At 36.9% G+C, this 57671-nt stretch carries 56 protein-coding genes (1 of these 56 running past the window's edge); 38 read left to right on the top strand and 18 right to left on the bottom strand.

The genetic code is table 11. The features are described from left to right. Positions 1 to 115: 115 nt before the first annotated feature. From LQU94_RS07230 to rpmH, 9 genes are read right to left on the bottom strand one after another with little or no spacing between them, the layout of a single operon-like run. Positions 116 to 574: a hypothetical protein gene (locus LQU94_RS07230; protein WP_230697013.1), complete on the bottom strand. Its 459-nt coding sequence runs from the start codon at positions 572 to 574 to the stop codon at positions 116 to 118. A gap of 7 nt (positions 575 to 581) precedes the next feature. Continuing rightward, the gene (rsmG, locus tag LQU94_RS07235; RefSeq protein ID WP_230697014.1) at positions 582 to 1289 is read right to left on the bottom strand and encodes a 16S rRNA (guanine(527)-N(7))-methyltransferase RsmG; all 708 of its coding nucleotides are present in this window, start codon (positions 1287 to 1289) and stop codon (positions 582 to 584) included. Continuing rightward, positions 1286 to 3187: a tRNA uridine-5-carboxymethylaminomethyl(34) synthesis enzyme MnmG gene (gene mnmG, locus LQU94_RS07240; protein ID WP_230697015.1), complete on the bottom strand. Its 1902-nt coding sequence runs from the start codon at positions 3185 to 3187 to the stop codon at positions 1286 to 1288. The genes rsmG and mnmG overlap by 4 nt, the downstream gene beginning before the upstream one ends. A gap of 11 nt (positions 3188 to 3198) precedes the next feature. After that, positions 3199 to 4569, bottom strand: a complete 1371-nt coding sequence (mnmE, locus tag LQU94_RS07245; protein ID WP_230697016.1) for a tRNA uridine-5-carboxymethylaminomethyl(34) synthesis GTPase MnmE — start codon at positions 4567 to 4569, stop codon at positions 3199 to 3201. 58 nt (positions 4570 to 4627) lie between these two features. Then, entirely contained in the window at positions 4628 to 5542 is a 915-nt protein-coding gene (jag, locus tag LQU94_RS07250) for an RNA-binding cell elongation regulator Jag/EloR (protein WP_230697017.1), read from the bottom strand. After that, on the bottom strand, positions 5539 to 6264 hold the full coding sequence (locus LQU94_RS07255; RefSeq protein WP_255702432.1) for a YidC/Oxa1 family membrane protein insertase: 726 nt from the start codon (positions 6262 to 6264) through the stop codon (positions 5539 to 5541). The genes jag and LQU94_RS07255 overlap by 4 nt, the downstream gene beginning before the upstream one ends. Positions 6265 to 6281: 17 nt before the next feature. Beyond that, positions 6282 to 6506, bottom strand: a complete 225-nt coding sequence (gene yidD / locus LQU94_RS07260) for a membrane protein insertion efficiency factor YidD (protein WP_255702433.1) — start codon at positions 6504 to 6506, stop codon at positions 6282 to 6284. Further along, complete coding sequence (gene rnpA, locus LQU94_RS07265; RefSeq protein WP_230697018.1) at positions 6503 to 6844, bottom strand: ribonuclease P protein component; 342 nt, start codon at positions 6842 to 6844, stop codon at positions 6503 to 6505. The genes yidD and rnpA overlap by 4 nt, the downstream gene beginning before the upstream one ends. A 19-nt stretch (positions 6845 to 6863) precedes the next feature. After that, positions 6864 to 6998 carry a 50S ribosomal protein L34 gene (rpmH, locus tag LQU94_RS07270; RefSeq protein WP_230697019.1) on the bottom strand — a complete coding sequence of 45 codons (135 nt, stop codon included), beginning with the start codon at positions 6996 to 6998 and terminating at the stop codon, positions 6864 to 6866. A gap of 539 nt (positions 6999 to 7537) precedes the next feature. Between rpmH and dnaA the strand changes: the two genes are divergently transcribed. From dnaA to LQU94_RS07340, 14 genes are all read left to right on the top strand, one after another. Next, a complete protein-coding gene (gene dnaA / locus LQU94_RS07275) occupies positions 7538 to 8872 on the top strand; it encodes a chromosomal replication initiator protein DnaA (protein WP_230697020.1) in 1335 nt (444 codons plus the stop codon). Between the two features lie 153 nt (positions 8873 to 9025). Beyond that, positions 9026 to 10123: a DNA polymerase III subunit beta gene (gene dnaN, locus LQU94_RS07280; RefSeq protein WP_230697021.1), complete on the top strand. Its 1098-nt coding sequence runs from the start codon at positions 9026 to 9028 to the stop codon at positions 10121 to 10123. Further along, positions 10120 to 10323 (top strand): S4 domain-containing protein YaaA, encoded by a 204-nt coding sequence (gene yaaA, locus LQU94_RS07285; protein WP_230697022.1) that lies wholly within the window; start codon positions 10120 to 10122, stop codon positions 10321 to 10323. The genes dnaN and yaaA overlap by 4 nt, the downstream gene beginning before the upstream one ends. A gap of 72 nt (positions 10324 to 10395) precedes the next feature. After that, positions 10396 to 11502 carry a DNA replication/repair protein RecF gene (locus tag LQU94_RS07290; RefSeq protein WP_230697023.1) on the top strand — a complete coding sequence of 369 codons (1107 nt, stop codon included), beginning with the start codon at positions 10396 to 10398 and terminating at the stop codon, positions 11500 to 11502. 34 nt (positions 11503 to 11536) lie between these two features. Then, complete coding sequence (gene gyrB, locus LQU94_RS07295) at positions 11537 to 13459, top strand: DNA topoisomerase (ATP-hydrolyzing) subunit B (RefSeq protein WP_230697024.1); 1923 nt, start codon at positions 11537 to 11539, stop codon at positions 13457 to 13459. 11 nt (positions 13460 to 13470) lie between these two features. After that, entirely contained in the window at positions 13471 to 15897 is a 2427-nt protein-coding gene (gyrA, locus tag LQU94_RS07300) for a DNA gyrase subunit A (protein ID WP_230697025.1), read from the top strand. A 64-nt stretch (positions 15898 to 15961) separates the two neighbouring features. Continuing rightward, complete coding sequence (locus LQU94_RS07305; protein ID WP_230697026.1) at positions 15962 to 16291, top strand: STAS domain-containing protein; 330 nt, start codon at positions 15962 to 15964, stop codon at positions 16289 to 16291. Beyond that, entirely contained in the window at positions 16278 to 16652 is a 375-nt protein-coding gene (locus tag LQU94_RS07310) for a hypothetical protein (protein ID WP_230697027.1), read from the top strand. Before LQU94_RS07305 ends, LQU94_RS07310 begins: the two co-directional genes overlap by 14 nt. Next, entirely contained in the window at positions 16639 to 17427 is a 789-nt protein-coding gene (locus tag LQU94_RS07315) for a SigB/SigF/SigG family RNA polymerase sigma factor (protein WP_230697028.1), read from the top strand. The genes LQU94_RS07310 and LQU94_RS07315 overlap by 14 nt, the downstream gene beginning before the upstream one ends. A gap of 12 nt (positions 17428 to 17439) precedes the next feature. After that, the gene (locus tag LQU94_RS07320) at positions 17440 to 18063 is read left to right on the top strand and encodes a hypothetical protein (RefSeq protein WP_230697029.1); all 624 of its coding nucleotides are present in this window, start codon (positions 17440 to 17442) and stop codon (positions 18061 to 18063) included. 115 nt (positions 18064 to 18178) lie between these two features. Beyond that, positions 18179 to 19183: a methionine ABC transporter ATP-binding protein gene (locus tag LQU94_RS07325; RefSeq protein ID WP_230697030.1), complete on the top strand. Its 1005-nt coding sequence runs from the start codon at positions 18179 to 18181 to the stop codon at positions 19181 to 19183. Beyond that, positions 19183 to 19833 carry a methionine ABC transporter permease gene (locus tag LQU94_RS07330; protein WP_230697031.1) on the top strand — a complete coding sequence of 217 codons (651 nt, stop codon included), beginning with the start codon at positions 19183 to 19185 and terminating at the stop codon, positions 19831 to 19833. Before LQU94_RS07325 ends, LQU94_RS07330 begins: the two co-directional genes overlap by 1 nt. A 12-nt stretch (positions 19834 to 19845) precedes the next feature. Next, on the top strand, positions 19846 to 20688 hold the full coding sequence (locus LQU94_RS07335; protein WP_230697032.1) for a MetQ/NlpA family ABC transporter substrate-binding protein: 843 nt from the start codon (positions 19846 to 19848) through the stop codon (positions 20686 to 20688). A 50-nt stretch (positions 20689 to 20738) separates the two neighbouring features. Further along, positions 20739 to 21596, top strand: a complete 858-nt coding sequence (locus LQU94_RS07340) for a deoxyribonuclease IV (protein WP_230697033.1) — start codon at positions 20739 to 20741, stop codon at positions 21594 to 21596. On the opposite strand, the gene glpK is transcribed toward LQU94_RS07340, so the two are convergent. Continuing rightward, a complete protein-coding gene (gene glpK, locus LQU94_RS07345; protein WP_230697034.1) occupies positions 21553 to 23064 on the bottom strand; it encodes a glycerol kinase GlpK in 1512 nt (503 codons plus the stop codon). The genes LQU94_RS07340 and glpK overlap by 44 nt on opposite strands. Before the next feature lie 109 nt (positions 23065 to 23173). On the opposite strand from glpK, the gene LQU94_RS07350 reads away from it, so the two are divergent. Together LQU94_RS07350 and LQU94_RS07355 are read left to right on the top strand one after the other, a co-directional pair. Then, positions 23174 to 24025, top strand: a complete 852-nt coding sequence (locus LQU94_RS07350) for a neutral zinc metallopeptidase (protein ID WP_230697035.1) — start codon at positions 23174 to 23176, stop codon at positions 24023 to 24025. 13 nt (positions 24026 to 24038) lie between these two features. Beyond that, a complete protein-coding gene (locus LQU94_RS07355) occupies positions 24039 to 24185 on the top strand; it encodes a hypothetical protein (protein ID WP_230697036.1) in 147 nt (48 codons plus the stop codon). Positions 24186 to 24243: 58 nt separating this feature from the next. On the opposite strand, the gene LQU94_RS07360 is transcribed toward LQU94_RS07355, so the two are convergent. Genes LQU94_RS07360 through LQU94_RS07370 form a run of 3 tightly spaced genes read right to left on the bottom strand, consistent with a single transcriptional unit; the run spans position 24244 to position 26394 of the window. Beyond that, positions 24244 to 24801, bottom strand: coding sequence for a chromate transporter (locus LQU94_RS07360; RefSeq protein ID WP_230697037.1), 558 nt, complete (start codon positions 24799 to 24801; stop codon positions 24244 to 24246). 16 nt (positions 24802 to 24817) lie between these two features. Further along, the gene (locus LQU94_RS07365; RefSeq protein ID WP_230697038.1) at positions 24818 to 25837 is read right to left on the bottom strand and encodes a PTS transporter subunit IIC; all 1020 of its coding nucleotides are present in this window, start codon (positions 25835 to 25837) and stop codon (positions 24818 to 24820) included. Continuing rightward, a complete protein-coding gene (locus LQU94_RS07370) occupies positions 25834 to 26394 on the bottom strand; it encodes a chromate transporter (protein WP_230697039.1) in 561 nt (186 codons plus the stop codon). The genes LQU94_RS07365 and LQU94_RS07370 overlap by 4 nt, the downstream gene beginning before the upstream one ends. Before the next feature lie 98 nt (positions 26395 to 26492). Between LQU94_RS07370 and proC the strand changes: the two genes are divergently transcribed. The 4 genes from proC to LQU94_RS07390 all read left to right on the top strand — a co-directional run bounded on the left by proC (position 26493) and on the right by LQU94_RS07390 (position 30585). Beyond that, positions 26493 to 27266 carry a pyrroline-5-carboxylate reductase gene (proC, locus tag LQU94_RS07375; protein WP_230697040.1) on the top strand — a complete coding sequence of 258 codons (774 nt, stop codon included), beginning with the start codon at positions 26493 to 26495 and terminating at the stop codon, positions 27264 to 27266. Between the two features lie 37 nt (positions 27267 to 27303). Next, a complete protein-coding gene (locus LQU94_RS07380) occupies positions 27304 to 27876 on the top strand; it encodes a DJ-1 family glyoxalase III (protein ID WP_230697041.1) in 573 nt (190 codons plus the stop codon). A gap of 26 nt (positions 27877 to 27902) precedes the next feature. After that, entirely contained in the window at positions 27903 to 29270 is a 1368-nt protein-coding gene (locus LQU94_RS07385) for an MATE family efflux transporter (protein ID WP_230697042.1), read from the top strand. 127 nt (positions 29271 to 29397) lie between these two features. After that, a complete protein-coding gene (locus LQU94_RS07390; protein WP_230697043.1) occupies positions 29398 to 30585 on the top strand; it encodes a hypothetical protein in 1188 nt (395 codons plus the stop codon). 32 nt (positions 30586 to 30617) lie between these two features. Here the strand turns inward: LQU94_RS07390 and LQU94_RS07395 are convergent, their stop codons facing one another. Next, positions 30618 to 31286, bottom strand: coding sequence for a Crp/Fnr family transcriptional regulator (locus LQU94_RS07395; RefSeq protein WP_230697044.1), 669 nt, complete (start codon positions 31284 to 31286; stop codon positions 30618 to 30620). A gap of 104 nt (positions 31287 to 31390) precedes the next feature. Between LQU94_RS07395 and LQU94_RS07400 the strand changes: the two genes are divergently transcribed. From LQU94_RS07400 to LQU94_RS07465, 14 genes are all read left to right on the top strand, one after another. Beyond that, positions 31391 to 32926 carry a YjjI family glycine radical enzyme gene (locus tag LQU94_RS07400; protein ID WP_230697045.1) on the top strand — a complete coding sequence of 512 codons (1536 nt, stop codon included), beginning with the start codon at positions 31391 to 31393 and terminating at the stop codon, positions 32924 to 32926. A gap of 3 nt (positions 32927 to 32929) precedes the next feature. Further along, a complete protein-coding gene (locus LQU94_RS07405; RefSeq protein WP_230697046.1) occupies positions 32930 to 33772 on the top strand; it encodes a YjjW family glycine radical enzyme activase in 843 nt (280 codons plus the stop codon). Between the two features lie 158 nt (positions 33773 to 33930). Further along, complete coding sequence (locus tag LQU94_RS08135) at positions 33931 to 34626, top strand: GntR family transcriptional regulator (protein WP_230697047.1); 696 nt, start codon at positions 33931 to 33933, stop codon at positions 34624 to 34626. A 163-nt stretch (positions 34627 to 34789) separates the two neighbouring features. Next, positions 34790 to 36031, top strand: a complete 1242-nt coding sequence (locus LQU94_RS07415; protein WP_230697048.1) for a CaiB/BaiF CoA-transferase family protein — start codon at positions 34790 to 34792, stop codon at positions 36029 to 36031. Between the two features lie 38 nt (positions 36032 to 36069). Then, the gene (locus tag LQU94_RS07420; protein WP_255702434.1) at positions 36070 to 36858 is read left to right on the top strand and encodes an acyl-CoA dehydratase activase; all 789 of its coding nucleotides are present in this window, start codon (positions 36070 to 36072) and stop codon (positions 36856 to 36858) included. A 17-nt stretch (positions 36859 to 36875) separates the two neighbouring features. Then, on the top strand, positions 36876 to 38111 hold the full coding sequence (locus LQU94_RS07425; protein ID WP_230697049.1) for a 2-hydroxyacyl-CoA dehydratase subunit D: 1236 nt from the start codon (positions 36876 to 36878) through the stop codon (positions 38109 to 38111). After that, positions 38108 to 39223 (top strand): 2-hydroxyacyl-CoA dehydratase subunit D, encoded by a 1116-nt coding sequence (locus LQU94_RS07430; protein WP_230697050.1) that lies wholly within the window; start codon positions 38108 to 38110, stop codon positions 39221 to 39223. Before LQU94_RS07425 ends, LQU94_RS07430 begins: the two co-directional genes overlap by 4 nt. Positions 39224 to 39370: 147 nt before the next feature. Continuing rightward, positions 39371 to 40363 carry a 2-hydroxyacid dehydrogenase gene (locus LQU94_RS07435; protein ID WP_230697051.1) on the top strand — a complete coding sequence of 331 codons (993 nt, stop codon included), beginning with the start codon at positions 39371 to 39373 and terminating at the stop codon, positions 40361 to 40363. A gap of 37 nt (positions 40364 to 40400) precedes the next feature. Further along, the gene (gene brnQ / locus LQU94_RS07440) at positions 40401 to 41729 is read left to right on the top strand and encodes a branched-chain amino acid transport system II carrier protein (protein ID WP_230697052.1); all 1329 of its coding nucleotides are present in this window, start codon (positions 40401 to 40403) and stop codon (positions 41727 to 41729) included. Between the two features lie 42 nt (positions 41730 to 41771). Further along, a complete protein-coding gene (locus LQU94_RS07445) occupies positions 41772 to 42956 on the top strand; it encodes a pyridoxal phosphate-dependent aminotransferase (RefSeq protein WP_230697053.1) in 1185 nt (394 codons plus the stop codon). Positions 42957 to 43191: 235 nt separating this feature from the next. Beyond that, the gene (locus LQU94_RS07450) at positions 43192 to 44754 is read left to right on the top strand and encodes an acyl CoA:acetate/3-ketoacid CoA transferase (protein ID WP_230697054.1); all 1563 of its coding nucleotides are present in this window, start codon (positions 43192 to 43194) and stop codon (positions 44752 to 44754) included. 44 nt (positions 44755 to 44798) lie between these two features. Further along, positions 44799 to 45935 (top strand): acyl-CoA dehydrogenase family protein, encoded by a 1137-nt coding sequence (locus LQU94_RS07455; protein ID WP_230697055.1) that lies wholly within the window; start codon positions 44799 to 44801, stop codon positions 45933 to 45935. Between the two features lie 29 nt (positions 45936 to 45964). Continuing rightward, on the top strand, positions 45965 to 46759 hold the full coding sequence (locus LQU94_RS07460) for an electron transfer flavoprotein subunit beta/FixA family protein (protein WP_230697056.1): 795 nt from the start codon (positions 45965 to 45967) through the stop codon (positions 46757 to 46759). Positions 46760 to 46772: 13 nt separating this feature from the next. After that, a complete protein-coding gene (locus LQU94_RS07465) occupies positions 46773 to 47780 on the top strand; it encodes an electron transfer flavoprotein subunit alpha/FixB family protein (RefSeq protein WP_230697057.1) in 1008 nt (335 codons plus the stop codon). A 45-nt stretch (positions 47781 to 47825) separates the two neighbouring features. Here LQU94_RS07465 and LQU94_RS07470 read toward each other — a convergent pair whose 3' ends face one another. The 4 genes from LQU94_RS07470 to LQU94_RS07485 form a co-directional block, all read right to left on the bottom strand. Further along, positions 47826 to 49058, bottom strand: a complete 1233-nt coding sequence (locus tag LQU94_RS07470; protein ID WP_230697058.1) for an LTA synthase family protein — start codon at positions 49056 to 49058, stop codon at positions 47826 to 47828. Between the two features lie 711 nt (positions 49059 to 49769). Further along, complete coding sequence (locus LQU94_RS07475; RefSeq protein WP_230697059.1) at positions 49770 to 50870, bottom strand: Mbeg1-like protein; 1101 nt, start codon at positions 50868 to 50870, stop codon at positions 49770 to 49772. Beyond that, positions 50863 to 51660, bottom strand: coding sequence for a nitrilase-related carbon-nitrogen hydrolase (locus tag LQU94_RS07480; protein WP_230697060.1), 798 nt, complete (start codon positions 51658 to 51660; stop codon positions 50863 to 50865). Before LQU94_RS07480 ends, LQU94_RS07475 begins: the two co-directional genes overlap by 8 nt. Positions 51661 to 51731: 71 nt before the next feature. Next, positions 51732 to 52730, bottom strand: coding sequence for an aspartate-semialdehyde dehydrogenase (locus tag LQU94_RS07485; RefSeq protein ID WP_230697061.1), 999 nt, complete (start codon positions 52728 to 52730; stop codon positions 51732 to 51734). Between the two features lie 152 nt (positions 52731 to 52882). On the opposite strand from LQU94_RS07485, the gene LQU94_RS07490 reads away from it, so the two are divergent. The 4 genes from LQU94_RS07490 to LQU94_RS07505 form a co-directional block, all read left to right on the top strand. Next, positions 52883 to 54028, top strand: coding sequence for a homoserine dehydrogenase (locus LQU94_RS07490; protein ID WP_230697062.1), 1146 nt, complete (start codon positions 52883 to 52885; stop codon positions 54026 to 54028). Between the two features lie 30 nt (positions 54029 to 54058). Beyond that, the gene (locus LQU94_RS07495; RefSeq protein ID WP_230697063.1) at positions 54059 to 54949 is read left to right on the top strand and encodes a LysR family transcriptional regulator; all 891 of its coding nucleotides are present in this window, start codon (positions 54059 to 54061) and stop codon (positions 54947 to 54949) included. A 195-nt stretch (positions 54950 to 55144) separates the two neighbouring features. Further along, positions 55145 to 56350 (top strand): nitrate/nitrite transporter, encoded by a 1206-nt coding sequence (locus LQU94_RS07500; RefSeq protein ID WP_230697064.1) that lies wholly within the window; start codon positions 55145 to 55147, stop codon positions 56348 to 56350. Between the two features lie 58 nt (positions 56351 to 56408). Beyond that, positions 56409 to 57671: the 5' portion of an acetyl-CoA hydrolase/transferase family protein gene (locus tag LQU94_RS07505; protein WP_230697065.1), read on the top strand. Its footprint extends 72 nt past the window's final position; the window shows 1263 of its 1335 coding nt (coding positions 1–1263); its start codon is at positions 56409 to 56411; its stop codon lies off the right edge, out of view.

The following is a 57671-nucleotide window of genomic DNA, read 5'->3' on the forward strand; positions in this document are numbered from 1 at the left end:
CATTTTATTTGTTCTATGTGGAACATTTTATTTGTTCTATGTGGAACATTTTATTTGTTCTATGTGGAACATTTTATTTGTTCTATGTGGAACATTTTATACAAAAAGAGGAGTCTTACGACTCCTCTTTTTGCTCTTCCTTTGAGGGAAGAGAGGTTTCTTTATTGCCTTTAACGTCTTCTTCTTTGAATTTTCTTTCTTCTACTGTGGTTGAAGCCCAATATACTCGTTTTTCTTTGGTTTTTAAGTCTTCAATAATAATCTTTTGTTTTCGATTTGGTTCTCTTTCTTGAATTTCTCTTTGTTTTATACGGTCTAATTTTTTATTTTTTACAAAGTCTAATTTTTCTTTTTTTATGTCTTTACTTAAAAATATAAAATAAAAAACGAGCGTTATCCCAATTCCTATGGTTAAGCTAAATTGAATAAGAAAAGATAGTCTGGGGAATATTTCTTCTGCACCAATAAAACTAAATAGTAGGGTAGGGAGGAGCAATAGATAATAAGGCTTTTCTGATTTATAGGCTTTATATAAGACAAATAAAGCGGGTATTCCATATATTAAATAGCGCATATTTCACCTATAATGGGTTTTTCCTAGGTTTTCCACCGCCTCTAGGGTAGGTGGATTTTGTTTCTTTTATTTTTTGAACGACAATAATATTTCTTGTTTCTCCGTCAAACAATTCAAATTCCAATTCTTCTATAATTTCTCCCCCTAGGATTTCGATGCTTTTTTTCGCTTCTTTTACTTCTGCTTTTGCATCTTCTGCTTTCATGGCGATAAAATAGCCGCCTACTTTTACAAAGGGAAGACAGTATTCTGCTAAAACATTTAGCCGAGCCACTGCACGAGAAATACAAATATCATATTGTTCGCGATATTCCGGTTTTCTAGCCATTTCTTCTGCTCTGCCATGAATGGCTACTGTATTTTCCATCTCCAATGTATCAATAACTTCTTGAAGAAATTTTATCCTTTTTCCTAAACTGTCCATTAGAGTCATCTCTAAATTGGGTTCTACTAAGGCCATAGGAACGCCAGGGAATCCTGCGCCGGTTCCTAAATCGATTACTTTGCTGCCTTCTTCAATAAAAGGGAGTAGGAAGGGGGTGAGAGAGTCCAAAAAATGTTTGATTTGAATTTCCTCTGGCTCTGTTATTCGAGTTAAATTCATCTTCTCGTTCCATTCCAATAGCAATTTTGTATAGATATCAAAGGCAGAGTAGGGGATGTCTTTTTGAATGTTATGTTTTTTTAATCCTTCATCTAATCGTTCCCAATTCAATCTTTTTTCTCCCTTCTTTTTTGTTCAAAATAAACAAGAAGTACATTTATATCTGCTGGAGAAATTCCCGTAATACGATTTGCTTGTCCTAGGGACTCTGGTCGAATTTTCATTAATTTCTCTTTTGCTTCGTTTCTTAAACCTTCTATTTTTGTGTAGTCAATATTTTCTGGAAGAAGACGATTTTCCAAGCGCTCAAATTGGCGTATCTGAGCTTTTTGCTTCTCAATGTATCCTTTGTATCGAATCATAATCGAAACCTCTTCTACGACGTCCTGGCGACGTTCTGGACGGTTTGGGTCAAAAACAGAAACTTTTTTGTAATTTAATTCTGGTCTTTGTAATAAATCCGCTAGGGTAATAGCATTTCGAATTTTTGCACTGCCAATTTCTTCTAATTTTTTATTGTTCTCTTCTGTTGGATTGATTTGAATGGATTCCAAACGAGATAACTCTTCTTCAATTTCTTCCTTTCGATATAGATATTCTTTGTATCTCTCTTCGTCTACCAATCCAATTTCATGACCGATTTCTGTTAGACGCAAATCCGCGTTGTCTTGACGCAAAGTCAAACGGTATTCTGCACGAGAAGTCATCATTCGATAGGGTTCTTTTGTTCCTTTGGTTACCAAGTCATCAATCAATACACCTATATATCCTTGAGAACGATCCAAAATTAAAGGATCTTTTCCTTGAACAGAAAGAGCTGCATTGATTCCTGCCATTAAACCTTGGCTCGCTGCTTCTTCGTATCCGCTACTTCCATTGATTTGTCCTGCCATAAATAATCCTTTTATTTCTCGCATTTCTAAGTTGCGATTCAATAGAGTTGCATCAATGGCATCATATTCTATGGCATAAGCGGGGCGCATAAATTGGCAATTTTCCAATCCTTCAATTTCTTTATATAGGGCCAATTGCACTTCAACAGGCAAAGAAGAACTAACTCCTTGTACATAAATTTCTTTTGTATCCAATCCTTCTGGCTCTAAAAAAACTTGATGACGATCTCTGTCTGCAAACCGAGTTACTTTGTCTTCAATGGAAGGGCAGTAGCGAGGTCCAGATCCTTCAATATCCCCTAGAGACATAGCGGATCGATGAATGTTTTCACGAATAATATCATGAGATTTACTTGTAGTATATGTTAAATAACAATTTATTTGCTCTTTTTCTGAAAAATCTTTGTTTAGGTTCATAAAAGAGAAGGGAACGATTTTTTCATCGCCTTTTTGCACTTCTAAGTTGGTAAAATCGATGGTATCTCTATGGACACGAGCAGGAGTTCCTGTTTTCATTCGCATCGTTTCAATGTTCCATTTTTCTCGTAAATTTTCACTTAAATCAATAGATGGTTGCATTCCATCTGGCCCAGAGGAATAATTTACTTCTCCCATAAATACACGGCCTCGCAAATAGGTTCCTGTAGCCATAACAACGGCTTTTGCATGGTATTCGGCTCCTGTACGAGTTAAAACGCCGTAGATTTTTCCTTCTTCTATTAAAAGTTCAATAACTTCTTCTTGAATCAGCAATAAATTTTCTTGATTTTCTATTACTTGCTTCATTTCCACGTGATATTGTCTTTTGTCTGCTTGGGCACGAAGGGAGTGAACAGCCGGTCCTTTGCTTAAATTCAGCATTCTAGACTGAATAAAGGTACGGTCAATATTTTTTCCCATTTCTCCACCAAGGGCATCAATTTCACGAACCAAATGGCCTTTTCCTGTTCCCCCTACATTTGGATTGCAGCTCATTGCTACAATACTATTTAGGTTCATTGTTAAAAGAGCTGTTTTTAATCCCATACGGGCAGATGCCAAAGCCGCTTCTGTGCCAGCATGTCCAGCTCCTACGACCAAAACATCTACGCTTCCTGCATTAAATCGATTGATCAAACTACCACTCCTTATTTACCAATGCAAAATTTAGAAAAAATTGCATCCAAAATTTCATCATCTACTGTCATTCCTGTAATATAGCCCAGTTGGGTATAACTATCGTTCAAATCTACCTCAACGCAATCCAAAGGAGTTCCCATATTTAACTCATCAATGGCTGATTCTAAGGAAGAAATCGCCTTATCCAAATGGATTTTATGGCGCATATTTGTAAGAACGGCATCCTGGGTTTGTTTTATATCTCCAGATAAAAACATCTTTTTAATTTCGTCCTCTAAAACGGTAGTGGCATCTTCTTCTAACATAGATACGGACAAAACGCGATTTTTAGGAAATTTTTCTTCCAATTCTTTTTCTTCAAAAGCCTTTGGCAAATCCTCTTTGTTTAATAAAACAATGGATTGTTTTCCTTGGATTTTCTCTATAATTTTATAATCATCCTCTATAAGAGGTTGGCTTTGGTCAAAAACCGCTAAAACCAAATCTGCTTCATCTATAGATTCCAAAGCTTTTTCAATTCCTATTTTTTCTACTATATCGTCTGTTTCTCGAATCCCTGCTGTATCTTGAATTCGCAATGTCGCTCCATCCAAACGGACAAATTCTTCTATAATATCTCTTGTTGTGCCTGGTACATCCGTTACAATTACTCGATTTTCCCGAAGCAATCGGTTCAATAGGGAAGATTTTCCCACATTTGGTTTTCCTACAATTACCGTTTTAATTCCGTCACGAATGATCTTTCCTCGTTTGGAACTTTCCCGTAATCTTTCCAATCTTTCCAATAATTCTGTTCCTTGTTTTAATAAAAGAGGATAATTGGCATCGTCAACCTCATCCGTTGGAAAATCAATATTGGCAACAATTAAAGATAACATTTCTACAATTTTTTGTCGATACTCTTCTACAACAAGGGATAAACTTCCTTCTAATTGATTCATTCCTTGTTTTTGTGCCTCTATACTTTGGGCGTCAATAATATCCATAACGGCTTCTGCTTGGGTTAAATCCATTCTTCCATTCAAAAAAGCACGTCGTGTAAATTCTCCCGGCTCGGCAGGTTCAGCTCCTGAAGACAAAAAGGCTTCTAAAATTCGGTCTAAGACAACAGGGCCCCCGTGACACTGAATTTCTACCATATTTTCTCTTGTATAAGAATTTGGCTCATGAAAAGCAACCGCCAAAACTTCATCAATGGTTTCTCCCTTTTTTTCAAAATGACCATATAATAGCTTTCGATCATTGGATGGATCCGCTAAATTTTCTTTGGATCGAAAAAGGGAAGAGGCTATTTTAATGGCATCTTCTCCACTTAAACGCACAATTCCAATTCCTCCAGGACTTCTAGAGGTGGAAATGGCAGCTATTGTTTCTTGCATGAAAAACTTCCTTCCATAATTTCAAAAAGCCTCCATAGCAAGCTATGAAGGCTTATAATTAATACTTTCTTTCTTTTTGAATGACAACTCTTCTATAAGGTTCTTTGCCTTCACTATGAGTAGAGACGCCTTCAAAGGAACCCAAAGATGCATGAATAATTCTTCTTTCTTGGGCATTCATAGGTTCCAAACGAACGGGACGGTTGGAGTGCAAAACTTTTTTCGCCATTTTTTTGGCTAAGTTTTCCAAAGTCGCTTCGCGTTTTTCTCTATAATTGCTGCAATCTACAATTACACGAGTAAATACATCGGATTTATTGTTCAATATTAAGCTTAAAATATATTGAATCGCATCCAAAGTTGCTCCGCGTTTTCCAATAATAATTCCTGTTTCCTCTTTTTTTCCGTCAATGGAAACAAAAACCATACGGTCCTTATGTTCAATGGAAAGAGTATAATCAACGGAAAGAGCTTCCATAATTTCTGCTATATACTCTTCTATAATTCGATTTTTTTCCTCAACAGGAAGATCCTCTTTTTCAGTTTCCACAAACGCCTCTTCTCGAGCATCTGCTGGAACAATCACTTCTTCTTGGGAAATATCGTTATTTTCTAATTCAGCTTCTACAGAAGTTTCTTCCACAACGGGAATTTCCTCTTCTATAGATTTTTCTTCAACAACCGGCTTCTCTTCCACTGGTTGAATCTCCTCAACCAATGTTTTCTTCTCTTCTTCCCTTGCAAAAGTAGACGTTGAAAAATCATCTTCAAAAATACTATTTAGAATATCTTTGGTTTCCAATTTTTCTGTAACTTTTACAATGGCTTCTTTCCCTCCAATCAAACCCAAAAATCCCTTGGAGGGTTCTTCAATAATTTCAATTTCTGCCTGGTCACGATGAATACGTAATTCATTCAAAGCTTTTTGAATCGCTTCCTCAATAGATTTTCCTGATTGGATGGAATAGGTCATGAGAGTTTCTCCTCCGCTCTTTTGTTGATCATATGATTACTAATAATCTGTTGAACAATACCAAAAAAATTACTAGCAATCCAGTAAAGTACAAGACCCGCTGCCATATTTCTTGCAAAGAAGAAAATCATAGCTGGCATCATAATCATCATTGTACGCATAGTAGATTGAGTTTGTTCATTGTTCATACTTTCTTGTGCTTTGTTTTTTTGCGCTAAATAAGAAGTTAAAAACGTCAAACCAGCTGCAATAATCGGCAAGACCAATGCCGTTGGATCTGGATGATCTAAGTTTTTTACAAAGAAAAAGTTCTTTTGCATTGCATCGTAAAATCCAGGATCAGTAAAAGCAAAACGCGTTGGCATTTGGAAAATTCGGTAAAATGCAATCAAAATAGGGAATTGGATCAACATCGGAAGACATCCTGCCATAGGATTGTAGTTCGCTTCCTTATACAATTGTTGTTGTTTTTGAGCCAACAATTGAGGGTCGTTTTTGTATTTTCTTTGCATTTCTTGAATTTGTGGCTGGAATTCGGCCATCTTCAGTTGATTCTTTGTCTGCATAATATTTAGAGGCAGAAGAACCGTCTTAAAAATAATGGTAGTTACAATAATGGCAATAGCATAAAAAGAGATAGATGCTGGTTCTACACCAGTTGAAATAATTTCATATATCCATCGCAAAAAATGCCCCATTAATTCTGCTAAAAAATTAATCAAAGATTTTCCTCCGATTTCTAGGGTAAGGGATCATAGCCCCCCTTATGAAAGGGATGACATTTTGAAATACGTATAACGGTTAATAGAAAGGCTTTTATTGGATTGTATTTTGAAAATGCTTCATACGCATACTGACTACATGTTGGCTGAAATCTACAATGTGCCCCCGGTAATAGGTAAGTGGATATGTATTTTTGATAAAATACAATCAGTTTCAAAATACCTTTACGTATCCAATTCATTCTCTACCCTTACCTTTTCTTACTTTTGAAACTTTGAGAATATGATAAAAAGCCGATTGAATCTCTTTATAATCCAAGTCTGAAACATTGGTCTTTACAACCAACACCATATCCAAACCTGGATTTATATTTTTATAAGATTCCCGATATAAAGATTTTAGCTGTCTTTTTATCCGATTACGAACGACGGCCTTTCCCACCTTTTTATTGATGGAGAAACCCATCCTAGAATGGTCGAGGCCGTTATTTTTTACATATAAAGTAAAATTTCTATTTCCAAAAGTTTTTTTCTTTCTATAAACCTTTTTAAAGTCTAAGTCTTTCTTCAAAAAGTACATTTTATCATTCCCACTAGGGTTAAGCTGATAATTTTTTTCTTCCTTTTAGACGACGAGCACGTAATACAGCGCGTCCGCCTCTAGTTTTCATACGAGCACGGAAACCATGTTCTCTTTTTCTTTGTTTACGTTTTGGTTGGTAGGTTCTTTTCATTGGATCCACCTCCTCATTTCATATTAATATTTTTTTCTACACGTTAAAAAACCCTCTACGGGCAATAATTTGAATACACTAGTCCTATTATAAAGACCAAAGCCGTCTAAGTCAAGGTTTTACGCCATTAAATCCTCTTTTTTTTCTAAAAAAAAATCGATTTTTTTATCCAAAAGAAAAAAATTCCAAAAAAATAAATTCTTTTTTCAAATATCAAAAATAGATTTGTTTTCTGGCCTGTTGATAACTTTTTCTGAATTCGGTATAATTATTCTAAAGTATGTGGATAGGAAAAAGCCTTGTGGATAAATAAAAGTTATTCACAAATTGTTTATAGTTTGTTGATATTTTTCTTTTATCCTTTCTTTTTTTTGATAAAATGCCTATTTTTATAAATATTATCCACAATTTCTTTTTTAATCTACTGTGGATAACCATTTTATCCACAGTTTTCACAGGGCTGTTAAAAACTTTATAAACAAAAATTTTTCCCACATGTTAATAATGTGGATAACTTTTACTACAATTGGGAGTGAATTATGACGGAACAAAATTTGAATGATATTTGGAAAGAAACCATTCAATTGGTTTGGCAACAAAATTTAGAAGAGGTACAAGTAAAAAGCTGGTTTTTGCCTCTGAATCCGAAACGTATTGAAAACAATACCATTGTTATTTCTTGTCCAAATCCTTTTACTGTACGACATTTTGATAAGAATAAAAACAATTATGGAAAATTGTTACAAGATTTGGTCTATGAAGTTAGTGGAATTCGCTACAATTTGAAATTTATTGTAGAAGATGATGAATATACTGTGCCAAAAATTTCAACAGAAATGGAAGAAAGTCGCCTAAATCCAAAATATATTTTTGATACTTTTGTTATTGGTCAATCCAATCAATTTGCCCACGCCGCTAGTTTGGCTGTGGCTGAAAATCCGATTGATGCTCAGGCAAATCCCCTTTTTATCTATGGAGGAGTGGGCTTGGGTAAAACCCATTTGATGCATGCCATTGGTCATTTTATGTTGTTAACCGATCCTTCCAAACGCGTTTTATACGTTACTAGTGAACAATTTACCAACGAATTTATTTCTTCCATCCGAAACAATACCAATGAAGATTTTCGCAGAAAATATCGCTCCGTAGATTTGTTATTAATCGATGATATCCAATTTATCGCCGACAAAGAATCTACTATGGATGAATTTTTCCATACTTTTAACGAATTGCATAGCCAAGACAAACAAATTGTTATGACCTCTGATAAGCCACCAAAAGACATTAAAAAATTGGAACAAAGGCTTATTTCTCGATTTGCTTGGGGATTGGTAGTAGATATTCAGCCACCAGATTTAGAAACGCGAATTGCTATTTTACGGAACAAAGCGGAATCAGACAATTATTACGTACCTGATGAGGTAATCAATTACATTGCCAATCATGTAAAAAGCAATATACGTCAATTGGAAGGGGCTTTATCTACGGTTATCGCCTATTCCCGCCTTATGAATAATATGAATATTACAGAAGAAATGGCTGCTTTTGCTTTGAAAGATTTTTTGGAAACCGATACAAATCGTCCCATTACGGTACAACTTATTAAAGAAATTATTTGTCAAGAATATCAAATTACCATGGACGAGATGGATGGAAAAAAAAGAAATCGATCCATTGCTTATCCGCGACAAATCGCCATGTATTTGACACGAACCATGACCAATCTATCCCTTCCAAAAATCGGTAGCGAATTTGGGGGTCGAGATCATTCTACTATTATTCATGCTACCAATAAAATTCAGTCCGATATGGATCAAAGTATTGATCTAACGGTTCAGATTGAAGAATTAAAAAAGAAAATCGAAGAATCCTAATGTGGATAAACTCATTTCTTTTGCCCGTATTCATCCACAGGCTGTGAACAGCTTTTTTGTTTGTACATCTCTTTTTTAAGGCCTTATCCACATATTCACAGGGCCTACTACTATTACGAAGTACTTTCTTATACTTCTCTCAAGGAGGAATCAATGAAATTTCATATAAACCAAAAAAACTTAAACCAATTGGTATCCGTTGCACAAAAAGCCATTTCAAATCGTACCAATATGCAAATTCTAGAAGGAATTTATTTAGAAGCCAAAAACAATGTCCTTACTATTAAAGCAACAGATACAGAAGTATCCATTGAAACCAAAGCTTCTTGTATGATTGAAGAAGAAGGAGCTATTGTTATTAATTCATCTTTATTTGGTGAAATCGTACGAAAACTTCCCAATGCAATGGTTCATATTGTTTTAGAAGACAAAAAAATACACATTGAATGTGAACAATCATCCTTTACCATTATGGGACAAAATGCAGAAGAATATCCTCTTCTTCCAGAAGTGGATTCAGAAGAAAGATTTGCGTTAAAAGGAGAGGATTTGGTTCGTGCTTTTAAGCAAACCATTATTGCTGTTTCAAATGATGATATGCGTTTGGCTTTAACGGGCGTTTTTATGGATATTAAGTCCCATCAAATGAATTTTGTGGCTGTAGATGGATATCGAATGGCAATAAAAACTATAGAAAAAGAATTTCCTTTTGAACGTTCTGTTATTATTCCAGGACGCAGTGTAAACGAACTTTCAAAACTAGTAAAAGAAGACCAAGAGATTCCGATTGTAATTGGAGATAACCATATTTGCATGGAATTGGAAGATACAAAATTTTATTCAAAATTAATCAATGGTGAATATTTTGAATATGGCGGATTGATCCGAGAAAGTCACGATCTATCTCCTGTTGTAAATAAAAAAGATTTACAAAACAGTTTGGAAAGAGCTTCTTTGTTATCTGGTAAAGACAGAGCGGGATTGGTGAAAATGAAAATAGAAGGGGACCAAATTTCTATTTTGTCCAATTCTGAAATTGGAAATGTACACGAAGTCATCTCTGCTAAGGAAAACGACAAGGATTTATTGATTGCTTTTAATGCTCGTTACGTATTGGAAGGAATTCGTGTAATTGAAGAAGAAGAAATTGTGTTGAATTTTACAGATTCTGTAAATCCTTGTATTATTCAAGGAATTGAAGAGAAAGCCTATTTATATATGGCGTTACCAGTGAGGTTGGCAAGCGAATGAGAATTGATACAGAATTTATAAAATTAGATAGTTTTCTAAAATTAATGGCTTGGGTAGAATCGGGTGGACAAGCCAAACAATTTGTTTTAGATGGAATGGTTTTTGTTAATGGAGAAGTAGAAACAAGAAGAGGTAGAAAATTATATCCAGGGGATGTAGTAGAACTTTTTGATGAACGGGAGACAGTAGAAGGCAATTGATGAAATCGAACATTTGTACTATAATAATATACTGTGAAAATAGACATTGAAATGGAGTCGAAGGAGGATGTTTTGAAGATTAAAGAAATGCAATTGGTTTCTTTTCGAAATTATGAAAATGAAACATTCACTCCTTCTCCTGGAATCCATTTGATTAGTGGAGAAAATGGAAGAGGCAAAACCAATTTATTGGAAGGAATCGGCGTTTCTTTAAGTGCTCGGTCCTTTCGTACAACGACCATTCGAGATGTAATTCAACATGAAAAAGAAAGTGCCTATGTAAAAACAATTATCGACTTAGAAGGTTTTGACCATACGTTAGAAATGAGTATCCGCCCAGGTCATCGTTTTTTATGGCGAGACAATAATAAAATGAAGACCATTGGGGAATACAAACGGGGAATTGGAGTGGTTGTATTTCAGCCACAAGATTTGAACATGGTTCATTCAACTCCTTCTTTGAGAAGAAATTTTTTAGACAATGCCATCCGTACCATCGATGGATTGTATGAGGAAAATGTAAAAAATTATTATCATTTAATTAGTCAGAGAAATTTTGCCCTTAAAAAACACAAAAGGGAAAAAAATCTTTTTGAAGTTTACGATTATCAATTGGCCAAAATAGGTTCTTATATATTGGTGGAAAGATTAAAAAATATAAAGAAATTAAACAACTGGGCCAAAGAGGCTTATGGAACCATTAGCAATCAAAGAGATTCTTTTCAAATGAATTATATGAGTACATTGCCGATTTCTTCTGATATAAAGGAATTGGAAAAAATGTACCATCAATTAATGAGAGACAATTTATATAAAGATATGGAAATGGGAAGGACGACCATTGGTCCTCATTTGGACGATTTGCGTTTTCAAATTGATGGAAAAGAGGCAAAATCTTTTGCTTCTCAGGGACAAATTCGTAGCGTTGTGCTTTCCTTAAAAATAGCAGAATCTCTTTTGATTCGAGAAGCATTAGGTAGCAATCCCATTGTATTGTTTGACGATGTATTTTCGGAATTAGACCCCATACGAAGAGAAAAATTATTGGAATCTTTTAAGGGAATGCAATCTTTTATTACAATGGCGGAACCCATTGAAAAAATATTTTATAAGGAACAATTGGAGGATATTCGACCGATTAAAATAACGGAAAAGGGAATCGAAGAATATTCTTTTTAAGGGGTAGAGGGAAGTCCTTACAAGGAGGAATTGTATGGCAAATCAGAATAAAGATTATACATCTAGCAATATCCAGGTTCTTACTGGTTTGGAACCTGTTAGAAAAAGACCAGGAATGTATATTGGTTCAACAGGGCCAAAGGGATTGCACCATTTGGTTTATGAGGTAGTAGACAATTCAGTGGATGAAGCTTTGGCCGGCCGCTGCGATACCATTGTTATAACCTTAAATGAAGATGGATCTGCAACAGTAGAAGATAATGGGAGTGGGATTCCTGTAGATATTCATAAGCAAACGGGAAAATCAACCGTTGAAACTGTACTTACGATTCTCCATGCAGGAGGAAAATTTGATGAAAGCGCCTATAAAGTTAGTGGTGGGCTTCACGGAGTAGGGGTTTCTGTTGTAAATGCCTTATCCACAAAATTAATTGCCAAAGTTCGCAGAGAAGGAAAAGAGTTTCAACAAACTTTTGAAAGAGGAATTCCAACATCAGAGTTAACGGTTATTCGTGAAAATGTAGAAGATACAGGAACAACCATTACATTTTTCCCAGATCCAGAAATTTTTAAGGAAACAACGGTATTTAATCATGAAGTTTTAATGCGCCGTTTCCGAGAAATGGCCTTTCTAAACAAAGGTGTTCGATTGGATTTTATAGACAATCGAAAAGAAGAGCAAATCAATGAAACTTTCCACTACGAAGGTGGAATTAAAAGTTATGTAGAATTTATTAATCGGAAAAAAAATCCGATTCACGATAAAATCATATATGTAGACCAAATCGAACAAGGTACATCGGTAGAAATTGCAATTCAATATACAGATTCCTACCAAGAAACCGTATTAACTTTTGCTAATAATATCAATACAGAAGAAGGCGGAACCCATATGTCTGGATTCCGGTTGGCCTTGACAAAATCCATTAATGAATATGGAAGAAAGTACAATTTCATTAAGGAAAAAGAGGACAATCTTTCTGGAGATGATATTCGGGAAGGTATTAGTGCTGTTGTAAGTGTAAAAATTCCAGATCCTCAATTTGAGGGACAAACAAAGGCAAAACTAGGAAATTCAGAAACAAAATCCATCGTAGATCGTGTATTAAGTGCTAGTTTGGAAAATTTCTTAGAAGAAAATCCAAAGGTTGGAAAAGTAATATTAGAAAAAGCTCTTTCGGCTCGTAGAGCGAGAGAAGCTGCAAGAAAAGCAAGAGATTTAACGAGAAAACGCTCCATTTTAGACAATATGACTTTGCCGGGAAAATTGGTAGATTGCCAATCCAACGACAATACAGAAACAGAAATTTTTATTGTCGAAGGGGACAGTGCCGGTGGTAGTGCCAAAAGTGGACGAGATAGTAAATTCCAAGCGATTTTACCTTTAAGAGGAAAAATTATGAACGTGGAAAAAGCTCGTTTGGACAAAGTTTTGAATTCTCAAGAAATTCGAAATATGATTACAGCCTTTGGAACTGGAATTGATAAAGAATTTGATTTAAGCAATTTGCGTTACGGAAAAATTATCATTATGACCGATGCCGACGTGGACGGTGCCCACATTCGTACTTTGTTGTTAACTTTCTTATTCCGTCATCTTCCTGAATTGATCAAAGGAGGCCACGTTTATGTAGCCCAACCACCACTTTACGGAATCAAACGGGGAACGAAAGTTTTAGAATATTGCTATAGCGACGAAGAATTGAAAAATGCAATGGATCGTTTAGGACGAGATCGAAACCTTAGAATTAGTCGATACAAAGGTTTGGGAGAAATGAATGCCGATGAACTTTGGGAAACGACTATGAATCCTGAAAATCGTGTATTGTTAAAGGTAAACATTGAAGATATGGTAGAAGCAGACGATATTTTCTCTATGTTAATGGGTCAAGATGTAGCCCCAAGACGTGAATTTATTGAAACCAATGCAGTCTATGCAGAAAATATAGACATTTAGGAGCGTGAAAAATGACTGAACAAACAATAGGACACGATATTCAGAATGTAATTCTAGAAGATCAAATGAAAAAAGCCTACTTGGATTATTCCATGAGCGTTATTGTTTCACGTGCTCTTCCTGATGTACGAGATGGATTAAAACCAGTCCATCGTAGAATTTTATATGGAATGCAAGAATTGGGATTAAGTCCCGATAAACCCCATAGAAAATCCGCTCGTCTAGTAGGGGATGTAATGGGTAAGTACCATCCCCATGGAGATAGTTCCATTTATGATGCAGTGGTTCGTTTGGCCCAAGATTTCAACATTCGATATCCTTTGGCTGATGGGCAAGGAAACTTTGGATCTATGGACGGGGACAGTGCAGCGGCTATGCGTTATACAGAGGTTCGTATGACCAAATTGGCTTTAGAAATGTTACGGGATTTGAACAAAAATACCGTAGATTTTATGCCAAATTTTGACGAATCCGACGTAGAACCAACGGTTTTGCCTTCTCGCTTTCCCAATTTATTGGTAAATGGATCTTCCGGGATTGCCGTAGGGATGGCAACCAATATGGCTCCTCACAATATGAATGAAGTCATTCAAGGCGTTGTGGAGTATATGAAAAATGAGGACATTACCATTGGCGAATTGATGAAGACCATAAAGGGACCCGATTTTCCAACCGGTGCCTTTATTATGGGAAAAGCAGGAATTAAAAGTGCTTATGAAACCGGACGAGGAAAAGTTAAAGTTCGAGCAAGGGCAGAAATTGAACCATTCAAAAGTCGTCATCAAATCATCATTACAGAAATTCCTTACCAAGTAAATAAATCCAATTTAATCATTAAAATTGCAGATTTAGTAAAAGAGAAAAAAATAGAAGGAATCAGCGACATTCGTGATGAATCCAATCGAAATGGTGTACGAATTGTTATTGATGTAAAAAGAGATGCCAATCCAAATGTGGTATTGAATCATTTGTATCAAAATACACAATTGCAAATTACCTTTGGAATTATTAATTTGGCTCTAGTAAATGGAGTTCCAAAAATTCTAAATTTGAAGGAATTGATTCAATATTATGTTGAACATCAAAGGGAAATTGTAACCCGTAGAACTCAATTTGATTTAGAAAAAGCCGAAGCACGCGTTCATATTATTGAGGGGCTAAAAGTTGCCATTGATAATATTGATGAAATTATTTCGATTGTTAGAAGCTATCGTACTGACGATGAAATCAAAGGGGAATTTACCAAACGATTTGGTTTAACCGATATTCAAGGCCAAGCAATTTTGGATATGCGAATTAAGCGATTGTCTGGATTGCAAGTGGAAAAACTAGAGGCAGAATATCAAGAGTTATTGGCTCTAATAAAAAAATTAAAAGAAATTTTGAGCAATAAAGAAACTTTAGACGGCGTAATTATTGAAGAAATGGAAGAAATCCGAGAAAATCACGGAGACCTTCGCCGAACTGTAATTATGCCAGATGAAGGAGAATTTGATGTGGAAAGTATGATTCAAGAAGAAGATGTGGTCATTACTTTGACAAATTCTGGTTACATTAAAAGAATGCCTGAGGGAACCTATAAACCACAAAAACGAGGGGGCCAAGGAATCAGTGCTATGAGCAAAAAAGAAGATGATTTTGTAACAGAACTTTTCATTACATCCACTCATGATACTTTGTTGTTCTTTACCAATACAGGACGCGTTTACAAATTGCGAGCTTATGAAGTTCCAAATGTAGGAAGAAATGCAAAGGGAACGGCCATTATCAATCTTTTGGATTTGGAAGAAGGGGAAAAAGTTGCCTCTATTATTCCAGTTTCCAACGTAAAAGAAACCGATAAATTGGTTCTAATGACGAAAAAAGGTTACGTTAAGAGTACGGAATTTGGAGATTATAGCAATATTCGAAAAAGTGGAATCATTGCAATGGGTCTTCATGAAGACGATATTGTTGTTGGAAGCATCCAAACCAATGGGGAACAAGAGCTTATGGCAGTTACCAAAAAAGGGATGGCCATTCGTTTCTCAGAAAATGACGTTCGTACAATGGGACGTACTGCCAAAGGCGTTATAGGAATTCGCTTAGAAGAAGAAGATGAAGTTGTATCTTTTGTATTGGTAGACGAAAACAAAACACTGGCTGTCTTTAGCTCCAATGGATATGGAAAACGTACCAATTTGGATTCTTATAAATTGCAAAATCGTGGAGGAAAAGGACTCATCACCTATAAGATTAAGGAAAAAACAGGGGATGTTGTTAGTGCGAAGATGTTAGATGAAAGCGATGAAGTTATGATGATTACAGAGAATGGAACCATTATTCGCTTCAAAGCAGAAGCCATTAGTCTATTGGGAAGAAGTACTTCTGGCGTAAAACTAATGAATATAAAAGATAGTCAACTAGTAGCTGTAGCAAGCTATATTGGGGAAGAATAAGTATTGAACCACTTTCCATAAGTTTGATATACTATTCTAAATATAAAAAAAAGGGAGGTTCCCCATGTCTTTTCAAATGAGTATTGATACACAAGAAAGTCAATTGGTTATGAAGCCAAAAGGTGAGTTGGATATTTACAATACACCAAAATTTAAGGATCAAGCGGTATTGGCTTATGATAGAAATTCCAAAGACATTTTAATTGATGGAGAAAATTTAGAATATGTAGATTCTACAGGATTGGGAGGATTTATATATCTTTTGAATTATGTACAAGAAAAGGGAAATGTAGTTGGAATGAAAAATATCAAACCCAACATTCGAAAATTGTTTACCATTACAAAATTAGACGAAGTATTCCGATTTGAGGAGGAAGAAAATGAACAAAGATAAGGTTTTATTGGAAATTCCAGCAGAACCCAAATATCTTTCATTGGCTCGTTTGTCCTTATCAGGAATGGCTATGAATCTGAATTTGGATATGGATGAATTGGAAGATTTGAAACTTCTGATTACGGAAAGTTGTAACTTATCTTTTCGTATTGGACGAGTAGATCGGATTCAAATTGAAATTGAATTGGGAAAATCTTCTCTGTCTTTTAAGGTATCAGGAATTGAGAAAAAAGATTTGGAAGAAAACGATGAATACAAAATGTCTCTTATGATTTTAGAATCCTTAGGAGATATGGTGGAATTGTGTGGAGAAAGTCTTTGTGTTCGCAAGGAATTGGAGAATTCCTATGAAGAAAGATGAGTATTATGCAATAGAAAAACCTCTATCGAAAGAGGTTCGGAAAGAGTTATTTGCGGAGTTTTCAAAAACAAAAGATAGAGAAATTCGTGATATTTTAATTGAGGAACATTTATATATTGCGGAAATATTGGCAAAAAAATATACCAATCGAGGAATCGATTACGATGATATTTTTCAGGTGGCTTCTATGGGGTTAATTTACGCTGTAGAGCGTTACAATCCGGATAAAGGATTTGAATTTTCTAGCTTTGCCACCCCAACCATTGTAGGTGAAATAAAGAAATATTTCCGTGACAAAGGATGGACCATTCGTGTTCCTCGACGGGTTCAGGAACTTTCGAAAAAAATAAACAATGCAAAGGTTCATTTGGCTCAAGAATACCAAAAAACTCCAACCATTCAAGAAATTGCCGATTATTTAGGTTCTACTCCTGAGGAAGTGTTGGAGGTTATGGAAGCTTCAAAGGTTTATACGCCTCAATCTTTGGATTTAACCTATGAAGGTTCTGGAGATGATCGAGAAGTGAATTTGGTGGATTTAATTGGAGAAGATGAACAATATTTTGGAAAAATTGAATTGAACGATTTCCTAGGCCGTGCCATGGAAAAATTCAATGACGTGGAAAAAACCATATTGATTGATCGTTACTATCACAAAAAAACCCAAGTTTCCATTGCAGAAAAATTAGGAATTTCCCAGATGACCGTAAGTAGAATAGAGAAAAAAGTTTTGGAAAAAATGCGTAAGGAAGTTATAAAATCAGCCGATTATTAGGAAGTAGGGTTTATGAATCGTAAATCGAATTTAATCTTAATCAACCGTGTGGTTTATGTACTTGAAATTATTTTGTCCTTGTTGTTGGTAATTGGAATCATTATTTCGATTCCTGATTTGGTAAAATATTTTGTGTCCATACTCAACAGCCCAAAGGGAATTAGTTATAGTTTGTATCAGGAATTCTTAAGTCACGTTTTGTTACTGGTTATTGGACTTGAGTTTACTTTGATGATGATTGCTCATGCGGATTCATCGGTTATTTATCTGATGGTAATGGTAATTGCCAGAAAAATGTTAATCTATGGAGATACAACCATTGATCTATTGATTGGTGTTGTGGCTATATTTATTTTGTTTGTTATAAAAAAATATTTTATGGCTCAACCCATTGATTCAACCGTAAGTGTAGGAATTTTCTCTGCTTCTACTGATGTAACCAATATCAATGAGCGTTTCCATTATCATATAGATAGTTTAGGATTCCAGAGTTTAGGTGGTTTGGTATATTATTTATTGGATCAACAAGGATTGACGGCAGAAGTTGGTATGCTAGTAGATGATAAGGAATACATATATCAAATTGATAGTGTAAAAAATGGAATTATCCAGGAAATTTCAGTACAGAAAAAATAAGAAAAGACCCTGAAAAAGGGTTTTTGTCTTATTTAGAGAATAGACATATATTATTGTTGCAAAGTATGATAAAATAGGGGAAATTTGATATAACAAAAGAAAATAGGGGATTTTCATGATAGAGGTAAAAAACTTAATCAAAGAATTTTCTTCGGACAATGGGACCGTTCGAGCCATTGACGATGTAAGTTTCAAAGTAAATAAAGGAGAAATTTACGGCATCATTGGCCTTTCTGGTGCAGGTAAATCAACTTTGGTTCGTTGTATCAATCGTTTGGAAGAACCAAGTGGCGGAGATATTCAAATTAATGGGAAGAGTATCATTGGAATTAATGACAATGAATTGCTAGAAGAAAGAAGAGAAATTGGAATGATTTTTCAGTCTTTCAATCTTTTTATGCAAAAAACCGTTTATGAAAATATTGCCTATCCTATGGAAATTACAAAAAAACCAAAGGAAGAAATTCACAATCGAGTATTGGAATTGTTGGATTTTATCGATTTAAGAGATAAAGAACGCTCTTATCCTTCGGAATTAAGTGGAGGACAAAAACAAAGAGTGGCCATTGCTCGTGCTATCGCCTTAAACCCAAAGATTCTATTATCCGACGAAGGAACGTCCGCTTTGGATCCTGCCAATACCCAATCGGTTTTGCAACTATTGAGAAAAGTAGTAAAAGAATATCAAATGACCATTATTATGATTACCCATCAAATGGAAGTGGCAAAGGATATTTGTGATCGCATTGCCGTTATGGAAAAAGGAAAAATTGTAGAAGAAAATACTACAGATGAATTGTTTAAGAGTCCAAAAGCTCGAATGACTCGCTCTTTTATTCAAAATGTAGCAGAGGAAGATTTGGAAGAAGGCATTATTGCAGCGGATTTCAAAGGGGATGTTTATCGTTTAAGTTACGGCGAAAACAATGCCCATAAACCTCTTTTATCCAAATGCATTCGTACCTTTGATATGGAGTTAAATATTATTGCTGGAAATATTCATCATATTCCTTCAAAGAAAATCGGATATTTGATTATTGAAATGTTAGGGGAAGCCGAAGAAAAAGAAAAAGCTCTAAACTTCCTAAAAGAAAATGGCGTAACGGTGGAGGTGTTGTAATGGAAGAAATTTTATCGATTGTACTCCCAGCCATTCCACAGACGTTGATTTTGGTTTTTGGTTCCGCTTTCCTTTCCATTGTTTTCGGTATGCCTTTGGGAATTATTCTTACCTTAACCCGACCAGGGGGATTGAATGAAAGAAGAGTTTTGTATTCGGTTTTAGATGGAATTGTAAACTTTTTACGCTCCGTTCCATTTATTATACTTATGTTAATTTTAATTCCTGTTATGCGTATGATTACAGGAAAAGCCTATGGTACGGCTGCCACAGTGATTCCTTTAACAGTAGCTGCCATTCCATTTTTTGCGAGAATTTTAGAAAGCCATTTGATTAATGTAGACAAAGGCGTAATTGAAGCGGCTCAGTCTATGGGTTCAACAAAGGGCCAAATTATCTATCGTGTTTTAATTCCAGAAGCAATGCCACAAATTGTCAATGGGATAACGATGGTGATTATAAATTTAATTGGTTATTCTGCTATGGCAGGGGCCATTGGTGGTGGAGGTCTTGGAGAAGTAGCCGTTCGTTATGGATATACCTATAAGCGAATGGAAATTCTTTGGGCAGCCGTCATCTTAATTGTTGCATTGGTTCAAATTGTACAGTTTATCGGTACGCGTTTGGAACAAAAAATAGACAAAAAATAGGAGGAAAAGGAAATGAAAAAATTAGCTGGATTGTTATCTTTATCCCTTCTATTGGTAGGTTGTGGTGGAGCAAATACTGCCAACAATGCCAATACGGGAAATGGTGAAGCAGGTGCGGAAGCAGAAAATAATAAAATTGTTGTAGGGGTATCTCCCATGCCACATGGTGAAATTGTAGAGGCTTTACAACCACAATTTGAAGCGGCTGGATTGGAAGTAGAAGTAGTTACATTTGATGATTACGTTCAACCAAACGAACAATTGGCTGCAGGGGATTTAGATGCTAACTATTTCCAACATCAACCTTATTTGGATGAATTCACTCAACAAAATGATTTAGAATTAACTTCTATTGGAAACGTTCATATTGAACCCATTGGATTCTATTCTGATAAAATCAAAAATTTAGATGAATTACAAGATGGAGATGAAGTCATTATTCCAAACGATCCAACCAATGGTGGACGTGCTTTGATTATGTTAGACAAGGCAGGAGTAATTCAATTAAAAGATAATACAAACCTTTCTTCTACAGAAAATGACATTGTAGAAAATCCTAAAAACTTGAAATTCCAAGCTTTAGAAGCACAAGGAATTCCAAATGTATATCAAGACGCTGCCTTAGCTGCTATTAACTCTAACTATGCTTTAGGCGCTGGACTAAATCCAGTAACCGATGCGGTATTGTTAGAAGATGCAGATTCTCCTTATGCAAATATTGTGGCCGTTCGCACTGGTGAAGAAGGACAAGAAAAATTCAAAAAATTTATGGAAGTTTTGAATTCAGCCGAAGCGAAAAAATTTATTGAAGAAAAATATCAAGGAGCAGTAATTCCTGCATTTGATGTACAATAAAAAAGACAAGCTCAAGGATTTTCTTGGGCTTGTTTTATTTTGGAGGAAATATGAAAGACGAAAAAAGATATATTGGCTGTCATATGAGCCTTCCCAAAGGCTTTTTATGGACGGCGAAAAAAGCCCAATCCATAGGAGGAAATACCTTCCAATTTTTTACTCGAAATCCTAGGGGGTCAAAGGCAAAACCTTTGGATTTAGAAGAAATAAAAAAATATGAAGAATGGAGAAAAACGGAAGATTTTGGTCCTCTTTTTGCCCATGGTTCTTATACGATGAACCTGGCATCGGCTAAAGAAGAGGTACGAACTTTTGCCTTTGAAACCATAAAAGATGATTTTTTGCGACTGGATCATTTGCCAAAAGATACAATTTATGTGTTTCATCCAGGATCTCATACGGGGCAAGGCTCCCAAAAAGGGATGGATTGGATTGTTCAATCCTTAAAAGAATTAAAACCCCTTATGGAGGGGAAGAAAATTTCCTTAGAAGGAATGAGTGGAAAAGGAACAGAAATAGGAAGATCCTTTGAAGAACTTCAAGGGATTTTACAAGAAGTGGATTCAAAGGATCTAGGAATTGTATTGGATACGGCCCATTTGTTTGGAGCGGGATACGATATTGTTCATGATTTAGATGGAGTTTTGGAAGAGTTAGACGAAAAAATTGGATTGGAGAAAGTCAATGGAATTCACTTAAACGATTCCATTGCTCCCTTTGGCTCCAATAAAGATCGTCATGGAATTCTAGGGGAAGGGCTGATTGGAATGGAAGCTTTATCCCGCTTTGTTTCTCATCCAAAACTGAAACATTTGCCCATGAATTTGGAAACCCCAGGAGAGGATGAAGATCATAAAAAAGAGATTAGTCTTCTTCGGGAAGCTTTGTTCCATCTCCAAAATAACTAGCGGTTTTAATGGCATTGTGCCAACGAGACAAAATTTCATTTCTTGTTGAAAGATCCATATTCGGTGTGAAGATTGTATTGTCTTCACACATTTTTTTTATTTCTTCTGTATCTTTATAGAGTCCAACGCCCAATCCGGCCATAAAACAGGCACCTAAAGCCGTACTTTCTAAAGTTTTACTTCTTTGGACTTCCTCTTGCAAGATATTTGCTTGGAATTCTAGTAAGAATTCATTTTTTGCCACGCCTCCATCTACTTTTAAGAGAGAATGCTCTATGCCACTATCTAATTCCATGGCGTGAATAACATCATAGGACATAAGGGCGATGGATTCTAAAGTAGCTCGTACAATGTGTTCTTTTTTCGTTCCGTTGGACAAACCCAAAAGAGTGCCACGAGCATTAGAATCCCAATAAGGAGTTCCCAAACCAGTAAAGGCGGGGACAAAGAAAACCCCATTTGTATCCTCGACAGATTGGGCCATTTTTTCGCTATCTTCTGGTTTTTCAATAAAATTCATTTCATTTTTTAGCCAAGAAATAGCAGAGCCACAAGTGAAGATAGATCCTTCCAAAGCATAGGAAATTTCTCCCTTTAATTTCCAGGCAATACTTGTTAAAAGTCCGTGTTGGCTAAAGATCGGTTCTCCTCCCGTATTCATTAAGACAAAAGCTCCCGTTCCGTAGGTATTTTTTACTTCTCCTTTATCAAAACACATTTGACCAAAAAGAGCGGCTTGTTGATCTCCTAAGATTCCAGAAATTGGAATGGAACGACCAAACAATTGAGGATCGCTTTCTCCAAATAAGGCGTTGCTATCTTTAACTTCAGGCAAAATTTCTTTTGGAATATCCAAAAGTTCTAAAATTTCCTCATCCCATTTTTCCTCTACAATGTTATAAAGCATCGTGCGACAAGCATTAGAAGGGTCTGTAGCATGAACTTTCCCGCCGGTTAAATGGTACAATAAATAGGAATCTACGGTTCCAAAAGCCAATTCCCCTTTTTTTGCCCGTTCATAGGATCCAGGAACGGCATCGAGAATGTATTTGATTTTGGTAGCAGAAAAATAGGCATCAATAACCAAACCAGTTTTTTCTCGAATGGCATTGGTATATCCCTTTTTCTTTAATTCTTCTGCCTGATCTGCGGTTCTTCTACATTGCCAAACAATAGCGTTATAAATAGGCTCCCCGGTTTTTCGATCCCAAACAATGGTTGTTTCCCTTTGATTGGTAATTCCAATGGCAGCGATGGATTCTCGAGGAATATTTCCTTGAACAATGGCTTCAACGGCCATAGCCAAAGTAGTAGAAACAATTTCTTTTGGATTTTGTTCCACCCAACCAGGATGGGGAAAAAATTGTTGGAATTCCTTCTGAGCAACGGAATGAATGTTTCCCAATTGATCAAATAATATAGCTCGGTTACTAGTTGTTCCAGCATCTAAAGCCAAAATATATTTCATAATCTCCTCCTTTTTCCTTTTATTGTATCATGATGAGGAAAAATATGTTTTTTGAAAATATTTTTTGAAATTGGGTATAAAAGTAGAACTAGGAATGAGGAGGAAAGGTATGAAATTTCAAGGGAGAAGACAGAGTAGAAATATAAGTCGAAGAGGAAGTAGCGGCGGAGGATTTCCCGTTGGTGGCGGTTTAGGAATTGGTGGTTTGATTATTGTTGTGCTCTTTACCTTATTAACAGGGGGAAATTTAGGCGATATTATGGGATCTACAACCCAACCCAATCGCCAAATTGAACAATCAGAAAACAACGAACAAAGCGATAAACTCTATGAATTTACCTCTGTTGTTTTGGCCGATACAGAAGACGTTTGGGGATCTTTGTTTCAAAATATGGGAAGAGAATATACTCCACCACAAACGACCATTTATAGTGGAGCCGTACAAAGTGGCTGTGGATTCGCCTCCTCTCAAGTAGGACCCTTTTATTGTTCGGCGGATAAAACCGTATATTTGGACTTAACTTTTTACAATGATTTGCAAAATAAATATGGAGCCGCTGGAGATTTTGCCTTTGCTTATGTAATTGCCCATGAAGTAGGACATCACGTTCAACAGGAATTGGGAATTTTATCTCAAGTTCAACAAATTCAACAACGAGTATCTCAAACCCAAGCCAATCAATGGAATGTAGCCATGGAATTACAAGCCGATTATTTGGCAGGAGTAGTAGCCCATCATCAGGATGCTGCAGGTTATTTGGATCCAGGAGACATTGAAGAAGCCATGCAAGCAACCATTGCGGTTGGAGACGATACGATTCAAAAACGAGCCCAAGGTCATGTTGTACCAGATTCTTTTACTCACGGTTCTGCCGCTCAGAGAAAAGAATGGTATATGAAAGGTTATAATGCAGGAGATTTAAGAGAATGGGATTCTTATACTGCCTTAGGTTTGCAATAGAAAGGATTTTTACATGAAATATTTTGTTTCCCTATTTGCCCTATACGCCTATGTAGTGGCTTTAATTGGAAAATTTTTGTTATTCCTTCTCGTTTCCACAGGATTCGTTCGTTGGAATAAAAACCGAAAATCCATAAAAAAATACAAAAGAACCTTCTAAATTTAGAAGGCTCTTTTTTTATTTATGAAAAAACCGCCACAAATTGTGACGGTTCTTTTTACGGAAGGAAAACAGCAAGGAGAATTCCCAATAGACCTCCAAGTCCTACTAAGGGAATGAGGTTTATTTTTTTGCTTCCATAACCAAGAATTCCAATAATAAAACAAATAGCTGCGATAGGATTTATGGAATGGAGAGAAAATACCCCATAAAATACGGAATTTTGAAGCATGGACAAAGAAGCAATCAATATAAGGCCAACGATTCCTGGACGAATTCCACTGAGGATTTTATCCAAAAGAGGAAATTTTTTGTTTTTTGTAAAAAGAAAATAACCAAGAATCATCATTAAAATACATTGAGGAGTTACCGATCCGATCGTTGCTACAATGGATCCAGGAACACCAGCAACTCTTGATCCCACAAAAGTAGCGGAATTAATAAAAATTGGTCCAGGCGTCATTTGAGAAATAGAAACCAGATCGGTAAATTCCGTCATGGTAATCCATCCTCTTTCTTCCACGATAAATTGTTGAATGAGAGGCAATACGGCGTATCCCCCTCCAAAAGCTAGAATTCCTATTTTTAAGAATTCAAAATAGAGTAAAAGGAGCATAGGTCATCCTTTCTAATTAGCTAGAGAGTTTCATATCTCCGTCTTTAATCCAATGTTTCTTATGCATTACGAAATAAATGGCGTAAGATAAAATAGCCGGCAATACAATTTGCAATAAAACAATTTGGAAAACCAATTGTCCCGTAGGAATTTTTCCTACCATGGCGTTAAAAGTACCAATTTGTCCCACCAAACCAGAAGTTCCCATACCAGATCCTAAAGGGGTGTTTTCCATTTTGTAGAGTACTGTTGCCAAAGGGCCTAGTAAAAAAGAAGCTAAAGTAGGGGGAATCCAAATTTTTGGATTGCGAACAATGTTTGGCATTTGTAACATACTCGTTCCCAAACCTTGGGCAACGAGTCCTTGAATTCCGTTGTCTTTGAAGGAAATAACAGCGAAACCAACCATTTGGGCACAACAGCCTATGGTGGCGGCTCCTCCAGCAATTCCAGAAAGAGACAACATCATACAAATAGCAGCACTGGAAATTGGTAGAGTTAAAGCAATTCCTACAATGGTAGAAACCAAAGCTCCCATAATCAAAGGTTGCTGATTGGTAGAAATCATAATGAGTTCCCCAATGGAGGTCATTAACATTTGAATATATGGACCGATAAAAGTAGAAATGGTCATCCCAACAAGAACGGTTACAACGGGAGTAATAACAATATCAATTTTGGTTTCTTTACTAACGACCTTCCCTAGTTCTGTGGCAAAAATCGTAGCAATATAGACGCCAATGGGGCCTCCCAGTTCATAAGCTCCTACACCGACAACGGCAGAGGCAAAGAGTACCAATTGTGGCGCTTGTAAGGCGTAGGCAATGGAAACGGCAATGGCTGCTCCTGTGGCTTGTTGGGTAATGGGCCAAACAACATCAGTCAAATAGGCGATTCCTAATTGTTGGCCAATGGTATTTAGAATGGTTCCTACCAAAAGGGAAGCAAAAAGACCGTAGGCCATGGCTCCCAATGCGTCAATAAAATAAGTCTTTGCTGACACATGAATGTTTTTTCTTTCTAAAAAAGCTTTCATTCTGTTTTCTCCTTATGTAACGAATGACTAACGATTCCTAAAATTCCTAGAATCAAAACAATAAACCCTGTATTCAAATGGGTGAAATACCCCGCTAAAAAAGAAAAAATCATCAAAAGTGCAGAAAAAATAGGATTTTTTTCCAAAGAGACTTTTCCTAGCTGAAAAACCGTAACCAGAAGGACAGCTGAAATGACACCACTGATTCCAACCAAAGCGTTACTTATATAAAAATTGCTACGAAATTTGCTGTAATATACACTGACGATGGAAATAATAACCAAACACGGAAGAATGGAGGCAAACATGGCCACAAAACCACCAATGGGTCCGCGAAGTTTATATCCTGTTAAAAGAGAAGTAGAAATAGCCATTGCTCCAGGACCCGACTGGGCCAAGGAAGCCAAATCTAACATTTCTTCATCATCGATAGATTGTTTTTTCGTTACAAACTCATCTCGAATCATGGCAATAATAGTAAATCCTCCACCAAATGTAAAGGTATTGATTTTTAGAAATGTCCAAAAAATTTCTAACAAAGATATTGATTTTTTCACATTTTCCCCCTTTTCCTAACCTATAGTATACTTGATTGGCTCACCTTGTACAAGGGTAGTAGGTATGATAGGATAATCAGAAGGGAGTGAGAAATTTTATGAAAATAGGAATAATTGGTTTAGGAAATATGGGACGCTCTTTTGCAAAGGCTTTTGTAAAAGGGGGCTATTCAGTGGTTGCCTCTACTAGACACCCTGAAAAAGAAAAAGAATTAAATGAATTTATTACTTTATATAACGACAATAAAAAAGTGGCAGAAGAAGCCGAAATCTTATTTTTTGCTGTAAAACCCTATCAATTGGAAGAAGTCATGGATGAAGTACGCTCTTCTTTAGGCAATCCTTTGATTGTTAGTATGGCGGTAGGAAAATCTTTGGATTGGATACAGGAAACATTGGGAGATTTTGGAATTTTACGGATTATGCCAAACACTCCTGTAGCCGTAGGAAAAGGGGTTACAGTTTATACGGCCAATGAAGAAGTTACTGATAGTCAAAGAATGCAATTTAGAGAAATCATGCAATATACGGGAGAAATTAAAGAAATCCAAGAAACAGAAATGAATGTATTTAGTGCGGTTTCAGGTTCTCTTCCTGCTTTTGTGGCTATGATGATAGAAGGATTAAGTGACGGAGCGGTTCATGAGGGAATGAAACGACAAGATAGTTACGAAACCATAGCCAATACAATCATCGGAACCTGTACTCTTCTTTTGGAAGAAGGATTGCAACCAGGGGTATTAAAAGATCAGGTTACCTCTCCAGGTGGAACAACCATTGAAGGGGTTCGGGTATTGGAAGAAAAAGGGGTTCGTGGTGCCTTTATGGAATCCATCATTGGAACCGTAGATAAAAACAAGGAAATCGGGTAAGCTTTACAAGAGAGCTTTTGAAAGGGAGGTAGATTCTATGAAACGTTTGGCCGTGTTTTTTGCGGAAGGATTTGAAGATATTGAAGCACTAACGGTGGTGGATTTTTGTCGAAGAGCAGGCATTGAAGTAGATACAATATCTATAAGGGAAGAAAAAGAAGTTGTATCGGCTCATAATGTTACGATTGTAGTAGATAAAACAATAGGAGAAGTCCAATCTTCAGATTACGATGGAATGTATTTGCCAGGAGGACTCCCAGGAGCTACCAATTTAGCAGAGAGCCCAGAGGTTTTGGATATTTTAAGAGAAGCAAAAGAGAAAGATTTATACATTGGGGCGATTTGTGCCGCTCCTTTGGTCTTAGATACCCTCGGTTATTTAGAAGATGGAAAATTCATCTGTTATCCTGGATTTGAAGAAAATCTAAAGGCGAAACCAGATGGAACTCGCACTTCTATTGAAAATGGAAAAATTTTAACAGGAATGGGACCGGCTTTTGCCATGGAATTTGCTTTTCTCTGGATTGAAAAATTAATGGGAGAAGAAAAAGCGGAAGAAATCAAAGAGGAAACTTTGTATTCTATTTTAATGGAAAAAAAAGAGAAATAAGATAGAAAAAAGGGGGCGATAATGGAATGAAGAGAGAAAATGTAGATTTAACATCAGGGATAATATGGAAAGCTCTTATTTCCTTTACGATTCCCCTATTGTTAAGTGCCCTTTTGCAACAATTTTATAATACAGTGGATTTGCTAATTGTAGGTCGTTTTGCTGGAGAGGCAGATATGGCTGCCATTGGAGCCACCGGACCGATTGTAAATATGATCATTGCTTTATTTATTGGTCTGTCTACAGGTGTATCGGTGTTGGTTGCTCAATTTTATAGTGCAGGACGTCGTATAGAATTGTATCAAACGGTACACACAAACTTTGCCCTAGCTATTTATGGTGGATTGGGATTAACGGTATTTACCTATATACTTACGCCCTTGTTTTTAACTTGGATGAAAACTCCACCAGAAATTTTGCCACAGGCCATTAATTATATGCGAATCACCTTTATAGGAATTATTCCAGTAATGGTGTACAATATGGGATCTGGCGTTCTTCGATCGGTAGGAGATAGCATCCGTCCTTTTTATTTCCTAGTTGTATCTGCTGTATTAAACATCCTATTGGACTTGCTTTTTGTTGCCGTTTGGGGAATGGGAGCAGAAGGAGCTGCGATTGCTACCGCTTTGGCCCAAGCTGTATCTGGGGTTTTAATTATTTTGAGTTTATCAAAGACAACGGATATTTATCGACTCAATGTGAAGAAGATAAAGTTCCACAAAGATATTCTTATGAAAATTTTTGGAATTGGATTGCCCGCCGGGGTTCAATCGGCTTTAATCTCCTTTTCCAATGTTATTATTCAAGCTCAAATCAACTTGTTTGGAGCAGCAGCCATTGCAGGATTTGCCGCGGCAGGACGAATTGATGGTTTTGTATTTACAGCCTTGTCCGCCTTTGGGATCGCAGCAACAACCTTCTCAGGACAAAATATAGGAATGGGAAAAGTAGAACGATTAAAAAAAGGCGTTCTAACCAGTATGATTATGGTAAGTAGCTTTATGATTTTAATCTCTTTAATCATTGCCGTATTCCGAATTCAGCTTATGTCTATTTTTAATGGAGATCCAGAAGTAATCCGTTACGGTGAGAGAATGCTCCTTATTTTAAGTCCAACCTATGTATTGGTAAGTATTGGAGAAACCTTAGGAGGATTTATTCGTGGAAGCGGAAAATCATTGCCGGTTATGATTATTTCCTTGGCCGGTATGCTAGTTGTCCGATTGATTTGGATTTTCGTAGCCATGCCAATGTATAATTCCATAGACATTATTTATTTTAGTTATCCCATCTCTTGGGTTGTGTCATTTGTGCTATCGGTTATCTATTTCAAATGGGGAAGATGGCGCCCAGATGAATTGTCTAGATCAGAAAATATTATTGAAAATTAAAGAATTAAAAAAGCTTCAAAAAATCGATAAATGCTATTGTTTTTTGGAGTTTTTTTGTGTAAAATATTTGTATACATTAATTGTTAAATCATTAGCAATTGTGTAAATCTATTTAGGAGGATTTATTATGGATAAGTCGAAAAATAGTTATTTGACACCGATAAGCTTAGGTGTAGCAACCGTTTGGTTTTCTACCCACTGTGGCGCAGGTTTTGCCTCAGGAACACAGGAGTTGCAATATTTTGCCAATCATGGTTGGTTCGGAGTATTGTTCCCATTGTTAACATTCCTTGTAATTGCTCTTACATATTACGTAGGTATGGAAACCGCTCGACAAACAGGAAAATTTAGCTATAATGAATGGACAAAAGAAGCTTTTGGTAAATATTCAAAAATCTTTTCTCCGGGTATGGAAATAAGCGTTATTATCGTTACCATTGCTGCTTCTGCTGCAACGTTAGCGACAGGTGGACTATTGGTAAATCAATACTTAGGATTGCCTGTACTACTAGGATCTTTTATTATGCTAGTAATTATTACTTTAATTTGTATTTTTGGAGAGTCCGTAGTACGTAAAAACGCCATGATTATGTCTGCTGCTATTATTGGTATTATTTCTATTGTAATCGTTGCCGGTTTAATTAAATTCTGGCCAGACATCGTTCGTTTGTTCTCTGAAAGATATGTAAATCCTCAAGCGGCAAAATGGAGTATTGAAAATACAACAGAAACCGTACAAGGTAGTGTTGGAAATGCTTTATTATGGGCATTGACTTACGCCGGTTTCCAAATTGGAGCTGTTGGCGGTATTGTAGCTTCTTTCAAAGGTGGTTTGTATAAGAAGGAAGCACAAGGGGCTATTATCATTGGTTATTTCATGAACGTAATCATGTTAATTGGTATTGCTTTGTTGATTTTCTCTCAAATGCCAGGAATCTACTTAGACGAAGCGACTCGTGCTCTTCCAACGATTGCCGTTGTAAATCAATTGGATATTCCTGCTTTAGAAGTATTGTATCCAATCTTGCTATTCTTAGCTTTGATTACTACAGCTGTAGGTTTGATTTTCGGTATGATTGCTCGTGTTGAACCATATGTATTGAAAAATATGGACAACGTATTGTTGAAAAAAACCATTATTTCTGTTGGATGCTTGGTTGTTTGTTACTTAATTTCTACTTTGGGATTGATGTGGGTAGTTCAAACAGCTTATAAATACTTAGGTATTTGGAGCTGGATCTTCAACATCTTACCATTGTGGTTTATTGGCTACAAACGTCTAAGAGATAGAGATAAATTAGGCGCTGTAAAATAAGAAAAAAACACTGTTGGGTTTTCCCATCGGTGTTATTTTTTTGCAGAAATATTTCTAGCTTTTTCTAATAAATTCCGCTCTTTTTTTCCAATAAGAATATGGTTTCCCTTTCTGAAAATCCATCCTTTTTCCTCCATCTCTTTCAAATAGCGATATAGAGTTCGTGGAGGAATTTGGAACAAATCAGACAAATCTTGTTTCTTTTGATGAATGGTAAAAGGAAGTTTTTTCTCAAAACTAGCTTCTAGGAAAAAATCCATTAAACGTTCTTTTTTGCTTAACAATCGCTCTTTAGAACGCTGAGACATATTGCTCCGGTTTAATTCGGCCAAATAATACAACAAATAGGAAGAAAATTCGGGGTCCGATAGAAAATCATTTAAGACTCGCCCCGTTAAAAAAACAAAATTTCCCCTTGTAGTGGAACGAACCGTGGAGAGAAGCTCCTTTTGACCAGTTAAAAATTCAATAAGCCCTAAAAATTGAAGGCCCTCTAAATAAGAGGCAATGTTTTTCTTTCCTTCCTCATCCCATTGTAAAATTTCCACTTGCCCTTCCAACAAAACGAGAACACCATCCCATTGCAATTCTTGTTCCATAATTTGTTTGTTTGGTCCAAAGGATTGAATCGGAAGAGAATTTTTTTCAGAGAATTGTATAATTTTTTCTTTGACGGCATAAAAATCCGTAAATGGACCCATATTTTTCCCTCTTTCTGCCATTTGGCCTATTTTTTCTATTTTCTCTATACTATACTAAAACTAAGAAAAGAACAAGAATGAAAACCTATGCAAAGGAGCAGATTATGGATCGTTTTTATACTATAGAAGATGTACAAAAAGAAGTGGCTCAGTTAATCAACGACACGTCTCAAACCTACGGACAACAAACGTCCCGTTTGGCGAAGATTGCGGAAAATTCTATGCCTTATCCTGTGGCAAAGGATCATGATTTTTATAATTTGTATGATAGCGGCCAAATTTGTGATTTGGACGAAGGCCATGCTCCTTATGCTCCTCGATATATTTTGCCAGATTACGAAAAATACTTAAAAGAGGGAAGCAAATTTTTGCGTATGGAACCAGCAGAAAATTTAATGGATGCAACCACCAATTTATTGATTTTGTATCATCACGTTCCTAGTGTAACTCGCTTCCCTGTATATATTGGTTCTTTGGATACTTTATTGGAGCCATTTGTAGAAAAAGAAGAACCAGAAATGGCTCGACATATTTTAAGAAATTTCCTATTGCAATTGGACCGTACTGTAGACGATAGTTTTTGTCATGCCAATATCGGGCCAAAGGCAACCAAAACAGGAGAATTGATTTTGGAATTGGTAAGTGAATTGCAAAATGCCACTCCCAATTTAACGCTTTTGTACCATCCAGAAATTACGCCTGATGATTTTGCAGAAAAAGCAGTATCGGCTTCCTTAACCTGTGCAAATCCAGCCTTTGCGAACCACAAAATGTATTCGGAAGACTTTGGAGAAACGCCTTATGGCATTGCTTCTTGTTATAACGCCTTGCCAATTCATGGAGGAGCCTTCACCTTGTCTCGCTTACGTCTAAACAAAGTGGCAGAGGGTGCAGAAACAGAAGAAGATTTCTTCCAAAATGTATTGCCAAAAGCCGTTCATACTTTGACGGATTTTATGGAACATAAAATTGACTTTTTGGTAAAGGAAACCTCTTTTTTCAAAAGCAGTTTCTTAGTAGAAGAAGATTTGGTTTCTTTGGAAAATTTTGTCGGTCTATTTGGAATTGTAGGATTGCATGAATGCGTTCAAACTCTATTGGGCTACAACCAAAGCAAGGCAGTATTTGGTCGTGACGAAGAGGCCAATGCAATGGGGCAAAAAGTTATGGATGCCGTACAAGAATTGGTAGGAGAACACACTTCAAAATATTCTCCTGTATGGGGCCATAAATTTATGTTGCATGCACAAGTAGGGGCGGCAGGAGATACAGGAACAACAGCAGCTCATAGAATTCAAATCGGTAGCGAACCAGATTTATACACACATTTGCGTCAAACGGCATCGTTCCAACCTTACTTCCCATCTGGAGTAGGGGATCACTTCCCATTTGATGAAACCGCAAAGAGAAATCCAAAAGCCGTTGTTGATATTTTCAAAGGTGCCTTCCAATTGAACAACCGCTACTTGTCTTCTTATAATGACGACGGAGATTTAATTCGCGTAACGGGATATTTGGTTAAGAAAAGCGATGTAGAAGCCTTTGGTCGTGGGGAACAAGTAAGCTACGATACAGTACAATACGCTTTGGATCCATTGACAAAATACGGCATCTTAGAACGAAAAGTAGAAGAGGTATAATGGATGATTGGCTACGTCAATAAAGTTATACCAATGAGTGTAGTAGATGGTCCGGGAAACCGGACCGCTATCTTTTTTCAAGGGTGTAACTTTAATTGCAAATATTGCCACAATCCAGAAACAATCAACCATTGTATTCACTGTGGAAAATGCATAGAGGTTTGTCCAACAGGGGCTCTAGAAAAAAGAGAAGGACGCGTTCATTGGGATAAAGAGAAATGTGTAGATTGTGACCGTTGTTTGGGTGCATGTCCTTACAACGCTTCCCCAAAAATTTATACTTACACGCCACAAGAATTGGCAAAGGAAGTGGAAAAGAGTATCCCTTTTATTGAAGGGATTTCTACCAGTGGAGGAGAATGCACTTTACAATATGAATTTTTGACAGAATTCTATAAAGAAGTGAAAAAATTGGATTTAACCGTCCTAACAGATACCAATGGAGGATTGGATTTTGAAGAAGAAAGATTTCAAGATTTTGTGAACTCCACTGATGGGTTTATGTTGGATATTAAGGCCTGGGATGAAGAAGAACACAGAGAACTTACAGGGAAGTCCAATGAAATGGTAAAAAAGAATTTGGCTTATTTTACAAAAATAGGAAAGCTCGAAGAAATTCGTTGCGTTTGTCTCTCTCACTTGGACAACAAAAAAACCATAGAAGAAGCAGCCAAAGTGATTAAAAAGTGGGGAAATATAGAAGATATTTCCATTAAAATCATTCAATATCGTCATTTTGGTGTGCGAGAAGAATTCCGAAATTTATCCGCTCCAAGGAAAGAAGAAATGGAAGAATACTATCATTTTGCTAAAGAACTAGGATTTGAAGAGGTCATATTAATCTAAAAAAGAAACGCCCTGGATGAGCAGGGTGTTTTTTATTGGAAAAAATAGAGAAAATAAGCTGTTTTTTGGTATACTTTGTATTGTGAAAAAAACTTGAAAACTTATTGCAAAAAAATTAACTATGTAGTAGACTAGTATACAAGAAGGAGACGAGGAAAGTGGAGAAGTATAGTGCAGAGGATTTATATGAGGATTTACTGGATCGAATCATAAGAATCGATTTGGAACCAGGGAAGCGTATTAGTGAAAATGAAATATGCAGTCAATACAACGTTTCTCGATCCGTTGTACGCTCGGCCTTTATTCGTTTGTCGCAATACAACCTTCTTACTGTGTATCCTCAGAGAGGAACGTATGTGAATCTTATCGACTTAGATTACGTAAGAAAAGCTTTGCTTATTCGTATTTCTTTGGAAAAAGAACTTTTGGGCCGCTTTTTGGATTCGGAAAACAAAGAAGAAACCATTGAGAGACTACAAGATAATTTGGCAAGACAAGCAAATTACTACAGTGAAGAAGATTATACGAAAGAATTCAAAGACCTAGATGAAGAATTTCACAATATCATCTTATCCAGCATGGGAGATGAGGGGGTTTTGGATTTATTGGATGGCCACTTACTACATATTAGTCGTTGGAGAAATGTTTATGTAAAATTAGGATATCGTATTTCTCGTTTGGTTGACGAGCATGGTGAAATCCTAAATGCAATTAAGCGTGATGACAAAGAACACGCCATGAGTGCTATGCAGGTTCATATTGATACGATCAATGATTTGATAACCGTAGACAGTGAATATGCAGAGTATTTCAAACAAGGAAATTACAATAGGAATTCTAGAAAAAAATCATAGAGTCCCTAGCTACAGTCCCAAAGGGCCTTAAAAATTTTTTCTAAGGGGAAAACGTAATCAAAAAAGACAATATACAATTTGGGTTGTAGTTTCAAAAAAGTTCGCAATACGCCATTTTATAAAAGAGCGTAGGTTGTTTTATATTTTTAAGGAGGAATCGTTTATGACAGCTAGAAAAAAACCTTTAGAGGGTGTAAAAGTTGTTGAATTAGCAACGTTTATCGCTGCTGCAACAACAGGGAGATTTTTGGCAGACTTAGGGGCCGATGTAATTAAAATTGAGGGTGCCAAAGGGGATCCATTGCGTTACACAGCTCCAACAGAAGGTAGACCTTTGGACATGCATGAAAACACTACTTGGGAGTTAGAAAACGCTAACAAGAGATGTCTTTCTATTAACATGAAAACCGAAAAAGGGAAAGAAGCTTTCTTCAAATTGTTAGAAGATGCAGACGTATTGATTACCAACTGGAGAGTTGGAGCTTTGGAAAGAGCTGGTTTGGATTATGAAACATTAAAAGAAAAATATCCAAGTTTAGTTTACGGTATCATTACTGGATACGGTGAATATGGTCCAGATAAAGATCTTCCAGGATTTGACTTTACAGCATATTTTGCTCGTGGTACTTATTTGGAAACTTTACGTCAAAAAGGCGAAGTTCCAATGAACGTTGTTCCAGGTGTTGGTGACCACAGTGTTGGTATGAACTTAGCTGCTGGTATCTTAGCTGCTTTGTATCATGCAAAAATGACTGGGGAAGGCGAAAAGGTAGAAACTAGCTTATTCGAATCTGCTATTTTCACAATGGGTATGATGGTTCAAGCGGCTCAATATCCAGATTATGGCTCTCAATATCCTATTTCTGCTCGTGAAGCAAACAACCCATTGTTGAACTGCTGGTTAACAAAAGATGAGCGTTTCATCCAAACTTGTATGCCTGATTACAACACATATTTCAAAAAATTTGCTGCAACCATCGGCTTAGAAGAAATTGTAGAAGATGAAAAATATTTCCCAGTACAAAATCTTCAAAAGAACGAATTGGGACCAAAATTATACGATGATATTATGGCTACTTTTGGCACAAAAACAGCAAAAGAATGGGAAGAAATTCTTGTAGCAGATGATATTCCATTTGCATTGGCTCAAAACTGGGAAGAATTGTTGGAAGATGAACAAGCTTGGGCAAATGATTGCTTCTACAAAATGGACTATCCTAAGGGAGAAAGAATTTTGGTTAAGCAACCAGTAAAATACCAAGAAATGGGACCAACAGAATACAACAGAGGACCATACATTGGGGAACATGGAGTGGAAGTATTAAAAGAGCTTGGCTACTCTGATGAAGAAATTAATGGAATGTTAGAAGATAAAACATTGTTTGTATGGGAAGACGAAAAATAAAATAAAATTTTTCTTGTACAAATTTGAAGGATGGGAAAATGAAAGATATTTATACATTAGGAATTGACATTGGATCGACTTCTTCCAAATGTGTCATTATGAAAAATGGAGAAGAAATTCTTGCAAAGGAAGTCGTAAATCTAGGAGCCGGAACAAAGGGAGTTCAAAGAGTTATTGATATTTCTTTGGAAAAAGCTCACTTGGTTCTAGATGATATTGCTGTAATTGTATCTACAGGATACGGAAGAAACTCCTACAAAGAAGCAGATAAGACCATGAGTGAATTAAGTTGTCATGCTCGTGGTGGTGTTCATATTTTTGGAAAGATTGGAACAATTATTGATATCGGTGGACAGGATATTAAGATTTTGAAAATCGATAAAAGCGGAATGCTTTCTAACTTTTTAATGAACGATAAATGTGCTGCTGGTACAGGACGTTTCTTAGAAGTTATGGCGAAGGTATTGGATGTAGAATTGGAAGATATGGGAGAGATGGACAAAGAGGCGACAGAAAAAACGTCGATTAGTTCTACTTGTACCGTATTTGCTGAATCTGAAGTTATCTCAAGAATGGCTCAAAATATTCCTATTCCAAATATCATTCGAGGCATCCACTATTCTGTAGCTACACGTGTGGCAGGACTTGCCAAACGTGGCGGATTAACAAAACCTGTTGCCATGACAGGTGGCGTTACAAAAAATAGCGGGATTGTTCGCGCCTTAAGCGACGAGTTGGATACAGAGATTCTTGTTTCCGAAGATTCACAAATGGCCGGCGCCATTGGGGCAGCATTATATGCCTTTGATGAATATCAGAAACAGTGAAAGGAGAGAGGTTTAGAATGACTGAAGCAAACGAAAGAGTGCCAGCTGGTAAGTTGTTAAACAAAATCGTAGCTGAACACTACAAAGCAGCATGGGAAGCCAAAGAAAAAGGCGAAAAAGTTGGTTGGTGTGCTTCCAACTTCCCACAAGAAATTTTTGAAACCATGGATATTAAAGTGGTATTCCCAGAAAACCAAGCGGCAGCAATTGCGGCAAAAGGTGGCGGGGAAAGAATGTGTAATGTTGCAGAAGAAAATGGATATTCCAACGACATCTGTGCTTACGCTCGTATCAGCTTGGCTTATATGGATGTAAAAGATGCACCAGAGCTAAACATGCCACAACCAGATTTCGTAGCTTGCTGTAACAACATCTGTAACTGTATGATCAAATGGTATGAAAACATCGCCAAAGAATTGGATATTCCATTCATTATGATTGACGTACCTTACAACAACGACTACGAAGCGGGAGAAGATCGCGTAGCTTATTTGAAAGGCCAATTTGACCATGCCATCAAACAATTGGAAGAATTGACTGGCAAAAAATGGGATGAAAAACGCTTTGAAGAAGTTATGGAAATTTCTCAAAGAACAGGTAGAGCATGGTTGAAAGCAACAGGATATGCGAAATACACTCCATCTCCATTTAGTGGATTTGATGTATTCAACCATATGGCAGTAGCTGTATGTGCTCGTGGTAAATTAGAATCTGCCTTGGCTTTTGAACAATTGGCAGAAGAATTTGAAGAAAACGTGCAAAACGGAAACTCTACATTCAAAGGCGATGAAGAGTACCGTATTATCTTCGAAGGTATCGCTTGTTGGCCACATTTACGTCACACTTTCAAAGGCTTGAAAGACAATGGCGTAAACGTATGTGGTACAGTATATGCCGATGCATTCGGATACATTTATGGAAATACCAACGAATTGATGCAAGCGTACTGTGGTACTCCAAATGCGATTTCTTATGAAAGAGCTTTGGATATGCGTCTAAAAGTAGCAAAAGAAAACAACATTGATGGTATGTTAATTCACGTAAATAGAAGTTGTAAACAATGGAGTGCAATTATGTACGAAATGGAACGTGACTTCCGTGAAATCACAGGCATTCCAACCGCAACCTTTGACGGTGACCAAGCCGATCCAAGAAACTTCTCTGAAGCACAATATGATACAAGAGTACAAGGTTTGATCGAAGTTATGGCTGCCAACAGAGCAAAGAAACAAGCGGAGGAGGCACAAAAATGAGTTTAGACAATATTTTAAGTCAATTGGAAGTATGTCCTTTCAAACAAATTGATCGTTATACAGAAGAAGGCAAAAAAGTAATCGGCTGGGCACCAATGCTAGCACCACAAGAATTGATCCATGCAGCCGGTATGGTACCAGTAGGAATTTGGGGCGCTGATGGAGAAGTAACATTAGCTAAAGAATATTTCCCAGCATTCTACGCATCCATCGTTCTACGTACAATGGACTTAGGATTAGAAGGCAAATTAAACAAATTGTCTGGTATGCTTATTACAAACTTAAGTGATGGGTTAAAAGGTCTAAGCCAAAACTGGAAACGTGCCATTAAAGACGTTCCAATGTTATACATCGGTTACGGACAAAACCGTAAAATCGAAGCAGGAATTGATTTTAATGCAAAACAATACCACAAATTAGTGGAACAATTAGAAGAAATTTCTGGAAATACTTTGGATAACGAAAAAATTGAAGCATCCATTCGTCTATTCAACGAACATAGAAAAGCTATGACAGAATTTAATGAATTGGCTGCAAAACACTTAAATACAGTTACACCAACAGTAAGAGCAAAAGTATTCTACAGTGCATTTGTTTATGATAAAGAAGAACATTTGGAAATCATGAAAAAAATCAACGAAGAATTACGCAATATGCCAGAAGAAGAATTCAAAGGCAAAAAAGTAGTTACAACTAGCATCTTATTAAATAGCGAAGACATTTTGAAGATTTTCGAAAACTTCAACTTAGCTATTGTTGATGACAATGTAATCTCTGAATCTGGACAATACGACTGCTTAGTAGAAGAAGGAACAGCAGATCCTGTACGTGCACTAGCAGAACTTTTTGCTAACATTGAAGGAAATACTTTCCTATTCGATGAAAAGAAACTAAGAGGAAAAATCATCACTGAAAAAGTAAAAGACAAAGAGGCCGATGGCGTAATTTATCTTTTAACTAAATTTAGTGAATCAGAAGAATTTGACTTCCCAATTATCCGTAACGAATTAAACGAAGCGGGAATCAAAAACATTATGATTGAAATTGACCAACAAATGAGCAATTTCGAACAAGCAAGAACAGCGTTAGAAACATTTGCTGATATGCTATAAAAGTCAAATCCTAAAGTGGAGCAAGGAAGAAAGAAAGGTCACAAGACCTTTCTTCCTCTCCCTAATGTATAGGGAATGTCTTGCTTTTAAGAAGGAAAAGGTTTTTGAAAAGGTAGTAAGTAGAGGAATTGTATTGAGGAGGAGAAAATGGTAAAGATTAGAAGTACTTGTAACAAAAACTACGTTGAAAAATTTGGTGTAGAAAGACCAGCAGAATGGGATTATCAATACATAAATTATCCTTGTTCTGATGAAGAATTGATTGAACAAGTAAAAGACGCAGATATTATTCACTGTGGACCTGTTGATCATTTCCGTCCAGAAGTAATTGAAAAATTGGAAAAATGTAAATTGATTCAATCTCTTGGTGTAGGATTCGACAAAATCGACTTAGAATCTACAAAGAAAAAAGGAATTTTTGTATGTAATAACCGTGCCGTTAACGCACAAGCCGTAGCAGAACTTGCTGTGACTCATATGTTATTGTCTTTACGTAGAATCCCTGAAGCAGACGCAAAAATCAAAGCAAATGGTGCAGAAGGTTTCAAAGAAAGCTACAATGAGTTTACTGCAAAAGGCCAAAAGGAAATGGGATCTCGAGTAGTAGGTTTAGTAGGACTTGGCGCCATCGGAAAAGCGGCTGTACAATTGCTAAAACCATTTGGACCAAAAGTAATGTACTACGATGTATTCCGTGCTGACGAAGCTTATGAAAAAGAAAACAACTTAACTTATGCAACATACGATGAAATTTTAGAACAATGCGACATTATTTCTTACCATGTACCTGTATTGGATGAAACAAGAGATATGGTACGTAAAGAAACCATCGACAAGATGAAACAAGGTGCGATTGTAGTAAATGTTGCCCGTGGGGAAATCGTAAACAATCAAGATTTAGCGGACGCATTAAACGAAGGAAGAATTTACGCAGCTATTGATGTAATTTCTCCAGAACCGCCAGCAGAAGATCATCCATTGTTCCAATTGAACGAAGTAGGAAAAGCTCACTTCTGTATTACTCCACACATTGCAGGAACTACCGATGACGCATTCCAAAGAATGAGCCAATGGTCTTATGACAATATGGAAAGAGTAATTAACGGAGAAAGACCGATTAACATTGTAAACGGATTGTAATTTTGTTTATCTAAAAATAGATAACGGAGGAAAGACTATGCAAACGATAAATAGAAAAGATATAATTATCTGCGGTTTCGCATTATTCGCCATCTTCTTTGGCGCTGGTAACTTAATCTTCCCCCCATACTTAGGAGTCTTAGCTGGTGACCGTTGGTTCACAGCCATGGTAGGATTCTTAGTATCTGACCCTGTACTTCCCATTCTTGGTGTAATTGTAACGGCTACTCTAGGTGGTAGAGCCGATGACCTTGGAAAACGCGTAAGCCCTGCTTTCTCAAAACTTGTAGGTGTTATTGCGATTTTAACCATTGGGCCATTCTTCGCTGTACCAAGAACAGGGGCAACCACTCACGAAATCTTTGTACAACAATTGTTCCCAGCTGTACCATCTTGGGTTACATCTATTGTATTCTTTGGGTTGACTCTATACTTAGCATTGAATCCTGGAAAAGTTATCGACTATATCGGTAAATTCCTTACTCCAGCATTGCTTGTTATTTTAACATTTGTAGTAGTAGTAGCCATTGTAAATCCACCAGGAGCAGCCATTCCTACTACAACAGAAAACTTATTCGCAATGAGTTTCAAAGAAGGTTACCAAACAATGGACGCCTTAGGAGCTCCATTAATGGCAGGTATCGTAGCAACCGACTTAATTCGTCGTGGTTATAAAGACAGAGACATTCAGTTAAAAGCCAGTATCCAAACCGGTATTGTAGCCTTTATACTATTGGCATTCGTATACGGTGGTTTAACTTACGCCGGTGCAACAGTAAGTGCAAGCTTCACTCCTGATACAGACAGAACTGTATTGTTAATCGGTATGGTAGAAATGTTATTAGGTAGCGTAGGTAAAGTAGCCATGGCTGTTGGTGTAGCTTTAGCTTGTTTGACTACTTCTGTAGGTTTAACTTCAACTTGTGGTAACTTCTTTGACGGTATCACAAACGGAAAAATTTCTTATAAATTGGTAGTATTTGTAGCAACTGGTATCGCTTTTGCTTTATCATTGATCGGTGTAGAAGGATTGATCGCCATTGCCGTACCAATTCTTTCTGCTATCTACCCAGTAATCATCGCGTTGATCTTCTTCTCAATCTTTGATAAGAAAATCAAATACAACATGACTTACACAGGAGCGGTAGTAGGAGCATTTGCCATTGGTATCGTTCAAGCCATCAACTTATTCTCAGCAATGAGAGGTGGAGCTGCTCTTCAATCATGGGCAGATTGGACATATTCTTTACCATTAGGAAATTTAGGATTTGAATGGGTAATTCCATCTGTAGTATGTGCGATTATCTTTACAGTAATTAGCATGGTAACAGGAATTGGAAAAACCATCAACGATCCAGTAGAATAAAAAAACGCAACAACCAAAAACGAACTAAAAGGAGAATTATAAATGATTAATCAAACAATGGTAAATTTAGGAACAGCGAAATCTGTTATCCGTGAATTGGCAGCTTTTGGTGCAGAACGTGCAAAAGTTGTAGGAAAAGAAAACGTATTGGACTTTTCATTAGGAAATCCATCCGTTCCAGCTCCAAAAGAAGTACAAGAAGCGATTTTAGATATCGTTCAAAACATGAGCCCAGTAGAATACCATAGCTACAGCTCAGGAGCAGGACATGACGGATGTCGTGAAGCCATTGCCAACAACTTAAACAAAAGATTTGGAACAAACTATACAAAAGACAATCTATTGATGACTTGTGGAGCCGCTGCTTCTTTAAGCATTACATTAAAAGCGTTAATCGCTGATGAAAAAGATGAAATCGTAGTATTGGCACCATTCTTCCCAGAGTACACTGTATTCATTAAAGAACAAGGTGGAAAACAAGTAATGGTAGAACCACAAGACAATATGCAATTGAATATCGAAGGAATCCGCAACGCGATCACAGAAAATACAAAAGCAATGATCGTAAACTCTCCTAACAACCCAGCCGGCGTTATCTATACAAAAGAAGAAATGATGGCCCTAGCAGAATTGTTAAAAGAAAAAGAAGAAGAATACGGTCATGCTATCTATCTAATCATGGATGAACCATATAGAGAATTGGTTTTAATGGATGATGTAGAAGTAGCTTATATGCCAAACCATTACAAAAATACTGTAATCAACTATTCTTGGTCAAAATCCCTATCCTTACCAGGAGAACGTATTGGATATGTATTGGTACCAAACGAAGTAGATGACGAATTGTTAATGGCAGGGGTAGCTGGTGCAGCAAGAGCCTTAGGTTATGTATGTGCTCCAACTCTAATGCAATTTGTAATTGAACGTTGCGTAGACGTTGAACCAGATGTAACAGTTTACAAGAAAAACCGCGACTTATTGTTCGACGGATTAAAAGAATTGGGTTACAATGTAGCAAAACCAGCCGGAGCCTTCTATCTATTTATCGAAGCTCCAGACGGAGACTCTGCAAAATTCTCTGAAAAAGCAAAAGAACACGATATGTTAATCGTACCAGGAGCAGGATTTGGCGCAGAACGCTTTGTAAGACTTTCTTACTGTGTTGAAACAGAAAAATGCGAAAAATCACTGCCACTATTTGCTAAGATTATGGAAGAATACAAATAAGACCCAAGGTTATGAAACCCTTAAACTCTAAGGGTTTCATAACTCTTTTTTTTCAAAAAACCCTCGATAAATTCTGAAAATCTCGCGAAAACCGTTGATACTTGGAAGTCATTGTAGTATACTTGTATACAAGAAGGGATATTCCCTTCCTTAATTTGGTAAAATTTTCTCAATATGGAGGAACCTTTTTATTTCGAGAAAAGGAAAACATTGCCAAACCTTTAAAGGAGGAAGTATGAAGAAACTTACTGTGCAAGAAGCAGCTGAATGGATTAAAGATGGAGATACGGTTGCTTTTTCTGGTTTTCTACTCACTGCCTTCGCAAGGGAAATCGTTATAGCAATGAAAGAGAAATTTGAAAAAACAGGGAGTCCGAAAAACCTTACTGTGATGCACGCATCCGGTTGTGGGAACAATGCGGACCAAGGTGTTTTTGAACTCATGGAACGAGAAGGATTGGTTTCCAAATACATATGTGGCCATTACACTAGAAGTAAGAGAAGTGTAGAGTTGGTGAATCGAAACGCCATAGAATCTCACAATTTACCAATAGGAATGCTATGTAAAATGTATCAAGCGAAGATTGAGGGAAAAATCGGAGAATTCTCCAAGATCGGATTACATACTTTTGTAGACCCTCGTTATTCTGGTGGAAAGATGAATTCCGTTACGAAAGATGATTTGGTGGAATTGGTAGATATTCAAGGAGAGGAATATCTACTTTATAAAGCCCCAAATATTGATATCGGTATTATTCGTGGAACAACGGTAGATGAACATGGGAATTTGACGATGGAGGAGGAAGCTTCCTTTGCCGATGCTTTGGAAGTCGCCATGGCAACAAAAGCCTCTGGCGGGAAAGTAATTGCTCAGGTCAAGTATTATGTCAAAGATAGCTCTATTGACAGACCCAATGTAAAAGTTCCAGGAATATTTGTAGATGGCTTCTATGTAACAGAAGACGCGCAGGAGTACCATCGCCAAACCCCCGGCGAACTCTATAGTCCTATACTGTCTGGTTACAATCATACAGATATCACAAGTAAAAAAGTTCCTTTGGTTTTAGATGAAAGAAAAATCATCGCCAGAAGAGCTGCTTTTGAGATCAAAAGAGACACGGTGGTTAACCTTGGGTTTGGAATCCCTGAAAACATTGCTCTGGTAGCAGATGAAGAAGGAATGATTCAACATTTGGTTCTTACAGTAGAAAGTGGAATCATTGGTGGAATTCCTCTAGGCGGGAAGCATTTTGGCGCAGCTGTAAATGCTTGGGCTACTATGTCGATGAGCCAAATTTTTGATTACTATAACGGGGGAGGATTGGATATATCTTTCCTAGGCTTTGCTGAAGTTGACCCTTACGGAGATGTAAATGTGAATAAATTTGGACCAAGTATTGCAGGTGTAGGTGGATTCATAGACATTTCTCAATCGACAAAGCAAATGGTATTTTGTGGAACGATGACATCGGGCGGGTTGAAAATCAAAATCGAGAACGGAAATCTTGTCATTGTACAAGAGGGCAAACGGAAGAAGTTTGTAAAGGAAATCGAGACCATCTGTTACAATTCGAGATACGGTGTCCAAAGAGGTCAAAATTGTATTTTTATTACGGAGCGATGTGTATTCCGCCCTACAGAAGATGGATTGGAACTGATTGAAATTGCTCCAGGCATAGACATTGATAGAGATATAAAAGACCAAATGGAATTTCCGATCAAAGTATCAAAAGATTTGAAAACGATGGACCCAAGGATTTTTAATATTGAACCCATGGAGTTGCGAAAAGCGTTTTAACCCGAAAGGGAAAAAATATTGTTGTTAAATTAAAGGAGGAAAATATGGAATTTAGTAGAGAACATGAATTGGTACGTGCTCTAGCCAGAAACTTTGCTGAGAGAGAGTTAACGGACGAAGTGTTAGAAATCACAGAAGAAACAGGTCAATTGCCATTTGAAGTGGTAGCGAAAATGGCGAAAGCCGGATTCTTTGGAATCAAAACTCCTGTTGAGTACGGTGGAGGCGGCGGAGACCACATTTCTTACGTAATCGTTATGGAAGAAATTTGTAAGGTTTCTGCAGTAGCTGGTGTATTTATTTCCAGCCCTAACTCATTGTCTGGCGCACCAATTCTTTTATCAGGAACTCCTGAACAAAAAGAAAAATATGTAAAACCTATGGCATTGGGTGAAAAAATTATCTGCTTCGGTTTAACAGAACCAGGCGCAGGTTCTGATGCAGGTGGTATGAAAACAACAGCTGTATTAGATGGCGACGAATATGTATTAAACGGTAGAAAGACTTTCATCACTGCCGCTCCTATTTCTGACTACGCAATCATTTACGCAAAAACCGATGTGACAAAAGGTACAAAGGGAATTTCTGCTTTCATCGTAGATATGAAGAGCGAAGGCGTAAGCTTCGGTAAACCAGAAGAAAAAATGGGTATCATCGGATGTCCTACATCTGATATCGTATTGGAAAACGTACGTGTACCAAAAGATTGCCTATTGGGCAAAGAAGGCCGTGGATTCATTAACGCAATGCAAACATTGGATACTGGACGTATCGGTATTGCGGCACAATCTATCGGTATCGCTGCTGCTGCTTTGGAAGAAGCAACAAAATTTGCGAAAGAAAGAAAACAATTTGGTATGCCTATTGCAAAATTCCAAGGTATCCAATTTATGTTAGCAGACATGGCTACAAAATTAGAAGCTGCTAGACTATTGACATATCAAGCGGCAAAATTAAAAGACGAAGGAAAAGATGCTTCTAAAATGGCATCTATGGCAAAATATTTTGCATCTGAAGCTTGTAACGAAATCTGTGCAAAAGCTGTTCAAATCCACGGTGGATACGGATTTATTAAAGAGTACAAAGTGGAAAGATTGTATCGTGATGCACGTATTACAACCATTTACGAAGGTACAAGCCAAGTACAACAAATGGTTATTGCCGGCAACCTTTTGAAATAAGAGTCGTTTAAGATATAGGAGGATATAGTATGAATATTGTGGTATGTATAAAACAAGTACCTGATACAAACGAAGTAAGATTGGATCCAAAAACAAACACATTGATCCGTGAAGGCGTTCCAAGCATTATCAACCCTGACGATTTAGCAGGTTTGGAAGTGGCTTTACGTTTAAAAGATGAAGATCCTGACAATAGAAAAGTTATCGTTCTTTCCATGGGACCACCACAAGCAGAAGTTGCTTTACGTGAAGCATTGGCAATGGGCGCTGACGAAGCGATTTTATTATCAGATAGAGCATTTGGTGGAGCCGATACATGGGCAACATCTTGTACCATTACAGCAGCAATCAAAAACATCGATTACGATTTAATCATTGCTGGTCGTCAAGCTATCGACGGAGATACTGCACAAGTTGGACCACAAATTGCAAAACACTTAGACATTCCTCAAATTTCTTATGCTGAAGATGTAGCATTAAATGGAAATGTTATAACTGTAAAACGTCAATTCGAAGACCGTTACCATATTTTGGATGCAGATCTTCCTATTTTGATCACAACATTAGCAGAAGCAGCAGAAACAAGATTCATGACAATCCGTGGAATCTATGATGCTTACAAAAAAGACATTACTGTATGGGGATTGGAAGACGTTAAAGACAACCTAGATATGGACAATATCGGTTTGAAAGGTTCTCCAACAAAAGTAAGAAGATCTTTCCCTAAAGCAGGTAAAGGTGAAGGAACTCTTTTGAAAGATGTTACAGCAGATGAAGCAGCAGAAGCTATTTTAGCGAAGTTAAAAGAGAAATACTTTATCTAATAGGAGGGATACAATGAGCAGAGATATCTACGTTTTTATTGAACAACGCGACAATAAGTTAGAAAAAGTTGGTATTGAATTATTAGGAGAATCTCGTCGTTTAGCAGACGATTTAGGACAAGACGTTGTAGGGATTCTTTTGGGTTCAGATATAAAAGAAGAAGCAAAAACATTATTTAGACATGGTGCAGACCGTGTAATCGTAGTGGAAAGCCCAGTATTAAAAGAATACTTAACAGAACATTACGCAGAAGCAGTTTACCAAATCATCAAAAAATACGAACCAGAAATCGTATTATTCGGTGCAACTTCTATCGGTCGTGACCTTGCTCCACGTTTGGCTGCACAAGTTCACACAGGACTTACAGCAGACTGTACAAGCTTGGAAATTGATCCAGAAAACAAAAACTTGTTAATGACTCGTCCAGCATTTGGTGGTAACTTAATGGCTACGATCGCATGTGAAAACTTCCGTCCACAAATGGCGACTGTACGTCCAGGCGTAATGAGCTCTATTAATGTGGAAAAAGAAGACGGAGAAGTGATTGTAGAACAAATGACTTTCCCATCTGACTCAAAAATCCGCATTCGTGAAATCTTAAAAGTAGAAAACAAGAAAAAAGATATTACAGAAGCAGACGTATTGGTATCTGGTGGCCGTGGATTAGGTGGACCAGAAGGATTTGATAACTTAGCAGAATTGGCTGCAGAACTTGAAGCAGAAGTATCTTCTTCAAGAGCTGCTGTAGACTCTGGTTGGATCGAAAAATCGCAACAAGTTGGTCAAACAGGTAAAACCGTACGTCCAGAATTATACTTTGCATTGGGTATTTCCGGAGCCATCCAACACGTTGCTGGTATGGAAGAATCTGATTTAATCATCGCAGTAAACAACTCTGAAGATGCTCCAATCTTTGAAGTAGCAGATCTTGGTGTTGTTGGAGATATTAACTTAGTTGTACCAAAATTAGTAGAATTAATCCGCAAAGAAAAAGCCTTAAAAGAAGAATTAAGCAAATAATTTAACAACAACCTTATACAAAAAGAGCGTCCTTGGGACGCTCTTTTATTTTTCTTTCCATAGAGGATCATAATAAAACATTTTGTTATTGTAATAGTCGAGATTTTTAACAAAATCTTCAATTTCTTTGTATTTATTGGATTCAGAAGTAAAAAACTCTCCTTGGGAACGTGTCAAACGGTCGTTAAAAATATCTACTTTAGGAAGTTCTTCGCGAACAATCTGCATATATTTTGGACCTTTCCAATGGAATTGTTCAAAAGCGGTACCCATCAAAAACTGAGCAGAAATTTCTGGTCCCTCTCCTTTGAGGAGATTTCCAAAATTTTCTTGGAGAGATGGATTTCCCCAAACAATATAAGGAGTTCGACTTCGGTTGAGATAGGTTGGAATCTGGGAAGAATCAACGTCAATATTCAAATCCTTATACCCAATATCCTCTTCTCCTAAAAATGGATTGTGATCGCCGAAAGCAATCACCAACGTCGGTTTTTCTTCTTTTTCCAATGTCTTTAAAAATTCTTTTAAAGCGTTGCTACTCGCTTGAATCCCATGGAAATAATTATTTACGATATAGTAGCTTTCATCGCTTGAAAAATTTTCTCGGGCAATATATTCTTCTTCTAAGGATGAAGAATCATAGGGACCGTGATTTTGCATGGTAACCGTAAAATTAAAATAAGGTGTGTTATCTTTTGTGTTTTCTTTATAGTTTTTCAAAATATGGGGATAAAGATTTTTGTCCATAAAGTGCTTTCCACCTTTATCAAAATTCTGAAAATAATTTTCCATATAATAAAATTCGTCAAATCCAAGTTTTGGGTTGATATTTTGCCGATTATAGAAACCTCCGCTATTTGGGTGCATGGAGATGGTCTTATATCCTTGGTCTTTTAAGTACCAAACATAGGAATTTACCGGTTTATAATATCTAGAATAATAATAGGAGCCTCTTAAAAAATATCTTTCTACAAAGGCTGTACCTCCACCAAACATATTATTGACAATAGATCCATGGAAGCTATTTTCTTTTATCCAATCCAAACTATCGTAAGGGTATTTTGAAAAAGGCAAATCAAATTTTGAGAAATCATTGTAACTTTCTAGCATAATGGCAATGATGTTGATTTTTTCTTTTTCAGGAATATCTTCATCCTCATAGGAATTCCAAATTTCATGGATTTCATCTTCATCATAGTGTTCAGGTTTCTGAACAATGACTTCATTCACGGAATAGACAAAGGAATAAACCATGCCATGGGCTTTTTCTTGCTCCACTTCTACCCACTCATTAAAACCGGGAACTTTGTTTTTCCCATATATTTCTGGAGAAAGTAAGATACTTTTGCTAAAAAGTAGAAATAGAAGAGATAAAATTAGCCCTGAGATTCTAAATGTTATAGGAAGTTTGTACTTTCTAAAGAAATAAAGCAATATAAGAATGAGTCCCATGACTACAATCATAATGAGAAAATGATTGGGGAACAGAATGGAGTAATCGTTTCCTAGCATATTGAAAGCTTCTTTTATAAGTCCTAGATCAGAAAAGCGTATGTTTTCATATCGATAATGGAGTTTTGAAATATTGGAAAGTCCCATGATTGTAAGGAAGAGAAAAGAAAAGAATGTACATCTATAAAGTTTTCCCCATAGAAAATAAAGAATGAGATGAAAAAGAAATAGGGGAAGAAAATTTAACAATACAATTTCTTTGTTACTTATGTATAAAAGAAATAAATTTTGATCCATTGTTAGATTGGTAAAGAAAAAAGATAAAAATACGCTAAGTAGCGTAACAAAAGATAAGAGAAACAAGTCCAACAACAGATTTTTTAACGTTTTTTTCATAAAATCACCTACTACCATACTATCAGACTTTACAAAAAAATATATGTCAAAACTCCATAGAAAAGTCGGGAATAGGAGTTTTGGTCATATATTTAGAAATATTCAATGTCTATATAAAAATAGAATCAAAAGAGTACAAATTTATTTGGATTTTTTATTCAAATCTATTGAAATTTGATTTCGGTTTCGCAAAAATTCTCTTACGACATCAAAGAGGAGTTTTTTTGATTCAGGAGACAATTTATGGAGTTGATATAGGGCCTCTTTGAATTTTTTCAGATTATAGGAAGGGGTTCCAATGATGATATTTTCTTCGGAATCTTCTCCCAATAGAGAAAAAAGAGCATGGCTAAGTTCTTGTCTTTGTTTTGCATCCAAAAGATCCAATGTTTTGTCTAAGGCCGAGGACAATTGAAGAGATTCTGCCGTTAAAGTCGAAGGGAGGAAATGATTCCCTTTTACTTTCCAAGAATAGGCCCTGTGTTGCCGCAAATCTTTGGCGTCGCTTTCAATAACTATAGGTTTTTCTCTACGGTGAAGAAGGAGACCAACGAGAGAATCTTGAGGAATATAGGTTTGAATTTTCTTCTCTATATTTTTATAACCAGAGAAATGCAGATGTTGCTTAGGAAAGCCGGGGCCATCGTAATTATAAACGGTTTCGATTTTTTCTTGTAAGGATTCCTCCACAGACATGGCAGCATAAAGTGCCAAGTTTCCCCCTTTGGAGTGACCTCCAATGGAAAAGGGTGTAAGAGCCTGTTTTAGGTGTTTTTCCAAAAAATCTTTTGCCTTCTTTTGGGAGGGAATTTCTGGCAAATAGGACAGGGCAAAATCCTCTTTCCATCCTAAGACACGAAAATCCGTCCCTTGAAAAGCCAAATAAAGGGGTTGATTTTTGTAGGAAAACAGAGTGGCTCCAAATTGGGATTTGTCTTCAAGGGAAAGTTCATAGACAAAATCTTGAAGGAGAATATCTTGAAATCGACAGGATTTTCCACAGGCTGTTAATAAATCGTAGGCAGCTTCCCGTAAAATTTCGTGGTTTTTCAACAGGCTGTTGATAGGTATTTTCTCCCAACATTCCGCCGCTTCTTTTAGGTTTAAGGGAAATTTGCAACCAAGACCTAGGTAATCGACGTAGCTTAACTCGGACAAGATGGCGCCATCTACCTCATTAAAAGGATCTTGTTCAAGGGTTAAATCTCCCCTCCAGTAAATGTATTTTTCTAAATTATTCATGATCCAAACCTTTGTAAATTTTTGGCCGTCGATCGTCCCATAAATCGAAGAAATCTTTTACTTGATCGATTAGGGAAAGGTCCAATTCTGTATTTTGCCATTGAGGTTCCTTATCCATAGATAAAATGGCTTCCCCTGTAGGGGCAAAAACCACAGAATGACCACCACTTAAGGGGCGGTATCCTTCGGCTTTGGAACAGTTGGAAACAACGACAAACATTTGGTTTTCTATAGCCCTTGCTTGGGCCAAAATATGGAGGTGATCCACTCGAGATAGCCCCCAAGCCGCTGGGCAAAACAAGATTTTTGTTCCTTTCATAGCAGATAGACGAATCCATTCAGGGAAACGCAAATCGTAGCAAGTAACAAGAGCACAGGGAATATCGTCCAAAGAAAAATGGCAGAGGGAACTTCCAGGGGTAAAAAATTCATTTTCTTTAGAAGGAGAGAAAAGATGGGCTTTATCATAGGTGGCGATTTCTTCTCCCTTTCGGTCATAAACGTAGGCGCGATTGATCCAAGAATCTCCTACTTTTTGGGCAAGACTCCCTCCAATTAGGTTAACATGGTGCTTTTTGGCAAAGGAGGACAAAAAGCTGCGAATTTCTTCGGAGCAATCCTCTTCTAAAGAGGACAATTCCTTGGGAGCAAATCCTGTATTCCAAAGTTCAGGAAGAACGATGGTGTCAGGGTTTTCTTTTATAATTTCTTCCAATGTATTTTCCATCCAATGGATATTTTCTTTTATAACAAGGGGGGCAACGGGCGCTTGAACAACAGATATTTTCATAAAAACCTCCTATTTTTCTGTATTATATCATAGAAAAAGCGCCCTCTAAAGAAGGCGCTAAAACATTTCCTTTATACATTATGATTCAAGAGATATTCTAAGATTTGGATGGCGTTTAGAGCCGCTCCTTTTCGAATATTATCTGCTGTACACCATAGATTCAAACCATTTTCTACCGATGGATCCAAGCGCAAACGACCAACAAAAACCTCGTCTTTTCCCTCTGTATAAAGGGCCAAGGGATAGACGTTGTTCTTTGGATCGTCTTCTAAGACAATTCCAGGGGTATTTTCATAGATTTTGCGAAGTTCTTCCAAATCCACAGGTTTTTCGGTTTCCACATTGATAGAGATGGAATGGGCTCCGCGGACAGGAATTCGAACGGTAGTCGCTGTAATGGGAAGATTCGGAAGATGGAACATTTTTCTTGTTTCATCAATCATCTTCATCTCTTCCTTGGTATAGCCTGTATCTAAGAAATCGTCAATATGAGGAAGAGCATTAAAAGCAATTTGATGAGGATAGAATTCGTTTTTCTTTCCAATCAAACCACGGTTCAAATCTTCTAAACCATTTACTCCACTACCGGAAACGGCCTGATACGTATTATAAACAATTCGTTTGATGCCATAGTTTTCCAAAATAGGAATAAGGGCAACCACCGATTGAATGGTAGAACAGTTTGGGTTGGCGATAATTCCCTCATTGGTTAAGGCATCTTCGCCATTTACTTCAGGGACAACCAACGGAATGTTTTCATCCATTCTAAAACAAGAGCTATTGTCAATAACAACCGTTCCAACAGAAGCTGCAATAGGAGAAAAGACCTTGCTAATACCGGAGTCCAAAGCGGATAGGGCATAGTCAAATTTTCCTTCCAAAAGGGCCTCTTCCGTAAGTTCTTCTAAGACCAATTTTTCGCCTTTGAAATCAACAGTGCTTCCTGCACTACGGGAAGAAGCAAAAACCTTTAGCTCCTCAATAGGTAAATCTTTTTCTTCTAGAATACTTACCATAGTCTGTCCTACCAAACCAGTAGCTCCTAGAACGGCAATACGTATGGGTTTCATATCTAACCTTCTTTCTTTAGAGTATTTAATACACTATAGCAATAAAGAGAATAATTGTCAAATGGGAAAAATCCCCAATTTTTAGGGAATTTCATGTATAATAGAAGGTAATTATTTTGGCATTTTAATAAAAATTTACAGAGGAGGATTCTATGAAAATAGCATTAGTCGGAATCGGAACCGTAGGCCAAGGAGCGTATGAAATCTTACAAAACCGAAAAGAGGAAATCAAACAAGCTTTAGGAGAAGAAGTAGAAGTTTCCTATATCGTCGTAAGAGAAAGCCGCGTGGAAGAATATTCAAAAAAATGGGGAAATATCGTTACTTCAGATTATGAAAAAGTTTTAGAAGAAGTGGATGCTGTGGCGGAGGCAACGGGAGCCAAAGAAGCGGGCTACGAATATATGAAAAAAGCTTTGGAAAAGAAAGTAGCCGTTATTACAGCCAATAAATCCGTAGTAAGTGCTTATTTTGAAGAATTAACGGCCCTTTCTCAAAAGAACAATACGCCTTTTTTGTTTGAAGCAGCCGTTGGAGGCGGGATCCCTGTATTAACCCCTCTTCGTCAATTGCTTGTAAGCAATGAAGTGGAAGAGGTAAATGGAATCTTAAACGGAACCTGTAATTATCTATTGAACAAAATGTTTGCAGAAGATGCAGATTATGGCGAAACCTTGGCCCTTTGTCAGGATTTAGGATATGCAGAAAAAGATCCTACTGACGATGTGGAAGGTTTCGACACCATGCGAAAATTGCGAATTGTAACAACCATGGCTTTAGGAGAAATTCAGGAAGAAGATATTTTGGTACGGGGAATTTCTCAAATTAACAAAGACATTGTTGCCTTTTGTAAGAAAAACCATTGGAAAATCAAATTGGTGGCTACAGCGAAAAAAGAAGAAAACCGCTTGTCTGCCTTAGTAGAACCCGTTGTAATGGAAGAAAGCCATCCTATGGCGGCTTTGCCATTGGCTATAAACACCCTTCGAATAAAAGGGGATTCTGTAGGAGATTTGGCCTTTGAAGGTCCAGGAGCCGGAAAAGAGCCAACAGGAAACGCTATGGTAGCAGATATTTTGGATTCCAAAATGTACGGTGGCTATCCTTTGATGAAAAAAGAAGGAGCAACGGTTCATAACGATGGTTTCAAAGGGAAATATCTTGTTTTTGGGAATAAAGTTCCAGAAGAAATGGTAGAAAGTAAACAAGGGGATTTCATTATTACAAAAGAAGTATTGCGACAAGAATTGATGAAGCATTTAGAAAAAGACCAATTTTTTGCACGAATGGAAGTGTAAAAAGACCAAGACAAGGAAGCGAGGCGCCCTATGCTCAAATCTCATTTGGAATATTTTATAGAAATCGTAGATCAAAACAGTTTTACCAAGGCAGCAGAGAATTTGTATTTGAGCCAATCGACTTTAAGTAAAGCCGTAAAATCTTTAGAAGATGAATTAGGGGTTGTACTAATCAATCGCACCTCCCATTTATTTGAAATTACCGATCACGGAAAAATTGTCTATGAATTTGGAAAAGATATTGTAGGATATTATGAACGAAAAGAAACCGAACTTTTGCGAAGACTTTCAGAGGAAGAAGATCATCTAACCCTAGGACTCCCTCCAACAGCAGGAAGTATCTATTTCTATCAATTTTTAGCAGGATTTCAAGAAAAATTTCCCAATGCCCACTTGGTCATTGACGAATCCACATCTAAGGAAATTTCTGAAAAAGTACTGTCAAAAGAATTGGATTTAGGCGTGGTTATTTCTCCCTTTGAAGAAAAAGGGTTTCTACAAGAAACCGTATTTACATCTGAAGCGGTTTTGGTTGTATCCCACGATCATCCCTTGGCCAAAGTAGAAGAAGTGGCCTTTCCTGAATTAGCGAAGGAAAAATTTCTACAGGTTTCCAAAGACTATATGTACCACAGTGTCTTCCGAGAATACTGTAAAAAGGCGGGATTCGAACCCAACATTATCTTTGAAAGCAATCAATGGGATATGTTGTTGGAAATGGTAGCCATGAACCAAGGGGTTTCTCTCTTGCCAAAGCCTTTGGTAGACAAATATTACCCAAACCGATTGCATCAAGTGCATCTAAAAGAACCAGAATTTCCTTGGAGTTTGATTATTATTTATAAAGAAGGGGAAACCGTAACGCCTTTGATGAAATCCTTTATCTTATCTACAAAAGAAGAAAAAGAAGCACTGAAATAAAGAACTCTCCTGTAAGGGGAGTTTCTTTTTTATGCATGTTTTCTATCTATGAATCAAATTCATAGATAGATGAATTTTATAGAATACCATAATTCCAAAATAAGGGTATTCTATAATTAAGAAGAGAAGAAAACCCTTTCTTCTGGAATCTAGATTCAAATATTTGTCGAGAAAGTCAAACAAGGAGGAAGACTTATGAGTGAAAATACAAAAAATAGTTCCCCAAGAGGAATCATCATTGAAATCATAATGTTTCTAACCTATGCATTCTTTGCCGTAAACTGGATTGCAGGTAGTACATTAACCCCACAAATTATGGAGCATTTCCAATTGAGCGGATTTGCCTCTGCCACTTTTATTTCCAACGCCGTAACCATTGCCAAAATCATTGGTAACTTTATGGCAGCCAGTGTACTAAACAAATTGTATCCTAAAAAATCCATTGGATTGGGATCTTTGCTAATTGTACTTGGTAGTATCGTAGCGATTTTTGCTCCATCTTATTTAATCTTCATAATAGGACGTTTCATTATGGGATTTGGTGGCGCATTGTACGTAGTATATCTTAGCCCAATTGTAATTCATTATTTTGCTCCAGAAAATCGCCCAACTGTAAATGCGATCAACTCTGTAGCTTACAACGTAGGTAGTATCATTGCTTTAATTATCGTAGGTCCAGTTATTGCTTGGTTAAGCACATGGCAATATTCCATGGGATTCTTTGCCGGAATCAGTGGTGTTTTGTTTATCCTATGGTTATTATTTGGAGAAGATTTTGAAATTGCAAAAGGAAACAACAGCCAAGCCCTAGAAGAAAAATATACAATAGGGGATGCAATGAAAGAAAAAGTGAACTGGTTGTTGCCATTCTCTTATTCTGGATTGTTAACCTTCTATTTGGTATTGTTAAACATCTTCCCAATTTCAGGAGCAGCGATTATTGAAGCCAAAACACTAAGTACCCTTTGTGCTGTTGGTGGTGTAATCGGAACCATTTTAGCCATTGCTTTATCCAAACGTTACTCTAAACGTCTACCTGTTATGCGTGCTTCTGGATTGTTAATGTCCCTAAGTGGATTGTTAATGTTTAACGCACCAAACGGTGTTGTTGCAACCATTGCCGCTTTGGCCATTGGTATTTTCATGTTCTTGCCAGTTACTTCTTTGGTAATGATTCCTCAAGAATTGCCAAATATGACAGCAGGAAAATTAACACAAGTAATGGGATTGTTCTGGGCGATTTCTTATATCATCCAAACCATCATCTACTTTATCATCGGTATTGTAATCGATAATATGGGATATACTGTAGGTTTGTATATCGCTTTGGCAGTAAGTTTGACTTTCTTTATCGGATCATTCTTATTACCAGAAACAGGAAAAGACAAAAACGTAGCATAATTTCTGAAATATTTGAATAGAAAAACGAAACAAAGAAAAGCAAAGAGAGAAGGATAAAATGAAAAACTTTCAAGAAATGTATAACGAAAAGAAAAAGAGCGTAAAAGAGCTTTTGGATTTAATTGAAGATAGAGATTATATCTTCTCTGCTCAAGCAGCAGGGGAACCAGCGGCGATTTTATCGGAAATGCAATATCTAAAAGAAACCGGGGTAAAAGGTTGTGTATTGAACACTTGTCTACCATTGCAAGACTACCCAATGTTCAAAGATCCAGAAATGCAAGGGATTTTGGATCAAAACGCATGGTTCTTCTCAGGGGCACAACGTCAAGCTCATAAGGACAAATTGGTAAGTGCGATTCCTCAATCCTCTACTTCCGTTCTGAGAAAAGTTTTGGACCGAGTAGCTTATGAAAAACGTCGTCCCGTTGTTATGGCGACAGTATCTCCAATGGATGAACATGGTTATTTCACTTTGTCTGTAAGTGCCATTTATGAACGAGATCTAATCAATAAAGGTGCCTTTGTATTATTGGAAGTGAATCCAAACTTCCCAAGAACCTATGGAGATTCTTTGGTTCACATTTCTGAGGTGGATGCTTTTGTGGAAGCGGATCGTCCAATTCCAGAAGCAAAATTGGCACCTTATACAGAAACCGATGCAAAAATTGGTAAATTGATTGCCGATTTAATTGAAGATGGATCTACCATTCAATTGGGTATCGGAAACATTCCAAATGCCGTAGCCAACGAATTAAAATCAAAGAAACATTTGGGAATTCATACAGAAATGTTTACAGAAACAATGGTAGACTTAATTGAATGTGGCGCTGTAGATAACTCCCAAAAAGGTTTATTGGACGGATATTCCGTATGTTCCTTTACAATGGGTAGCAAGAGATTGTACGATTTCGTAAACAACAATCCATCCGTATTGTTCAAATCTTGTACTTTCACCAACGACCCATATACCATTGGACAAAATAGCAAATTCGTATCTATTAACGCCTCTTTGGAAATTGACCTAATGGGACAATGTGCTTCTGAAACCGTGGACGGCGTACAATGGTCAGGAACTGGCGGACAATCTGAAACCGTAATGGGCGCTCAAATGTCCAAAGGGGGAAAATCCATTATTGCTATGCATTCCACCTACGAAACAACTGATGAAAAGGGCGAAAAAGTATTGCGTTCAAAAATCGTACCTTATTTACACAGAAATGCAGCCGTTACCACTTCCCGTAACGATGTAGATTATGTTGTAACAGAACATGGGGTAGCTTGGTTACGTGGTTTGAATATTCGCGAAAGAGTAGAGGCC

The sequence above is a fragment of the Peptoniphilus sp. KCTC 25270 genome, from assembly GCF_021012875.1.
Classification (GTDB): Bacteria; Bacillota; Clostridia; order Tissierellales; family Peptoniphilaceae; genus JAJMZJ01.

Excerpts from the sequence above, each read along its gene's own strand:
- LQU94_RS07480 (WP_230697060.1), bottom strand. The coding sequence starts at position 51,660 with ATGAAAATATCTGTTGTTCAAGCGCCCGTTGCCCCCCTTGTTATAAAA.
- glpK (WP_230697034.1), bottom strand. The coding sequence starts at position 23,064 with ATGAAATATATTTTGGCTTTAGATGCTGGAACAACTAGTAACCGAGCT.
- LQU94_RS07435 (WP_230697051.1), top strand. The coding sequence starts at position 39,371 with ATGGTAAAGATTAGAAGTACTTGTAACAAAAACTACGTTGAAAAATTT.
- LQU94_RS07500 (WP_230697064.1), top strand. The coding sequence starts at position 55,145 with ATGAGTGAAAATACAAAAAATAGTTCCCCAAGAGGAATCATCATTGAA.
- LQU94_RS07475 (WP_230697059.1), bottom strand. The coding sequence starts at position 50,870 with ATGAATAATTTAGAAAAATACATTTACTGGAGGGGAGATTTAACCCTT.
- LQU94_RS07315 (WP_230697028.1), top strand. The coding sequence starts at position 16,639 with ATGAAGAAAGATGAGTATTATGCAATAGAAAAACCTCTATCGAAAGAG.
- LQU94_RS07395 (WP_230697044.1), bottom strand. The coding sequence starts at position 31,286 with ATGGGTCCATTTACGGATTTTTATGCCGTCAAAGAAAAAATTATACAA.
- rpmH (WP_230697019.1), bottom strand. The coding sequence starts at position 6,998 with ATGAAAAGAACCTACCAACCAAAACGTAAACAAAGAAAAAGAGAACAT.
- LQU94_RS07490 (WP_230697062.1), top strand. The coding sequence starts at position 52,883 with ATGAAAATAGCATTAGTCGGAATCGGAACCGTAGGCCAAGGAGCGTAT.
- LQU94_RS07465 (WP_230697057.1), top strand. The coding sequence starts at position 46,773 with ATGAGCAGAGATATCTACGTTTTTATTGAACAACGCGACAATAAGTTA.
- LQU94_RS07380 (WP_230697041.1), top strand. The coding sequence starts at position 27,304 with ATGAAACGTTTGGCCGTGTTTTTTGCGGAAGGATTTGAAGATATTGAA.
- LQU94_RS07330 (WP_230697031.1), top strand. The coding sequence starts at position 19,183 with ATGGAAGAAATTTTATCGATTGTACTCCCAGCCATTCCACAGACGTTG.
- rnpA (WP_230697018.1), bottom strand. The coding sequence starts at position 6,844 with ATGTACTTTTTGAAGAAAGACTTAGACTTTAAAAAGGTTTATAGAAAG.
- LQU94_RS07495 (WP_230697063.1), top strand. The coding sequence starts at position 54,059 with ATGCTCAAATCTCATTTGGAATATTTTATAGAAATCGTAGATCAAAAC.
- yaaA (WP_230697022.1), top strand. The coding sequence starts at position 10,120 with ATGAGAATTGATACAGAATTTATAAAATTAGATAGTTTTCTAAAATTA.
- LQU94_RS07400 (WP_230697045.1), top strand. The coding sequence starts at position 31,391 with ATGGATCGTTTTTATACTATAGAAGATGTACAAAAAGAAGTGGCTCAG.
- LQU94_RS07445 (WP_230697053.1), top strand. The coding sequence starts at position 41,772 with ATGATTAATCAAACAATGGTAAATTTAGGAACAGCGAAATCTGTTATC.
- LQU94_RS07415 (WP_230697048.1), top strand. The coding sequence starts at position 34,790 with ATGACAGCTAGAAAAAAACCTTTAGAGGGTGTAAAAGTTGTTGAATTA.
- LQU94_RS07455 (WP_230697055.1), top strand. The coding sequence starts at position 44,799 with ATGGAATTTAGTAGAGAACATGAATTGGTACGTGCTCTAGCCAGAAAC.
- LQU94_RS07335 (WP_230697032.1), top strand. The coding sequence starts at position 19,846 with ATGAAAAAATTAGCTGGATTGTTATCTTTATCCCTTCTATTGGTAGGT.
- jag (WP_230697017.1), bottom strand. The coding sequence starts at position 5,542 with ATGACCTATTCCATCCAATCAGGAAAATCTATTGAGGAAGCGATTCAA.
- LQU94_RS07365 (WP_230697038.1), bottom strand. The coding sequence starts at position 25,837 with ATGAAAGCTTTTTTAGAAAGAAAAAACATTCATGTGTCAGCAAAGACT.
- brnQ (WP_230697052.1), top strand. The coding sequence starts at position 40,401 with ATGCAAACGATAAATAGAAAAGATATAATTATCTGCGGTTTCGCATTA.
- LQU94_RS07355 (WP_230697036.1), top strand. The coding sequence starts at position 24,039 with ATGAAATATTTTGTTTCCCTATTTGCCCTATACGCCTATGTAGTGGCT.
- yidD (WP_255702433.1), bottom strand. The coding sequence starts at position 6,506 with ATGAATTGGATACGTAAAGGTATTTTGAAACTGATTGTATTTTATCAA.
- mnmE (WP_230697016.1), bottom strand. The coding sequence starts at position 4,569 with ATGCAAGAAACAATAGCTGCCATTTCCACCTCTAGAAGTCCTGGAGGA.
- LQU94_RS07425 (WP_230697049.1), top strand. The coding sequence starts at position 36,876 with ATGACTGAAGCAAACGAAAGAGTGCCAGCTGGTAAGTTGTTAAACAAA.
- LQU94_RS07430 (WP_230697050.1), top strand. The coding sequence starts at position 38,108 with ATGAGTTTAGACAATATTTTAAGTCAATTGGAAGTATGTCCTTTCAAA.
- gyrB (WP_230697024.1), top strand. The coding sequence starts at position 11,537 with ATGGCAAATCAGAATAAAGATTATACATCTAGCAATATCCAGGTTCTT.
- LQU94_RS07460 (WP_230697056.1), top strand. The coding sequence starts at position 45,965 with ATGAATATTGTGGTATGTATAAAACAAGTACCTGATACAAACGAAGTA.
- LQU94_RS07485 (WP_230697061.1), bottom strand. The coding sequence starts at position 52,730 with ATGAAACCCATACGTATTGCCGTTCTAGGAGCTACTGGTTTGGTAGGA.
- LQU94_RS07385 (WP_230697042.1), top strand. The coding sequence starts at position 27,903 with ATGAAGAGAGAAAATGTAGATTTAACATCAGGGATAATATGGAAAGCT.
- LQU94_RS07320 (WP_230697029.1), top strand. The coding sequence starts at position 17,440 with ATGAATCGTAAATCGAATTTAATCTTAATCAACCGTGTGGTTTATGTA.
- LQU94_RS07325 (WP_230697030.1), top strand. The coding sequence starts at position 18,179 with ATGATAGAGGTAAAAAACTTAATCAAAGAATTTTCTTCGGACAATGGG.
- LQU94_RS07310 (WP_230697027.1), top strand. The coding sequence starts at position 16,278 with ATGAACAAAGATAAGGTTTTATTGGAAATTCCAGCAGAACCCAAATAT.
- dnaA (WP_230697020.1), top strand. The coding sequence starts at position 7,538 with ATGACGGAACAAAATTTGAATGATATTTGGAAAGAAACCATTCAATTG.
- LQU94_RS07420 (WP_255702434.1), top strand. The coding sequence starts at position 36,070 with ATGAAAGATATTTATACATTAGGAATTGACATTGGATCGACTTCTTCC.
- proC (WP_230697040.1), top strand. The coding sequence starts at position 26,493 with ATGAAAATAGGAATAATTGGTTTAGGAAATATGGGACGCTCTTTTGCA.
- dnaN (WP_230697021.1), top strand. The coding sequence starts at position 9,026 with ATGAAATTTCATATAAACCAAAAAAACTTAAACCAATTGGTATCCGTT.
- LQU94_RS07230 (WP_230697013.1), bottom strand. The coding sequence starts at position 574 with ATGCGCTATTTAATATATGGAATACCCGCTTTATTTGTCTTATATAAA.
- gyrA (WP_230697025.1), top strand. The coding sequence starts at position 13,471 with ATGACTGAACAAACAATAGGACACGATATTCAGAATGTAATTCTAGAA.
- LQU94_RS07340 (WP_230697033.1), top strand. The coding sequence starts at position 20,739 with ATGAAAGACGAAAAAAGATATATTGGCTGTCATATGAGCCTTCCCAAA.
- LQU94_RS07390 (WP_230697043.1), top strand. The coding sequence starts at position 29,398 with ATGGATAAGTCGAAAAATAGTTATTTGACACCGATAAGCTTAGGTGTA.
- LQU94_RS07405 (WP_230697046.1), top strand. The coding sequence starts at position 32,930 with ATGATTGGCTACGTCAATAAAGTTATACCAATGAGTGTAGTAGATGGT.
- LQU94_RS07450 (WP_230697054.1), top strand. The coding sequence starts at position 43,192 with ATGAAGAAACTTACTGTGCAAGAAGCAGCTGAATGGATTAAAGATGGA.
- LQU94_RS07360 (WP_230697037.1), bottom strand. The coding sequence starts at position 24,801 with ATGCTCCTTTTACTCTATTTTGAATTCTTAAAAATAGGAATTCTAGCT.
- LQU94_RS07350 (WP_230697035.1), top strand. The coding sequence starts at position 23,174 with ATGAAATTTCAAGGGAGAAGACAGAGTAGAAATATAAGTCGAAGAGGA.
- LQU94_RS07305 (WP_230697026.1), top strand. The coding sequence starts at position 15,962 with ATGTCTTTTCAAATGAGTATTGATACACAAGAAAGTCAATTGGTTATG.